Source organism: Acidovorax sp. (assembly GCF_046339755.1).
Taxonomy (GTDB): Bacteria; Pseudomonadota; Gammaproteobacteria; order Burkholderiales; family Burkholderiaceae_C; genus Acidovorax.
This window is the reverse complement of the sequence record NZ_JBKDTZ010000404.1, coordinates 1-46,486: the sequence shown is the minus strand read 5'-3', so window position 1 is coordinate 46,486 and position 46,486 is coordinate 1. Positions and strand designations below refer to the sequence as shown.

General features: G+C 56.1%; 39 protein-coding genes and 4 pseudogenes. 20 read left to right on the top strand and 23 right to left on the bottom strand.

The window, feature by feature from the left end; translation table 11 throughout:
• Positions 1 to 90: 90 nt before the first annotated feature.
• The 7 genes from ACK59X_RS34680 to ACK59X_RS34650 all read right to left on the bottom strand — a co-directional run bounded on the left by ACK59X_RS34680 (position 91) and on the right by ACK59X_RS34650 (position 8,537).
• A complete protein-coding gene (locus tag ACK59X_RS34680) occupies positions 91 to 1,791 on the bottom strand; it encodes a transposase (RefSeq protein ID WP_409964067.1) in 1,701 nt (566 codons plus the stop codon).
• Positions 1,763 to 2,881 carry a TnsD family Tn7-like transposition protein gene (locus ACK59X_RS34675; RefSeq protein WP_409964073.1) on the bottom strand — a complete coding sequence of 373 codons (1,119 nt, stop codon included), beginning with the start codon at positions 2,879 to 2,881 and terminating at the stop codon, positions 1,763 to 1,765. The genes ACK59X_RS34680 and ACK59X_RS34675 overlap by 29 nt, the downstream gene beginning before the upstream one ends.
• A 53-nt stretch (positions 2,882 to 2,934) precedes the next feature.
• Entirely contained in the window at positions 2,935 to 4,629 is a 1,695-nt protein-coding gene (locus ACK59X_RS34670) for a TniB family NTP-binding protein (protein ID WP_409964065.1), read from the bottom strand.
• A 12-nt stretch (positions 4,630 to 4,641) separates the two neighbouring features.
• Positions 4,642 to 5,100 (bottom strand): hypothetical protein, encoded by a 459-nt coding sequence (locus ACK59X_RS34665; protein ID WP_409964063.1) that lies wholly within the window; start codon positions 5,098 to 5,100, stop codon positions 4,642 to 4,644.
• Positions 5,097 to 6,932, bottom strand: a complete 1,836-nt coding sequence (locus tag ACK59X_RS34660; protein ID WP_409964061.1) for a hypothetical protein — start codon at positions 6,930 to 6,932, stop codon at positions 5,097 to 5,099. The genes ACK59X_RS34665 and ACK59X_RS34660 overlap by 4 nt, the downstream gene beginning before the upstream one ends.
• A complete protein-coding gene (locus ACK59X_RS34655; protein WP_409964059.1) occupies positions 6,933 to 7,562 on the bottom strand; it encodes a TnsA endonuclease N-terminal domain-containing protein in 630 nt (209 codons plus the stop codon).
• 516 nt (positions 7,563 to 8,078) lie between these two features.
• Positions 8,079 to 8,537 (bottom strand): helix-turn-helix domain-containing protein, encoded by a 459-nt coding sequence (locus ACK59X_RS34650; RefSeq protein WP_409964057.1) that lies wholly within the window; start codon positions 8,535 to 8,537, stop codon positions 8,079 to 8,081.
• 156 nt (positions 8,538 to 8,693) lie between these two features.
• On the opposite strand from ACK59X_RS34650, the gene ACK59X_RS34645 reads away from it, so the two are divergent.
• On the top strand, positions 8,694 to 9,119 hold the full coding sequence (locus ACK59X_RS34645) for a hypothetical protein (RefSeq protein ID WP_409964055.1): 426 nt from the start codon (positions 8,694 to 8,696) through the stop codon (positions 9,117 to 9,119).
• A gap of 350 nt (positions 9,120 to 9,469) precedes the next feature.
• Complete coding sequence (locus tag ACK59X_RS34640) at positions 9,470 to 9,943, top strand: hypothetical protein (protein WP_409964053.1); 474 nt, start codon at positions 9,470 to 9,472, stop codon at positions 9,941 to 9,943.
• Here the strand turns inward: ACK59X_RS34640 and ACK59X_RS34635 are convergent.
• Complete coding sequence (locus ACK59X_RS34635) at positions 9,915 to 10,226, bottom strand: helix-turn-helix domain-containing protein (RefSeq protein ID WP_409964051.1); 312 nt, start codon at positions 10,224 to 10,226, stop codon at positions 9,915 to 9,917. The two genes, ACK59X_RS34640 and ACK59X_RS34635, sit on opposite strands and share 29 nt — an antisense overlap.
• Positions 10,227 to 10,520: 294 nt before the next feature.
• On the opposite strand from ACK59X_RS34635, the gene ACK59X_RS34630 reads away from it, so the two are divergent.
• On the top strand, positions 10,521 to 10,973 hold the full coding sequence (locus tag ACK59X_RS34630) for an HAD domain-containing protein (protein WP_409964049.1): 453 nt from the start codon (positions 10,521 to 10,523) through the stop codon (positions 10,971 to 10,973).
• A 28-nt stretch (positions 10,974 to 11,001) separates the two neighbouring features.
• Here the strand turns inward: ACK59X_RS34630 and ACK59X_RS34625 are convergent, their stop codons facing one another.
• Complete coding sequence (locus tag ACK59X_RS34625; RefSeq protein WP_409964047.1) at positions 11,002 to 11,292, bottom strand: H-NS family nucleoid-associated regulatory protein; 291 nt, start codon at positions 11,290 to 11,292, stop codon at positions 11,002 to 11,004.
• Between the two features lie 173 nt (positions 11,293 to 11,465).
• On the opposite strand from ACK59X_RS34625, the gene ACK59X_RS34620 reads away from it, so the two are divergent.
• Positions 11,466 to 11,969 (top strand): metallophosphoesterase, encoded by a 504-nt coding sequence (locus tag ACK59X_RS34620; RefSeq protein ID WP_409964045.1) that lies wholly within the window; start codon positions 11,466 to 11,468, stop codon positions 11,967 to 11,969.
• A 407-nt stretch (positions 11,970 to 12,376) separates the two neighbouring features.
• Positions 12,377 to 12,757 carry a hypothetical protein gene (locus ACK59X_RS34615; protein WP_409964044.1) on the top strand — a complete coding sequence of 127 codons (381 nt, stop codon included), beginning with the start codon at positions 12,377 to 12,379 and terminating at the stop codon, positions 12,755 to 12,757.
• 365 nt (positions 12,758 to 13,122) lie between these two features.
• On the opposite strand, the gene ACK59X_RS34610 is transcribed toward ACK59X_RS34615, so the two are convergent.
• Complete coding sequence (locus ACK59X_RS34610) at positions 13,123 to 15,123, bottom strand: hypothetical protein (protein ID WP_409964042.1); 2,001 nt, start codon at positions 15,121 to 15,123, stop codon at positions 13,123 to 13,125.
• A 206-nt stretch (positions 15,124 to 15,329) separates the two neighbouring features.
• On the opposite strand from ACK59X_RS34610, the gene ACK59X_RS34605 reads away from it, so the two are divergent.
• Positions 15,330 to 15,644: a hypothetical protein gene (locus tag ACK59X_RS34605; RefSeq protein ID WP_409964075.1), complete on the top strand. Its 315-nt coding sequence runs from the start codon at positions 15,330 to 15,332 to the stop codon at positions 15,642 to 15,644.
• 68 nt (positions 15,645 to 15,712) lie between these two features.
• Here the strand turns inward: ACK59X_RS34605 and ACK59X_RS34600 are convergent.
• A pseudogene (locus ACK59X_RS34600) lies at positions 15,713 to 16,283 on the bottom strand (transposase); the annotation flags it as partial.
• Positions 16,284 to 16,640: 357 nt separating this feature from the next.
• On the opposite strand from ACK59X_RS34600, the gene ACK59X_RS34595 reads away from it, so the two are divergent.
• The 4 genes from ACK59X_RS34595 (at position 16,641) to ACK59X_RS34580 (ending at position 22,922) form a co-directional block, all read left to right on the top strand.
• The gene (locus ACK59X_RS34595; protein WP_409964040.1) at positions 16,641 to 17,252 is read left to right on the top strand and encodes an HAD domain-containing protein; all 612 of its coding nucleotides are present in this window, start codon (positions 16,641 to 16,643) and stop codon (positions 17,250 to 17,252) included.
• A 515-nt stretch (positions 17,253 to 17,767) separates the two neighbouring features.
• Positions 17,768 to 19,279, top strand: coding sequence for a hypothetical protein (locus ACK59X_RS34590; RefSeq protein WP_409964038.1), 1,512 nt, complete (start codon positions 17,768 to 17,770; stop codon positions 19,277 to 19,279).
• Between the two features lie 47 nt (positions 19,280 to 19,326).
• Positions 19,327 to 21,261 carry an AAA family ATPase gene (locus ACK59X_RS34585; protein WP_409964036.1) on the top strand — a complete coding sequence of 645 codons (1,935 nt, stop codon included), beginning with the start codon at positions 19,327 to 19,329 and terminating at the stop codon, positions 21,259 to 21,261.
• On the top strand, positions 21,258 to 22,922 hold the full coding sequence (locus ACK59X_RS34580; RefSeq protein WP_409964034.1) for a UvrD-helicase domain-containing protein: 1,665 nt from the start codon (positions 21,258 to 21,260) through the stop codon (positions 22,920 to 22,922). The genes ACK59X_RS34585 and ACK59X_RS34580 overlap by 4 nt, the downstream gene beginning before the upstream one ends.
• Before the next feature lie 74 nt (positions 22,923 to 22,996).
• On the opposite strand, the pseudogene ACK59X_RS34575 reads toward ACK59X_RS34580, so the two are convergent.
• Both ACK59X_RS34575 and ACK59X_RS34570 read right to left on the bottom strand, forming a co-directional pair.
• Positions 22,997 to 23,836 (bottom strand): annotated as a pseudogene (locus ACK59X_RS34575) (IS630 family transposase); the annotation flags it as partial.
• Positions 23,837 to 23,887: 51 nt separating this feature from the next.
• Positions 23,888 to 24,400, bottom strand: a pseudogene (locus tag ACK59X_RS34570) (methylglyoxal synthase); the annotation flags it as partial.
• Between the two features lie 47 nt (positions 24,401 to 24,447).
• Between ACK59X_RS34570 and ACK59X_RS34565 the strand changes: the two are divergent.
• Positions 24,448 to 25,187: pseudogene (locus tag ACK59X_RS34565) on the top strand (Bug family tripartite tricarboxylate transporter substrate binding protein).
• A 50-nt stretch (positions 25,188 to 25,237) separates the two neighbouring features.
• Here the strand turns inward: ACK59X_RS34565 and ACK59X_RS34560 are convergent.
• From ACK59X_RS34560 to ACK59X_RS34550, 3 genes are read right to left on the bottom strand one after another with little or no spacing between them, the layout of a single operon-like run.
• Positions 25,238 to 25,549 (bottom strand): hypothetical protein, encoded by a 312-nt coding sequence (locus ACK59X_RS34560; protein WP_409964032.1) that lies wholly within the window; start codon positions 25,547 to 25,549, stop codon positions 25,238 to 25,240.
• 17 nt (positions 25,550 to 25,566) lie between these two features.
• The gene (locus ACK59X_RS34555) at positions 25,567 to 26,133 is read right to left on the bottom strand and encodes an exonuclease domain-containing protein (RefSeq protein ID WP_409964030.1); all 567 of its coding nucleotides are present in this window, start codon (positions 26,131 to 26,133) and stop codon (positions 25,567 to 25,569) included.
• 40 nt (positions 26,134 to 26,173) lie between these two features.
• On the bottom strand, positions 26,174 to 27,109 hold the full coding sequence (locus ACK59X_RS34550) for a helix-turn-helix transcriptional regulator (RefSeq protein WP_409964071.1): 936 nt from the start codon (positions 27,107 to 27,109) through the stop codon (positions 26,174 to 26,176).
• A 191-nt stretch (positions 27,110 to 27,300) separates the two neighbouring features.
• On the opposite strand from ACK59X_RS34550, the gene ACK59X_RS34545 reads away from it, so the two are divergent.
• Genes ACK59X_RS34545 through ACK59X_RS34530 form a run of 4 tightly spaced genes read left to right on the top strand, consistent with a single transcriptional unit; the run spans position 27,301 to position 31,125 of the window.
• The gene (locus tag ACK59X_RS34545; RefSeq protein WP_409964028.1) at positions 27,301 to 28,512 is read left to right on the top strand and encodes a nucleotidyltransferase; all 1,212 of its coding nucleotides are present in this window, start codon (positions 27,301 to 27,303) and stop codon (positions 28,510 to 28,512) included.
• A 5-nt stretch (positions 28,513 to 28,517) separates the two neighbouring features.
• On the top strand, positions 28,518 to 30,308 hold the full coding sequence (locus ACK59X_RS34540; protein WP_409964026.1) for a ThiF family adenylyltransferase: 1,791 nt from the start codon (positions 28,518 to 28,520) through the stop codon (positions 30,306 to 30,308).
• On the top strand, positions 30,305 to 30,862 hold the full coding sequence (locus ACK59X_RS34535; RefSeq protein ID WP_409964024.1) for a Mov34/MPN/PAD-1 family protein: 558 nt from the start codon (positions 30,305 to 30,307) through the stop codon (positions 30,860 to 30,862). Before ACK59X_RS34540 ends, ACK59X_RS34535 begins: the two co-directional genes overlap by 4 nt.
• Before the next feature lie 35 nt (positions 30,863 to 30,897).
• Positions 30,898 to 31,125: a hypothetical protein gene (locus ACK59X_RS34530; RefSeq protein ID WP_409964022.1), complete on the top strand. Its 228-nt coding sequence runs from the start codon at positions 30,898 to 30,900 to the stop codon at positions 31,123 to 31,125.
• A 234-nt stretch (positions 31,126 to 31,359) separates the two neighbouring features.
• Here ACK59X_RS34530 and ACK59X_RS34525 read toward each other — a convergent pair whose 3' ends face one another.
• Positions 31,360 to 32,439 (bottom strand): SAVED domain-containing protein, encoded by a 1,080-nt coding sequence (locus ACK59X_RS34525; protein ID WP_409964020.1) that lies wholly within the window; start codon positions 32,437 to 32,439, stop codon positions 31,360 to 31,362.
• A gap of 327 nt (positions 32,440 to 32,766) precedes the next feature.
• Between ACK59X_RS34525 and ACK59X_RS34520 the strand changes: the two genes are divergently transcribed.
• From ACK59X_RS34520 to ACK59X_RS34500, 5 genes are all read left to right on the top strand, one after another.
• Positions 32,767 to 33,201, top strand: coding sequence for an FAD-dependent monooxygenase (locus ACK59X_RS34520; RefSeq protein WP_409964069.1), 435 nt, complete (start codon positions 32,767 to 32,769; stop codon positions 33,199 to 33,201).
• 133 nt (positions 33,202 to 33,334) lie between these two features.
• Positions 33,335 to 34,390 (top strand): nucleoid-associated protein, encoded by a 1,056-nt coding sequence (locus ACK59X_RS34515; RefSeq protein WP_409964018.1) that lies wholly within the window; start codon positions 33,335 to 33,337, stop codon positions 34,388 to 34,390.
• On the top strand, positions 34,387 to 35,370 hold the full coding sequence (locus tag ACK59X_RS34510) for a GTP pyrophosphokinase family protein (protein ID WP_409964016.1): 984 nt from the start codon (positions 34,387 to 34,389) through the stop codon (positions 35,368 to 35,370). The genes ACK59X_RS34515 and ACK59X_RS34510 overlap by 4 nt, the downstream gene beginning before the upstream one ends.
• Before the next feature lie 5 nt (positions 35,371 to 35,375).
• Positions 35,376 to 35,876 carry an SLATT domain-containing protein gene (locus ACK59X_RS34505; RefSeq protein ID WP_409964014.1) on the top strand — a complete coding sequence of 167 codons (501 nt, stop codon included), beginning with the start codon at positions 35,376 to 35,378 and terminating at the stop codon, positions 35,874 to 35,876.
• A gap of 894 nt (positions 35,877 to 36,770) precedes the next feature.
• Positions 36,771 to 38,108, top strand: coding sequence for a Fic family protein (locus ACK59X_RS34500; RefSeq protein WP_409964012.1), 1,338 nt, complete (start codon positions 36,771 to 36,773; stop codon positions 38,106 to 38,108).
• A 239-nt stretch (positions 38,109 to 38,347) separates the two neighbouring features.
• Here the strand turns inward: ACK59X_RS34500 and ACK59X_RS34495 are convergent, their stop codons facing one another.
• The 6 genes from ACK59X_RS34495 to ACK59X_RS34470 form a co-directional block, all read right to left on the bottom strand.
• A complete protein-coding gene (locus tag ACK59X_RS34495) occupies positions 38,348 to 38,767 on the bottom strand; it encodes an acyl-CoA thioesterase (protein ID WP_409964010.1) in 420 nt (139 codons plus the stop codon).
• 165 nt (positions 38,768 to 38,932) lie between these two features.
• On the bottom strand, positions 38,933 to 39,082 hold the full coding sequence (locus ACK59X_RS34490) for a hypothetical protein (RefSeq protein WP_409964008.1): 150 nt from the start codon (positions 39,080 to 39,082) through the stop codon (positions 38,933 to 38,935).
• Positions 39,083 to 39,213: 131 nt separating this feature from the next.
• Positions 39,214 to 39,405: a hypothetical protein gene (locus ACK59X_RS34485; protein WP_409964006.1), complete on the bottom strand. Its 192-nt coding sequence runs from the start codon at positions 39,403 to 39,405 to the stop codon at positions 39,214 to 39,216.
• A gap of 904 nt (positions 39,406 to 40,309) precedes the next feature.
• Entirely contained in the window at positions 40,310 to 42,238 is a 1,929-nt protein-coding gene (locus ACK59X_RS34480; protein ID WP_409964004.1) for a hypothetical protein, read from the bottom strand.
• Between the two features lie 355 nt (positions 42,239 to 42,593).
• Complete coding sequence (locus ACK59X_RS34475) at positions 42,594 to 44,276, bottom strand: hypothetical protein (protein ID WP_409964002.1); 1,683 nt, start codon at positions 44,274 to 44,276, stop codon at positions 42,594 to 42,596.
• Between the two features lie 235 nt (positions 44,277 to 44,511).
• On the bottom strand, positions 44,512 to 45,492 hold the full coding sequence (locus ACK59X_RS34470; RefSeq protein ID WP_409964000.1) for a helix-turn-helix transcriptional regulator: 981 nt from the start codon (positions 45,490 to 45,492) through the stop codon (positions 44,512 to 44,514).
• Between the last annotated feature and the right edge of the window lie 994 nt (positions 45,493 to 46,486).

The window sequence follows — 46,486 nt, the reverse complement described above, 5'->3', positions numbered from 1 at the left end:
CTGGGCTCCCTTGGGAAGCTCCAGAAATCCCCATAGGTTCGACAATAAGTTGTACTCTGGGGCGCTGCCAAGAGACAGACGCTTCGCCAATTAAGTTGTACTCTCCTCGTAAAACGTGCATCTATCCCCAGTCCAACAGGTTCGCGTGGGCACTTCCCCATCCATTCCTGCCAACGAGTTTTGGCCTGCCCCCCGCATATCGAGCAGCCTCGTGACTGCTTCTCCAAAGCGACCGTCCCTGCTCCAGAGCTTGCGGTTGTTTCTGATTTTCCGCTCAGAGAGTCCATGCTTATAGGCTGCGCTTTGCCATGAAATTCCAGTCGAAAACTTCTCCATCACACAGTTAAAAATTGAGCGATCATTTTGATAAGGGTTATCGTGAAGTGGTGTAACGAATGGGGCAATCGAGCGCCACTGAGTGTCGGACAGCTTTGAATTTACGTCTTCCGCCCTCTCTAGTGAGCGCAGTCCTTCTATTACACGATCAAACCTACCGTCCGCCCGCCAGCGTTCAAGAGCTCCTAGAATTAATGCGTACGGAATATTGTTTATCTCTGCCGCCTCCTCCAGTGAAGTAAATCCGGATTGATCAAGCCGCAGACATTCAAGGATCTTGCGATAATTCTGAGAAGGCACTCCTCTTCCATTTCTCGGTCCGAGGATGGTCTTAATTGCATCCCACTCTTTCTGTGAAAGCTCTTTATATTCAGAATCAATGGCGGCTTTTGAGCTGAATTGCTTTTTGTCTCTCGAGTTTGCGCTGGCTGCACGGAGCTCGCCTAGAAGATCTGTGATACGGTTTAGTCGACCGTCAGTCTGCCATCGTCTAAAAGCACTGATCGCGCGGCTAATACTGACATTGTTCATCTCTGCGGCTTTTTTCCAACTCACCTTAGATGTGAGTCTAACGAGCACCGCGTCGGCGATAGCTCGATCATGGTGTCCGGGCCTTCTAGTCCAGACAATCGATTCCAAAGCACCAGAAATTCGGTCCCACTCCGCTTGCGTCAGCTTTTGATAGTTGGGGTTGGGGCTATTATTGCTATGTCCGTAGTTTCCTTTCAACCTTGCAAGGCGCCTGCGGTGGGTGCTTGCAAACTCAAATGGTGATTCATGGCAGCACAGCTCGTTGAAGACCAATTTCGTCACGAATAAGGTCCCGCCTATATTCAAGCCTTTGACTTCAAAAGTTGCAGTTGCATGCGGTAGTTCGAAGTGTATATCCCCTTTTTTTGCAGATTGGAAAATTCCTCCCCAAGCGCGGCGTGCGGACGGAAAGCAATAGAACCAAGAAAGAATTTCTATCGAATTTTTGAAGTAACGATGGTTTTGTCTGCCAATACGTGTGCTGAGCTGAACTCCAGCTTCGCCAGATGCATCCGAGTAAGTGCAGATGTCATCAATAGATTGTGGTTTGAACAGCTGGGGTAAAAGAAATTTGTGAGGAATTGAGAACGCCCGAATAAGGGCTAGTGCCGGAATTACATAGCGTACATCGTGGTGCATCACTTCCCAAGTCGAATGTTTTGCTACTGAAGTCTGCTTTGCTCCAAAGGCATTCAGATACTCATTGAATGATGAAGTCATGAGCGCTCGAAAATCGAAAGTGCAAATCGTGTAGTCTCCTTCCGCCTTTGGAAGACCTCTTGAGCCAAGTTCGGCTATAGGAATCGAAAGAATTTCTCCCTCGTCCGAGCAGGCGGCTGCTATAGCCCGATCCAAATTGATACTAGTTGCTATTTCCATACTGGCGATATCGCTATCAAAGATCTTTTCGTCCACGGCGCGCATGGGCGTCCCGCCCGCCAGTCTTTCGAACAGATGCGTCCGACGCCTTGAATGCTTCGACTTGGGCGACAGTTAGTGGCATGTCCGATCGATTGTGCCGAAAGAACTGCCACTTGCCCGCAAGGTTGAGCAGCTGTCGCACAGTGAGAATCTCACCACGGCTGAGGGCTTGAAGTGCTTTCTCCTGAACTTGTAAAGCTAGTGGTTGGTCCACATCAGCAGGACTGAGCGGCACTTTGCCAGGTCTTCTATAGCGGAAGCTCAAGCTTGGCAGACGCGTGCAGTGCAAAAAAGCGTCCATCAAGATGTACTTGACTGGAGCATAAGGTTCTCGGTTGCCGTCTCGCATCATGAGAGCGGGCCAAGGGTTCTTCACCTCGGCGAAATCGCACCCTGCGCTGGCGAGAAAGCTGGGTCCATAGAGCGCGCGAAGCTCGAATGCAATCCTGGCTCCTGCGACTTGCCCGTTCGAGCGCGTAAGCTGCAGCTCCTGGGCGCGCCTTCGGTAGATGCTTCTCCACTCTCCGTGATGTGTCCATTGATCTGAGCACACAGCGGCGGTGGTTTGTGCGATCCTCTGAAGAACGTCGGGCGGGCACGCAGGAACGCTGCCGGTGCTTTCTTGGCGATGAGGAAGAGGCATTCGCAATTGCTGCGCAAATGACCGCGGGCGAGAGGCCGAGCACAACAATGGTGCATCGTGAACCAGGCAGACGTAGACCCCCGGGAAGCAATGCGACCGGTGCCAGTATGTTTCACCTCTGGACTGCAGATCTTCCCGCACACATTGCTTACAGAATCTGAACTCAGGAAGCCCGTGGGTGACCGATTTCACCAACGATGATGTCGATCCTCTTTCCGGCGGGCATCCCGCCAGGATCTTCTCCTTGCAGCGGTTTGCCTCCTCGGCAGTCATGTACGCCACCACATACGGGAACACCGTGTGTTCCCAAAGCAGCTTGTTCATATCCATCCGGGTTTGCTCCGCTATCGTCGGCAAGTTGGTGGGCAAAAACGAGGAGTAGTTGCTTCGGCCTGCGACTCCAACCAAATGAGTGAGCAATCGCTTGGGAGCAAGCCCGTTATGGATCATCGCCCGTGCCAGGACGCTGACGATGAGCTCATCTGGATATGGGGAAGGCAGCCTCAGGCTGCCCACAATGCGTCCTCTGGCTCCTTCATTAGGTCAAGCTCAAAGAGCTTTTCGACGATCGAAGTACCGGCGATGGCGGCAGCCACAATAGCGTGCCTGAAATCATCTGGCCGACCATCGAGGCCTGGGTAGGTTGGGATCAAGGGTTCATCCGGCGACTTGCTCGCTGGTCTACTCCGCACCTTGGCGGTCTTCTTCGGCGGTGCGGCTTTCTTCGCCAACTGGGCTACCGCGTCGAACATATTCTTGGCGGTTCCCTCGCTCTCGACCGCTTCGGCAAGCGCCTGGGCGTCGTCATTTGTCATACCCATCGACGTTGCTGCGTTGACGAGTCGAGGTTTGAAATCAGAGGTTCCGGGTCGAGCAGAGGCTGCACGCCCTGTAAGCAGTCGACGACGACGCTGGATGCTCTCAATGGTGTCTTCGATGCGAAGCACCTTCACGTCTTCATACTTTATGAGAGCCTCGACATCGTTCTCCCGAAGGGCTTTGATGACTGGATGGACGAGCCCGAAATGGTCATCGAACACTGAATGGACAAGTTGCGAACTCAGTGTGTGCACATCGTCCAGAATTGCCCGCGCCTGTACTGCGGCAAACAGTTTGATGGCGATATCCAAGATTCCTTGTGTGCAATAGTAGAAAGCATCGAGAAGGTCGTCGTCGAGAATTTGAGGTGTACTTGTCCAGCAATAGACCCACATGCTGCGCATGAAATAGACCCATTCGCCTTCGACATCCCTCGGAGCGCTGGTTTCTTCGTCAGCTACGGTTTCGTAGCGTGGCAAGGGCGACCAGTCGCCCAAACCGGACCTCAGACTCCGACGAATTTGACGCAAGTCTGCCGAGAGCACTTTCTCTGCCTTCGGAGTTCCGACAAAGATAATTGGGGTCTTGGACTTGTTCGCCAGAGTTGTCAGCGCGGTCATCACAAGTTGATCGGACTGCCTGCTGTTGTTTGCGGCATTCTGAACTTCATCAGGGATAAGCAAGCCAACACAATGCTTGTTCATCAGAGTTCGAACTGATGACTGTAGTGATTGCTCTGTAGCACGTTGGTGCACATGATCGTCGATGTAGGTGTTGCCAGGTATGAGCTCTGCAATGGCTTCGATGATCGAAGTGAGCAGTGCCTTGACACCCTTGCTGTCTTTGGGCATCTCGAAATGCAACCATGGGATCTGGTAAATATCCAGTTCAGGGTGGTAGATTACCCGCGGATAACGCGCCAAGCATCGCTGGATGGTGGTGGTTTTACCCATGCCAGACACGCCGATAAGCGCTCCAGAGAGCTTCGGTGTAACCGTCTCATATGTTTGCCGGAAGGCATTCGGATTCAATGCATCGTCATAAATTTCCTGGTACAACGCAATGTGCTCAGCAGATAGCGGTCGCCGTCCGATATAGCCATCACGCATTAGAGAGTCCAGCGTCAACGCCAGTTCAATATGAGCTGACATCGGGAACATCAGGTTGGCTAGACTAGGCAACTCCCTGATCCGGTCATGGCGCGGCCATTGGCGTGATGACTCATCGAAGGCCGGAGAAAAGCTGAGCGCTTCCACAATTTCCTCCTCGCTCAGCGGTATCGGCAACGCCTCGATAAGCTTGTTGCCTTGGTACCGCTTTTGCAATTGAGGCCGATAATTCGCTTTGACAACTTGTTTGTACTGTTTGGTCTGGCGCATATCATTGCCCTTCTAAAGAATCTTGCGAAATTCAGCCATACGTTCCGCAAGTGTCTTGGGCCGAGGGGCGGCCAGCACATCGCGCGCATCGCCTCCCAGCGGGGCCTCATGTCCAAGCTGTTCCTCTCGGATTTCACGACTAATCGGGACTACGTTCGAATTGTGGCCTCGGCTCTCGCCGGCATGCTTTTCAGCAAACTGCTCGGCACAATCAGGGCTGCTATCTTTGCGAACTCCGCCCAACTCGGCTCGTTCCTTTTGAAGCTCCTGTGCGCGTGCAGGCGCCGTGTCTTTTCGGCGGCTCGACCGGGAAACTCCTTTCGTGGCAGCTTCCATCCTCTTCTTCGCTGCAGCGACCATGGGCTGCGTCTGCTTGTGAAGCTGATACCTGTTCTGGCGGTTTATCTCAGCGCCCTCCGCCTTCAATGCCTCCGCATCGGCGAAATGCTGATGCACTTCCTTAAAGCTCATTCCTTTAATTGCAGACTGTCCTTGGTCAATGTAGCGATAACAGATTCTTTGCCATTGGGCGAGTAGAGGATGATTTCGTCGACGAGTCGATAGTCGAAGGCCAAATCCGCTGCATAGCGCTTCTTTCGACCTTCCACCAACCATCCCCGATCCCTCGCCTCAGGGCAGGAGTAGTGCAATTTTTTGAAGGCAATCCCATTCCCAGTCACCGTGGCTTTGCCCCGTGGCAAAAGCTCTTCTCTGAGCGACTCGAAATCCATGCGGTCAAGAGATCCCATACGGCGGCGCACGCTGTGATCGAATAGTTCAATTGGAATGGGGCGCACTCCATCGCTCGTTTGGCCGAGGCTCAACGGATAGTCCTTTTGAAGCGACTTGTTGTGGCAAATAATGGTCGCGACAATCTTGGTTTCCAGTTGGTGAATGTTCAGGCATGCTTCCTTATCGACATTCTTTGCTCTGCGCTTTCTGGCATCCGCATCTGGCGTATATCCTGGTGTGTCTGGGGCAATGATCTGATGAATCAATTTGAACCCACATTCGACAAGTGGCTTCCAGTCTGGCCGCAGCCCAGGTACGTTTGAAATCGTGCAGCGCAATGAGCGAGCGATTGGGCGGGCTTCTCGGCTGATAAGCTCACCTTGGTCTGCCAGAAATTGTTCCGGTGGCACGCCATGCGCTGGCCAATCGTCGGGATCGTAGGGAAGGCCAAGTCGCGCGCACAGTTGCTCCTTGTCTTCACCGATACTGAGAATTGCCTGCATGGCTGCGGTATAAGACGCGTTTTCAAACCCAATATACCATCCGACGATGAGACGGGTGTATCGATCAATGATCAGATAGAGCGTTGGCTTCCCAACAATTCTTGTGGGGTCTTCAGACGAGACAAGAACGACATCAACGATGGTGGCATCAAACTCGTAAATGTGAGCAGCCCCATGGCAATCCTTTAATACGGAACCTTCGGTCGCCCTGTCTTCCTGAGCGTAGCACTTTTCGCCCTTACGCTTTTTAAGTCGCTCCTCAAGAGGATAGTTCTTCTTAAGGAAGTACTCGATTTGGCGGTATGTAGGGCATTCGCTCCAATGCCGAAGATGACTTTCCCCATTGCCATCTTCATAGCTATAGTGACGCCTATGAAGCTCGCCCAGCGTTGCATTAAGGCTCCAAGTGCTCTGCGGCACCAAGTAAAGCTCTTCAAGGATATTGCGCATGTTCTTCTGATCCGTCTCACCAATCTGGTAAGGGTGCAGCGCCACGTCTTTTGCGTCTTCCAGATCCCCTTTGCGCGCCCGCTTTCGCCCCCGATTCGCGGTACCACTCGCAGTGCCGCAAGAATCATATTTTCCGGTGAGCGCATTCAGCGTTTGACCGCCTTGCCACCAGCGGCGCAGGTCGTGAAGAAGGGTTTTGGGCGTACCGCCACCAGGTTGCAGGGAGCGCTCGATAAGCAATCGATTTCTATGTGAAGGTTCAAAAATCCCTGGGTCTTGGACAAGCGATTTAATTCGTGCGTAGGCCCGGTCTGCGACCGCCAACCTCGCGGCAGATGGCTTTGCACTAAGCGTCGCCATTTTCGGCTGATGGAGATCTGTTTTCTCACGGGTAGGGGTGATCTTGGGCTTTGGTCGACTCTTGTAGTCGCAAGCCAAGTCCTCGTAGAGTATTCGGTAAGGAAGAGCTTTCTCTTCGTCGAGTTGAATAAGCCACGCATGCGCCAAGACCACAGTAGAGGCATCCTGAGAAGGAACCTCGTCCACGATGTGAAGGATTCGGTGGCTGGAGCCGTCACAGTGAAGGACGACATCATTCCTCATAAATTCGAGACTCATTTATGCTCCTCCCATCGAACGTAAACGTCCTGGCAACGCAGTGACCCGGAAAGTTGATAAAGGTGCCCGCTCGGGTGTGGCATTGGTGAGATCCATCGACATCGTGCGGTTGGCCAGCAGCATTCTTGCGACGCGTAGACCAGTGCCAGCAGAAACACTGCATCGCTGGTCATATTTGGTGCAGTAATCGACCAGTGATCCCTGAAACTGCGTATGCGTTAGGTCATTGGTCATGCGCATCTGATGCTCTTCAAAGAACATGCGCAATGAATCGCTTTCCTCAGGGTCAATTTGTGCCTGACGAATCCAGAATAGATTTTTGACCTTGTTGTGGGGAATGCGGTCTGAAATTATAAGAAAATATGTCATCCCCGCCATTGCGCAGAATGTGCGTTCAATCTCCATTCGTTCGACCACTTTGGGATCATTCAGATCCTTTTGCGTTTTTACGCTGTATGCAAAGTATGCCTCTTTCCCGTCAATAATTCTTGTCACTAAAAAATCCAAGGTCATCACGCACGGAACGTGGGTGGTCGGATAGTAGGGATGGGGAACTCCGAGCTCGCAGGCAATTTCGAGCGTGATGTCGCGATCAAGGGGGAACTGCTCACGAATGTCAATGTTGTCCATTCGCCATTCCAGCATGACGAACGTCTTGTGCTCTCCCAAAGAAAGCAGTTCGTGATTTCTCTCTGTTAGATAGCTATAGGGGTAGGCAGTTTGACCTTGAGAATAGAGATCTGTTATTTTTATCCAGGGAGTATAGGTTGCCAGCTTGCCTTTTCCTCTTCCTTCATTCTGGAATCTGATAATTATCTCTTCGGTCCATTTTTTTATGCCTCGACTCATTGTCCTGGTTTTTTCGTGTTGTGATTGGAGTTTTTATGGCTCTTGCGGGTCGGCATTTTGGGGTTGGTGGTGTGGTGCGGAGTTTATAGGTGAGTTTGAAGTATTATATATTGATGGGATGAGTTTTTTGGCTAATTTGGTAAATCTATTTTGATTATTTGCAATGATGGGGAACGCATTCCCCAATTAGGTTGTATTTGATTATTGGGGGGCGGCCACGCGGTGCCCAGCCTTGCGCATGGCTTTGGAAAGGCGCTTAATCCGCCCAGAAATAGGTACACAGCAACTTTCGAACGACTACCAAAGCGATCGAAGGTCTCTTTGCTCTAGCAGCGCAGCAAGGGTGACCACGTTGTCGCCACTGCCTGAACCAGACCTCATGGTGTGAGATTCGCTGACGAGGCTCGCTTTGCCTGATTCAAGAAATCTGTTCAACAACTGGTCAACCAGACTGGTGCGGGGAATGAGTACATAGCGGACTTCGCAGTCCAAGCCGGCGGCAATTCGGGAGAGCGTGTTCAAGGAGATGGATCCGTCCACTTCGGACTGCTCCAGTTGGCGAAGGCCCTGAGGAGAGATGTTGATGCGGCGGGCGAGAGCTGGAGCAGTCATGCCAAGCGCGAGCCGGACAGCCTTGATCCATCCGCTTCGTGGAGCGGGGGAGTTCCTCAACACGGCGAACTCTCGCAATTGGCAGTCGAGCTCAACAAGTCGAGATAAGTCCAGGCGGTTTTTCAAGGTATCGGTGGTGCTCATAACAACGCTCAGGTTGCGTGCAATGCGCCGCATGACAACCAATAGCTTTCCTTCTGCGTTGGTTCGGTCACAACTTGCCGAAGCCCCCTGAAGGTTCGCTATCTTCGCACGCTCCAACCACGATGAGACCAACTAGTCTCCTAAAATTCTCGACACATGCTGAAGCTTGACCCTCAAAATTTCGAAAATTTCAGTGAAGAAGACTTGTTACGCCTTCTGGGCGCTGGCGGCTGGGAATCGATCCTTCCGCGCAACCTCAATGACGCCCAGTTGACCTGCCTGTCGGATCAGCTTCGAAGGATGCTGTCGACAGACAGACCGAGAGGGCCGGACGGGCGAGTCAACGCTGCCGTTGCGATGGCCATACTGCTTGTTGCCAGAGCTCATAGATCAGAGCTGGCCGAGCAGGGTAGCCTTCAATTGGAAGGCGACTTCGAGACCTTGCGCGACGTGATGATTGTTCTGAGCATGGCAGCGGACCGGGAGATCGTGAGTCGGGTACTTGACCGTCCTGGCGACGATGATGCATTCAGTCTCTTCGACAGCATCGACGAGATTGCAGCGAGTCGGGTCACCGCATAGCTTCTACTTCGCGCCCTTGCTGTGATGGTCAACCCCGCCCTCTATCCTGGACCTGTGATTTCGTTCGCCTGGGCGGAGCCGCAAGGTCAGCACCTGTTGAACTTACAGGTTCAAGGGTGGCGAATCTGGCGTCGCGCGTCGATTCGAAAGGAGCAAGGGCAGTCTGTCACCTGAGGCTTCTGACGGTGTGGAACAACCCGCAGGTTGTGTGAGCCTCATCGTTTGGACAAGCCTTAGCTTTCCATTTGCGTGGGGATGGCTCTGGGTGCGAGATGCGCGATGAAACTTCAGCTATCTTCGCACGCTGAATCCTGAATGGGACCAACTAGTCCCCTAGAAAGTTGAAGAGCATGCTGCTGTTTGATAGAGAAGAAATCGGCCACTTCAGTGAGATGGACCTGGCCCATGTGCTTGAGGCTGGCGGCTGGGACGCAATTCTTCCGCAGAGCCTCACGGACAATCAGTTGGTGTGCTTGACGGATCAGTTCCGTGCGATTCTTTGGGGGGAAGGTTCACGGGGGCCGGACGGAAGTCCGAATGCGGCCATCGCGATGGCAATGCTGCTGCTGGCAAAGGCTCGTGACTCAGAGTTTGCAGAGGGTGTCGATTTCGACACGGAATCCGACATGGATTTGCTACGGGAGATACTGATGGTCCTCAGCGTAGCTGCCGATCGGGAACTGGTGAGCCGACTGCTGAAGCGTCCAAGCGACCAGAAGGATCTCAGCGTCCTGACTGGCATCGAAGCCCTTGTGATGCAACACGATGGCACATCGCCGATGACTTCAGCCTCGGCTACGAGCCATCCTCCGGCAGGAGCTTAGAAAGATCAGCCCGCACCGACTTCAACACCTTCTCGACCGATGCAGAGTCGAAGCGTCGTGCATATGCAACCGCGAGGAGTGTCATTGGGTGGATGTGCAAGCCCTCTGCGAGGTGCTCAATCATGCCGATGCTTGGAAGCTGATGTCCTTGCTCAATGCGGCCGATGTGCCGACGGCTGACGCTCGAAATCAGATCCTCTTGCTTGAGGTCGCGAGCCGCACGCAGTACTTGGAGCGCGCGACCTACTGCAGCTTTCGGGGGATCTGACTTGCGGGTTGGCATTCAGTCGATTTCCGCTGAAAGCGACCAAAAAGACCACGACCAACTAGTCTCATTGGAAGGAATTTTTTGTCAGAACTAGGCTGATTGGTGATGCTGTCTCTCATGACGTTGAGTGGATCAACGAGATGCTGAGCTATTTCCCCTGTTGAGGCGGCGAGGGCACGGCCCGCAAGCCCAGTGCAGAATTCTCGTCGTGGGAGCGGTATTGGAGGCCGGCAAGTAACCGCAGGCTGCGCACGTATTGGTTTTATGGCGAAATGTTCAATTCTGGGCCCACGGCAGTGAGGTGAAAGCGTGACCCTGCTATTTCTTGATTTTGATGGAATACTCCATCCGGAGTTTTGCCACGCCTCACGACACTTCGAGTGTGAGCCGAGCCTGGCCTTCGCGATTAGCGCCTTGGATGTGGAGATTGTTGTGACCAGCACTTGGCGCCACAACTTGGAACTGAAGGAGATCATGGGAAGGCTGAGCGATCCCGTGTCCTCGAAAATCGTTGGGATGACACCCAGGTATTCGCAGTTAGCCGATGTGCCGCACAAGCTGGCGTTGTACGAGCGAGAAGCAGAATGTTCTGCTTGGCTCTCTGCCAATCGCCCCGCCTATACCCGTTGGGTTGCTGTCGACGACCGGCCTTGGCTATTCAGGCCGTTTTGTCCCAACCTATTTCTGGTCGATGGCAAACGTGGCCTCGACGAGCAATCGTCGCAATCGCTGCGAGCGAGATTGAATGAACTGTCCCGGTAGGCGTGCCGGGTTGCGGCACGCCGGTCTGTCACTTAATCTCGAATTGAGCGCGGTCCTTGTTGGCGATCCACAGCGGTGCCTTGCCGCGGCCAGTCCAGGTGGCTCCGGTGGCTGGATCCCGGTACTTCGGCGCAACGGTAGAACCCTTTGCCGCGCTCTTCGCGCGACCTGCAGGAAACACGTCAGATGCAGTGAGACCGAATTCCTTGACCAGACCCTGAATGGTGGCGAGTGCCTCGCTCATCTCCGACTTACGGGCGGCTTCGATCTGGGCTTCAAGGTTTTGCTTTTGAGCGAGAAGGTCTTTGTAGCTTGGCATGTTGGTTTTCAAATGAAATCAAAGTTGGTCAGTCGCGGATTGTGGCGACCGGTCACGAGTTGTTCTGTAGGCGAAATTCGCATGCGCTGCGAACAGCTTCTCCCTCAACTCTCAATTATGCAGCGTTATCGCTGCCCGCTTTAGTACTCAAAATATAGCGGGCTGCGCTCCCCATGAAAATCCTAGTTCTCTCAGCCCTTCACATCGAACATGCGCCTTTCAATCCACCGCTTGAGTCCGCGTCTTCTGCCGATGTGGTGGTTCTCGCCGGTGATATTTACCAAGGGGTGTATGCCGTTTGGTGGGCCCGCCTGACGTTTCCAGACAAACCCATCGTGCTGGTGGCCGGCAACCATGAGTTCTACCGTGGTCATTGGGGAAAAGCGCTCGACGCCATTCGCGAAGCCGCGCACGTGCACGATGTGCACTTTCTGGAGGACGCCGCGGTCATGGTCGGCGATGCGTGGTTCCTGGGCGCCACGCTCTGGACGGACTTCGAATACTTCGGCGCAGACCTTCGTGACGCGGCTGAACGGGCGGCACGGAGCTACTTGGCCGACTATCGCCTGATCGACGGATGCACGCCGCAGGCCAGCATTGATCGCCAAATGGCGAGCCGTGCTTGGCTGGAGAGCGACTCGCTGCACCAGCTGCAGGGAGCCGGCAAGTGGTGGTGACCCGTCACTATCCGCGCAAAGAGTCCACCCCGAATCCGTACCGGAACGAGCTGAGCACTGCGGCGTTTGGGTCCGCGCTCCCCGTGCATTTCTTTCACGGTGTCAATCTGTTGATCCACGGGCACACCCACGACTCGTTTGACTACCGGGTTTCAGGTTGCGGGTTCGTCGGCAACCGTGTACGAGAACCCGGACCTCAACCCTGGCTTGGTCATCGATCTCGAAAAGGGCGCGCGGTGAGGGCTCACCGACCCGTCGGGAGCGCATGCTTCCGCGTTCTTTTCCGGAGCAATGGCATGAGCCGCAAACCCACCTTCGCGCTGGACGAGGTGGGCACTGCCGAGCTGCGTTTACGACATGCGCCTGATGCTTATGTCTGCGTTACGCAGAAAACGTGAAAGATCTGCATGCTTCGCCCCATCTTTGGCAATGACCGCCCAGCGCCTGATGTGCAGACACAACCTCATGTGGAGCTGCGGCACTGGCGCATCGTGCAGCGTATCAACGGAAAACTGCACATCGTCGCGCAGCTTGCATCCGGTTCTTTCAGACTGACGACCATGCTGGTCGCCATCGATCTGCACCATGCCACGGTCAGGACAGAGTCCGGCCGCTGCTACCACCTGTGTGCGCCTCCAGAAGAGGATGAATTCCTGCGCAGCGCGATGGACGCCTGCACCGTGCGGGGGCTGGCATTTATGTCGGGCGATGTGAGCGAAATCATCTGGACGGCGATAACTAGCGGCACGTGGTCTCGCGACGAAGGCGATCTGCTACCACCGTTATAGCCGTTGTGACAGATGCAAGTCACACAAAGATTGTTATGCCTTTAAACCCACGAGCCCTCAAGGTGCGAACTCAACACTGCCATCGCGCATGCATCGATCGCCACTACCGGGTTTTCATACCGCCGGAGATGGGGTGGAAGGTGGGAATGCGTGTGTATTTTCGCTGCGGGCGGCGGGCAAAGGCGTCCAGATCAGCACCAAACCAGAGCCGCTACTGAACGGCCGACTGGTATCCAGTCGTGTCCGTCGATCCGTCTTGGCCCCGTTGGTCAAGACGCGCAGGAGGCCCCGAGGAAGACGGTGGCATCGACCGCCCCTTGAAGCTCTTGGAAATCGCCGCTTCCATTCCGGCGGCCTTCGTGAGTTCACTGCGCCTGTAGAGGCTGGCAATCGAATGTCAGTACAGAGCCCTCCCAGTCTTGCTCTTCTAAAGGGAAGATCGGCGAGAAGTGCAGCTTCATACCATCAAGCAACCGCTTGACCTGAGGAGGGGAGGCAAAGTATGTCGGTGCCGTTCTTTCAGCTTCAGCGACATTCGAGTAGAAGGTGTGCTTGATCCGCTCTTGAATTTCAAGATCTTCGCCTTGAACGAGTACGTCCTCCAATTCGCCGAAGAGAAACCTCTCCAGGATGTACTTGTCGACGACTGGCACTCCATTTGCGGGGATGCCCACATGTGTCGCTGTGCTCACGACAACGAATGGAAATACATTGAAGTCCTGTGGTAATGCTATTCCAAAGCGTCTTGCCTGAGAGACAAACTCCGCAGCATGATCCATCAGGCACTGAGATTTGCGTTGCGCTTGCTCGGCGGCGCCCAAGACCGTGCTTCGATGCATCGCCACCCCTTTTGCCTCTGTTGGCTCCAGTATGCATTTGGACTCCGCCAAGAAGACGGTGGCGCCGATGACGAAGAGAAGGTCGATTTGCTCAGAACGACCAACGCTCGGCTTGAATGTGTAATCTTCCCTGATGCTGATTGCATTGTTGGCGAGTACCTCTGAGGAAACGATTGCTTTGTGAGCGATAGCCCTAACATGCGCCTCAAATGCTGGTCCCCGCTCTTTCAGTTCTATTCCAGCCTGCCTCATCCAGACATCGACCAATCGGCGCAAATTCGGTGTGACTACTGCCGCGAAAACGGGCGCAACGGTTGTAAGTCCCACAGGTATGAGAGGAGAGGCCCAGATCTCCTGCCCTGGCTTACCACGGAACGTAAAGAACTCAACGAGCTTCCGTCCGTCGGCGGTCTTGATGCCAACCGCATCGTCGAGCGCCTTGACCAACGCGCCAATCTGCAGCACCGGCGCATGCTCTGGCAGCCCGGCTTTTAAAGAGGCATCGGGCTCTGTCGAATTCGCCGCTTTGCCGGACAGCGATGTGACAAGCACTTGCGCCGCTCGCGAGATGACCATCCATGCATCGAGGATCTCTGAAAGGGTGATATCACCAAGGGCGGGAGTCTGTTTCGCAAGCAACTCACTGTAGTAGGGCTCACTCGCAAAGCCACGCAATACAAGTAGCTCCTCTTGCGTCCGAGTCACTTCCCCTGGCTTTGACAGTCGAATGACCTGAGTTTTTCCTTCGTGCTCTACAGCACGGACTTCTCGTATTCGCGGAAGAAGCCCTTGCATGGCCAAGCTGCGGATCTCGCTCTTCGCTACGACAGCGTGCCCCAGTGAAAGTGAAATGCGTCTCACAATACCCAGTGCGTGGCCTCGCTTGGCGTCAGCATCCTCTGGCACAAATGTTTTTACCCCTCCCTTATCCGTAACTCCGTAGTCATTCCAAAGGCAGTCATCCCAGAGATCTTCAACAGAGTGGAACATGACGCCTAGATTGAGTTCGAGCAAGATGTCATTCCACCTGACTTGATTCATGCGGGGGGAGCCAGCCAGGGCAGGATTGCCTTGCAGAGCGAAACGCACTGGAACTTCGATGCCATCGACCAAGCTCGCAAACACGTCGTCGGGAGCCCACTTAGTCTCCCCAAAAAGCGTGAGCTTGACCGCTGCGGCTATCTCTTCGAGCTTCTTTGCACGATCTACTTCCCGATGCTCATCCGCCAGCTTTTCCGCTTCCTCGTGAACTCTGGCGCGCACTACTAAAAAGTTGAAGTTGGAAGCGGCTACATAGGCTCGCAGCTTGGTTGTTGCGGAAAGACTTGAGGTTGAAGACTGCGCCAAGCGTGATCGAATGCGCTGCAGTTTTGCGTAGATTAACAGCGCTGCGTCATAGATACGCTGATCAGACTCGTCTATTGCACCTGCTGCAGCGAACGCGTTTCTCCAGCCGCTAGGTGTGAAAGCATTGCGCCTTGGCCCGACAACCGCACCAGATCTAACTCGCTTAAGGAAATCACCCACGTCAATCACCCTTCACACTCTTGGCCTCCATGATAGGGGCGGCTCAACTGATCGCGATGCTTCCTACAGGCCTTTCTGGCCAAACGCCGAATGAAGCGGCGAGGCGTCTTTCGCCAGCCACTTCATACCCAAAACGGCGAGATATCTTGTGCGCGCACCGAGGCGTATGCTGGCGCCGCATTTGTTCCCGTGCGTCCGGAGTAGTCATGGTCAACATAGCCCTGGAAGCTAATGCCATCGCCAGTCAGGAAGTGACTTGGTGCATCCTTCAACGGGCTGCCACTCAACCGCTGTCACAGCCAAACATGGCCATACACGCCATGGCACATCGCACTTTGTGTACTTTGTCCACTGAGCGCGGGGCAGGTGGCCGAATTGAGCCACTGCATCACTGGGTGGCCAAGACGAAGGCGACGCGAACGGCCTGCAGCGGCATGCAGGCCGTACCGATCGTCAAGCTGATCGGCTTTGGCGAGGTGTGCGACGGGCTGGTGCTTCCCACGCCATTCGGGGTGGCGTGAACGGTCTGCCCACGGGCTCGAAGATCACCTCCAGCCGCCAGAGCCGCCATCAAGCTGTTTGTAGTCATGCCTTTCTCAGCGTGCAGTTTCGATGGCCTTTTACGCGGACGTCCTGGCAAGCCTGCAATCGCAGGAATCGCGTCAACGCACTTCTCGAACATCTTGGAGTCGAGCATGTTCGCACCGCTGACCAGCATCACCAGCGGGATGCCTCTGGCATGTTCAACGATGTGCCGCTTGGAGCCAAGCTTTCCTGTGTTCGTGAGTGTGGGCCCTGCCTCCTGGCTCTCGGGAGCCTGGTACCGAGGCGCTATCAATGCTGGCCCGGCTCCAATCGATCTGGTCATGTTCACGCGAGCGAGTCAGCATGGCCTGGTGCAACTGCTCCCAACACCCGCGGCGTTCCAGTCGCGCAGGCGTCGCCAGCAAGTCATGCCGCTACCGTATCCCAGGGATTGGGGGGAGGTCTTCCCATGGAATGCCTGCTTGCAAAACGAACAGGATGCCGTCGAGGGCGGCTTCATCGCTCACTGCAAGCTTGCGAGCACCGCCGTTGGCAGATGGCACGCGCTGCGAGGGCTTCTGAGGAAGTGGTGCTAGCCACCTGACTCGTGTTCGTCCTTGAGAAACTTTGACAATCGCGAGTCTGACGGCTCAAGCATCTGCACTTTTCCATCCACCAAGCCAGTCACCGCAATTCCCGCTCGGACGTCGGATTTCACGGCCTCGCTTGCCGCGCGTTTCACGAGGCGCGTGAATTGAGCAGCAGTCAAGCCGAGGATTGTGAGCTCTGTTTGGGACATTCTCATCAGGCTACGACCGACGAACGCCTGGGTCAAGTTGACGGCTTTGTTCCGGCTGCGCCCATAGTTCAACCCACCGCTGCACCTAAGCCACTGCAGGCGCGGTTGAGCTGTTGGCAACCGATCTCACTGGCAAATTGCTCAGCAAGGTGTACGCCGGGTCGATACGACCAAACCGACGCAAAATCTCGGCATGACTACCGCGTCCATTGGCCACACTGTGCCCTATCTTCCAGCGTCCTCCCCGCGCAGCGCGGATGTAGTTCTCTATCTAGACCTTGATGGCGTGGTTCACCACGAAGCAGTGCTTTGGCATCCACGCCGGGGCATCTACATGAGCCCACACCAAGCCGCAGGGCATGCCTTGTTCGAATGGATCCACATCCTGGAAGAGGCCCTTGAACCGCATCCGGCGGTGGCGTTGGTGTTGAGCAGTACTTGGTGCATCCGACCAGGGTACAGAGCCACGCTCAAGCGGCTATCTGCCTCCCTGCGGTCCAAGTTCATTGGTGGGACGTACCACAAGCGTGTTCATGGCGTGGATCCCTGGAATCTTTCCACGTTTCGGGCCATGCCCCGGGGCGTGCAGGTTCTGGAGGATGCGCTTCGCAGGAAGCCCCGGCAGTGGATTGCGCTCGATGACGATGTGGAGGACTGGCCTGATTCGGCTCGCCACAACCTGATTGCATGTGACGGGGCCACCGGCCTTTCCAGCCCAGCGGTCCGACATGAACTGAGAGAAAAGCTCCAGCGCTGCCAGGAAGCGGTGTTAGTCCCCCAATGCGTCCAGCACCCTCTCGACTAGAAGTGGCAAACACGATCTCTCAGTGAATCGCGAGCAGATGACGAGGCGAACGGCAAGCAGCGCCCGCCGTGCGGTGTCTATCTTCTAGGGAAGGTCTGCGTCGCGTGCATCGATCCCTCCGCCGGCGGAATTCTCCCCCCGTCCCGACCGAGCCGGCTTGGTGTAACTCGTCGTCTTCGTAGCACCCGATCAGGAGACTGCCCACTTACCTGGCGACGTTCGTGCGATCCGTGAATCCCAGCACGATAAATTCTTGCCGGGGCTGGCACTTGAGCCTTTCCCAGGTCTCGGTGCGGCCGAGGCATAGGGAGCATCGGCACGCTTGGGCCCCCCTCCAGGCCCATATTGCAGGCTGCACCTACCGATTCCCTCGCTCTTTCGTCGAATACTTCGTTTAGGACGTTCCTTTTCGATTCGACAGCTTCTTGTACGTTAAGGCCCTGAAATGCTTTGGGAAATAAATTCGTTGGAATCGGAGCGGGTTCACGTTAAGTTCACGGGGGCACCGTGTTGATGTGACCGACAGATTTGGCTTTCGTCCTGGGATCGAAGGTGCGGAAATCGCCACCATCGAGACTCCCGACGCGTCAGGGTACCAACGGAGTGATGTTCTGAAGAGAGTTGTTCTAGAGAACCTGAGAGATCGGATCGCCGATGCAGTCGCGGGCCTCAAATCTTATGAGGTCCCGGCATTGTGCGCTCGCCTCGGGCTGCAAGACGGTGTATCAGACACTGACAAGGAAGAAGCCTTCAGGAGCAAGCGTGTTTACACCAAGGCCAGGCTCGCAGGAAGGACGGTTGAGGAATTAATCGACATCGGCGGCAGGGTTCTCCTTGAGCTGGACGCGGATCCCCTGGAAGAGCTTCTCTCGGAACTGACGACGCCTGCAGCGCATCTTGTCAGCGATCTCGTACGGATGGATATCCTGAAAGGGCTGAACTCCCTAGAGACACTCTTTGGTGAGAAGTCCATCATTGACACACTGGCGGAAATTTTCGGCGAGTCGAAGATCAAGGACGATGTTGGCGGGTACCTCAAACTGAGTAGTCTTGAGGGCAAAATTGAGCAGTGGTACATCAAAAATCCTGACTGGTCTCATGAAACTCTTTTGATTGAGTGTGGGGCCTTGACGTGCTCCCAAAAGCGCTTCTTTCAGCTAGTTCATCAGGTCGTTGACCCCGCAGTTCGCAGGGACGCCGAACAAGCGGAGCTGGCCGCACAAATTGACATCAGCCTCAAGCGTGATGGCTTCAGTCTGAAACCCGTGGAAGCCAGATCAGGTTATCCCGTTTATGGGATCCGGCGGGCAACGACAGGTGTAGGCGGTGCGATGAAGAATCTGATCTTCGCATCGATCGGCGAGAAGCCAGAGATCATCTTGCGCGACGCTGTAAGCAATGACGTGGAGATTGTTAAGCACGCAGACAAGGTTCTTGTATTCGACCGTCCATTACCCGCGAGTGGCTTGCTTCTTTACACCGATCTGGTGAATTGGTGGGCTGATCTCAGTGGTGAAAAGGATGCCCGATCTGCACTGTACAAGAGACTTTTTCAGGCGGTGAAGATGTCCAGATCTCCGGGCGAGATTGCTGTTTTTAGAACCTACTATGGTCGCTACGGGACACTGCTGGGGGACAAGCTTCCTGCCCTGGTTCCCCAGGTGTACCTGCACTACGATCCATACTCGCAGCGCGCACGTGGCAAAGAGGTTGTTCTTCCGAGGCAGCGAATGGACTTCCTTTTGCTGCTAGAGAACGGAAACCGTATCGTCATAGAGATTGACGGTCAGCACCACTATGCAGATCAAGATCCTGACAATCCACGGCGGTACATTGCAAGTCCGCGTCGTTACGCGGAAATGGCTCGGGAGGATCGACGCCTACGACTTGCCGGATACGAGGTGTATCGGTTCGGCGGCAACGAGTTCGCCGGTGTCGACATGACATTGGGAACAGTCGATCCTGATTCGGAGACTGTTGTGGCGGACTTGATTGACCAAATTTTCAAACGACAGGGAATTCTGTAAAAGGCCTACGGGCATACCGTTAAAGGCAAATACTAGAGGGAGGAAAAATGAAACTCGTTCAAATGCGGTTGAGCAACTTCCAGTCATTTGGTGAAGACGCGACCACCATAGACCTGGACGACATGACGTTCTTTATTGGACCGAACGGAACCGGCAAGACAGCTGTGCTGCAGGCTTTGGCGCGGATGTTCAGTGTCGATTCCTCGCTCCGGAAAATCCGGCGCACCGACTTCCATGTATCTGCTTCTGAAACGAAGGAGGATGCCCCCGATACCCGGGATCTGTGGATTGAGGCGGTTTTTGAATTCCCAGAAGCGGCCGATGAAGAAGGCCTGCATGCATCAATCCCTGCGAGCTTCGCGCACATGGAACTTGAGGACGCGGAAGGACCGCCACGCGTTGTCTTCAGGCTTGAAGCGGAACTAGATGAAGACGGCGAGATTGAAGAGAGTCTGACCTTTGTCGTCAGTGCGGATGAGGATGGCGATCCAATCGAACAGAGGCGCGTTCAAAAGCAGGACCGCAATGCAGTTCAGGTTCACTATCTGCCTGCCCGCCGCGACCCTGCGGATCAGATTTCCTACGCGGCAAACTCAATGCTCGGGCGGGTCCTGCGTGCGGCTGTATGGAACACTGAGAAGGAGGCAATCGCAGGCTTGACGGCGACCATCAGTAACACGCTCAGCGGCAATGCAGCAGTCGCGGGTGTCGGATCGCATCTGGCTAGCCATTGGAGTTCGCTGCACAAAGGGAGCTTCTATGCCAGCCCTTCACTTTCGTTCGAGAGAAGCGAGATCGAGGGCCTACTGCGCCATCTTTCCGTTGGATTCACTCCAGGACACGACGAGGACCTTGTTGACTTCTCTCGGCTCAGCGACGGCCAACAGTCTTTGCTTTACGTGTCGCTGGTCCTCGCTGTTCAGGAGATTGGCCGTAAGGTCTTATCCGGAGAGTTGGGCAAGGCATATGACGTGGACAAGCTGCGTCCTGCGATCTATACCCTGATCGCGGTGGAGGAGCCAGAGAACAGTGTTTCGCCCCACTATCTGGGTCGCATCGTGAAGGCGCTCACCACTTTCTCCGGGCACGACGATGCACAGTCTGTTGTTGCGACACATGCCCCTTCGATGCTAAAGCGCGTCGCCCCGGAGAGCATCCGCTACCTCCGTCTGAACAGTGGCCGTGAGACTATCGTAAAGAAGATCACGATGCCGAAGGATGGAACTGATGCCTACAAGTATGTCCGCGAGGCCGTGCAGGCGTTCCCGGAGTTGTACTTCTCGCGGCTGGTTATTTTTGGTGAAGGCGATAGTGAGGAAATCGTTCTCCCGAGATTGCTTCAAGCGAATGGGCTGGACGACGACGAAGCTTCTATCTCTGTAGTCCCGCTTGGCGGGCGTCACGTCAACCATTTCTGGAGGCTGACGCATGCCCTTGGTATTCCGCACGTCACGCTGCTCGATCTAGATTTGGGCCGATACCAAGGCGGCTGGGGCCGAGTGAAGTATGTGGCCGATCAACTTCTGAAGTTCCCACCCAAAGACAGCAAGCTCACTCAGAATCACATCGACAAACTGGAAAAGTGGAACGGTCCCAAGAAGATCCTGGAGCACGGTGATGGCTGGTTCAAGTATCTAGAATCTGTCGGCGTCTTCTTTTCATCACCCTTGGACCTCGACTTCATGATGGTTCACCATTTTCCGGAGGCCTACGATGTCGATATGAGCGTGGCGGAAGCGCCCGACGAAGAAACCATCGTTGCTGTGCTTGGAAAGAAGCACGATGATTCCACACAGTACTCAGAGGATGAGCGTGCTTACTTCGACGACTACCATCGGCGTTTTAAGCTCGGAAGCAAACCAGCCTGGCACTTGAAAGCGCTTTCCTCGCTGGAGGATGCCGCGCTGAAGGCCGAAACGCCAGATGTCCTTGAGCGCATGTTCAAGGCTATCAAAGAGAAGCTGAAGGATCTTCCCGAATGATCCCCCCTGAGCGATGGAAGCCTTCTGGCGGGCTAGGCCTTGAGCCCAACGCAATGCTCGCAGCGATGGAGACTAAGCGGAGCCTTGCTCTCACTGCGGGCCCAGGAGCAGGCAAGACGGAGATGCTTGCTCAACGCGCAGACTTCCTGTTGCGCACCGGCACGACGCGTTTTCCACGTCGCATTCTTGCGATTTCGTTCAAGGTCGATGCTGCAAAGAATCTGAAGGAGCGCGTCCGCACACGGTGTGGCAGGGAGCTTGCCTCACGACTTGACAGCTTCACGTTCCACGCATTCGCAAAAAGAATCATCGACAAGTTCCGGCCCGTCCTTCAGGGAAACAATAAGCTCAATCGCGGCTACACGATTGGAGACCAAAGAGTTCATCTTCATCAAATCACGTTCAAAGACATGGTCCCTCTTGCGGTGGAGATTCTGGAAACCAGTGCGATTGCGCGCAACGCAGTTCGTCAGACCTATAGCCATGTGTTTCTGGACGAGTTTCAGGACTGCACTGCTGATCAATACAAGCTCATACAGGCGGCATTTGCGGGCACAGGTGCGGCACTGACGGCGGTCGGTGATACCAAGCAACGCATCATGGCTTGGGCAGGTGCGTTGGAGGGGATTTTTGAAACATTCGCAGGTGAATTCGACGCCGTCCCACTCAATCTTTATCAGAACTTCCGCTCCAAGCCGAGACTGCGCCGCATGCAGAACGCGATGGTTAAAGTCATGGATCCGGGTGCGGCTGTCGATGACTCCAAGATTGTTGGATCAGAGGGCTCTGTGGAGATCCTTAACTACGCCGATAGCCAAGAGGAGGCCGAGCAACTGGCCACCCGAATCGCGTCGTGGATCGAAGATGATGGTTTGGACCCTTCAGAGATTGCGGTCCTGGTGTCGAAGCAGATCAATCAGTACTGCGACATCCTGCAGGTGGAATTGACCAAGCGCGGGATCCCTTTCCGGAACGAAGATTCGACACAAGAGCTTTCGTCAGAACCAGTTGCTGCCCTGATCGTTGACTTCTTGCTTGTTGTTTCGGGGAAGCGCCAGCCGGCCGCCTATGGTCGTCTCATTGAGCTTGTCATGTTCAGCGCAACCGGCCCGGATGCTGAGTACCTGGCGCGGGCTCGCTGGGACCGTTTTGTGGAGAAGTGCAGGAAATCTGTTCTGGTTGACGGCGTAGATTTGAAGGCCGAAGGTGTTCTGGAAAAGCTGACTGACGATCTGCTGGCTCACCTCGGGAATAAGACGCTTGTTGGCCTATCCCCGGACTATGAGAATGGCACGCGCCTCAAGGACTTGATCGCTACGACAGTGGATCGGCTTCGGTCCCTCTTCACAGAGGAAAATGACTGTGTGACAGCACTATCCCGCTTTGCCGGTGATGGGGCGGTTAAGGTCATGACGATCCACAAGAGCAAAGGCCTGGAATTCGATACCGTTATCGTGCTTGGCGTCGAGCAAGAGACTTTTTGGGGTGACGCGGACGCGGAAAGATCAGGTTTCTTCGTTGCGATCTCCCGCGCCAAGCGTCGCCTCTATCTGACCGTTGCCGGCCACCGGCGAGAACCTGAAGGTGCACGGTATTGGCGAAAGTCCCGCAACGGGCACGAAGAGTTTCTTGGCTATGCCGGCGAGGATGGCGGCTCATAGCGCCAGGCCCGAGTGATTCCGTAAAAGGCGGTCACTTACTCCTTGATCCTGAAGCTTAATTTTTCGCGTGCAACCTAGTGTGCTGTCCCGCTGATACGTGAGCAAAGTCGATGCAGCTTTTCGAGGATCGAATCTGCGGTGGCGGTCCACTTGAAGGGCTGGCAGTCAACGTTGTGGGCTGCGACGAATTGATCGATGCGCTGCACAAGTTGTTTGACGCTGGTAAAGGAGCCGCGGCGGATTGCCTTGTCGGTGATCAACGCGAAGAAGCGCTCGACCTGATTGAGCCATGAGCTGTAGGTCGGGATGAAGTGCATGTGCCAGCGCGGCCGACTCGCCAGTCACGCCTTGATCTTCGGGTGGCTGTGGGTGGCGTAGTTGTCAACGATGCAGTGCACATCCAGCTGGGCGGGAACAGCCTTGTCGATCTCACGCAGGAATGCGAGGAACTCCTGGTGCCGGTGGCGCGGCTTGCATGCGGCCAGAACTGCACCGTTGAGCACGTTCAGCGCAGCGAACAGCGTGGTCGTGCCGTGGCGCTTGTAGTCGTGGGTGACCCCTTCGATGTAGCCAAACCCCATTGGAAGCATCGGCTGCGTGCGCTCCAGCGCCTGGCATTGGCTTTTCTCGTCCACGCAGATCACCAGCGCGTTGTCCGGCGGGCTCAGGTAAAGACCGACCACGTCGCGCAGCTTCTCGATGAAGAACGGATCATTGGACAGTTTGAAGCTCTCGGTGCGATGCGGCTGCAGCCCGAAGAGCTGCAAATAGCGCTGCACGCTGGTCTTGGAGATGCCGGTTTCAGCGGCCACTGTGCGCACGCTCCAGTGCGTCGAGCCGTTGGCAGGCTTGGTGTGCAGCGTCGTCTTAATCAGGTGCGCCACCCGCTCGTCGTCGATCGTGCGCGCCGGGCCAGAGACATCCTATGGGGAAATACTCATTCGTTTAAAGCGCAGTGTCCGGATCTACGCCCAGGCCGTGGCCCAGGCATCGGCCATGGCCGGCGTGTGGTAGCAGGCGGCCTCGAAGCTCTTGGTGCAGACGGCGCGCTCCAGCAGCTGGATGTCGGCCTCGTGCTGGCGGGCAACGTGCACGTCCTCGAAGAAGAGGACCTTGTCGCAGCGCTTGTCCAGCACCAGCTCGGCGATCTGCGCGTCGCCGCCCAGTGGACCGCTGCGCAGAGGCTGCACCCAGGGCAGGTCGCGCGGCCAGCCGCGCGACCAGGCCATCTCGTTGAGACGACCGCCTGTGGTGCCAGTGGCAAAGCGCTCTTTGGTCTGCGACAGCAGGTCGAAGTGGCGGAACGCGAAGTCGACCATGGCGGCCTTCAAGGCATCGTGCGCGATGAGGGCGACGGACTGCTGGTCGATGGAAGGCACCATGGCCGGCGGGCGCTGGCGCAGCGAGGTGCCGGCCTGCAGCGCGGCCTCCACGGCCATCCATTCGATGGCGGCAGCCACCGTGAGCAGCAGGGGCTCGCATCGTCACGCCTGGTCTCGAAGCCAAGCTCAAGCAGCCAGTTGTTGTGGAGAACGTTGCCGGCGCAGGCGGCGCTATTGGTGTGAACAAGGGCTTGAAGTCACCTGCGGATGGCTACACGATTGTGATGGGAATCGTGTCTGACGTTGTGCTGGCGCCTCTCACAGAAAGTGCTGTGACGTACACCTTAAGGACCTGGAAGCGATCGAACCACTGGGCACGAGTGGCCTGGGCGTCGTGGCCAAGCCGTCCTTGGGGATCAACTCGTTTTCTTCGCTGATTTCCTATGCCAAGGCCAACCCAGGCAAGCTCAGCTACGGAGCCACTGGGGCTGGATCCCTTCCCGCACTCGCCATGGAGTCTTTGAAGCAACGCACTGGAACGAAGATCGAGTTCATCCCATACGCGTCGGCTTCGAAGATTGCCCTCGATGTCATGGGAGGGCACTTCGCGGGGAACGTCACAGCGGTTGGGGTGATGAGCAAGGATCGGGACATTGGCGCGCCGGAGATTGGGGCCGCGGGAGACACACCCGAACTCACAGGCATGGACTTCTACTTCTGGACCGGACTCTTCGCGCCAAAGGGGACGCCTGCCGATGTGATCGCCAAGGTGAACAAGGCATTCGCGGAGGTGTTGGCGGACGAGAAGGTCAGCGCCAGGTTCAAGGACTACGGCGTGAAGATCAGCCAGTCAATGACCCCTGCGCAGTTCTCAGCGTTTGTGGCTAAAAGCAATACAGACTGGACGGCCGTCGTCAAAAGCAGTGGGCTTAAGAAGAACTGATTCTTGGTAATGCCGGCCGCGCTGGGTGATAACTGGGCAGACGCTACGACTTAAATGGCTTGCCTCGCGCTGGAGGCCTCCAGCTTCACCACCTCTCTTTCAAGACCATGGGCAGCGCATAGAGCATTCAAGTCGCTGGCCGCTGCGTCGACTTGAGCACTCGCCCATCGCAGCGTAGCGACGAGCTGATCATCTTCATCCACATGGACATCGAATTCTCGTCCATCATGATCCGCCCAGCTGTAGAGCACGGCCATGGCGTCGGTAGATGCTCTCGTCTCACTCAACGGGCGTGCGCGGAGGTCTCGACTGAACTGATAGGTGATCGCGTTGGTTGGCATAAAAATTTGCTGGTTGATCAAGGACCTCAGATGGCGGGTCATCGGACAGCACGCGATTTGCTGGCCGCCAGTTCCCTAGTCAGGCGGAACAGTTCGGCCTGATATCGCGCGTCATCGAGTGCATCATGGTTGCCCTTGAGTGAGGGGCGGAGAATCTTGGAAATGGAACTGGATTTCGTCTCCTGCCATTCGCAGGAAGTGGCACCCATGAAAAATGCCTTGATATCCAGCGCGGCGAATCCAAATGGATTTGTGCCGATGAACCGATGGAAGTAGTAGTTCACGAATGACCAGTCGAACGCTGCATTGAGCCCGACAAAGACAGGAGCTGCGCCGCTTGCCACATGGGTTGAGATCCAGGAGGCGAACTGGCTCATCCCTTGGGTTGGAGGCAGGCCAGTGCGCGCAAGTTGTTCCATAGAAAGCCCGGTTACCGCCAATGCTTCGGCATCAAAGTTGCCATTGAGCGGCTTCAGCTCCATTGAGAACGCGGTGCTTGGCGAGTCCACCAGGCAGGCTCCGAGAGTCAACATGCTGAACTCGCCCGGGATGGGTCCGCTGGACTCGACATCTACTGATACAAATACTTCCTGCTTTTTGCCCATATGGCTCCTTCGCGAGCTCAGTAGTTGTCTGGAGAATCTGTCAGATCGCCTTTATCTTGGTGCCTGCGCGAGGATCTCGGTAGCCAGGCGCAAGTTGCGCATTGCTGGACCCATAGAGGGACAGGGCATCGCGCAGCCACAACGCATACTCCATACCACGTAGGCTGTGATCTGGAGAGCAGTCAACGGTCCATCGGCGCAACATGTAGCCGGCGTTCGCAGCTCTGACCTTCAAGCGCATGACGCCGTGCTCGTCAAATGGATAGTCCATCAGAACTACTTCCGGGCGAGGATGAGCGGGATGTGGTACTAGCTCAAGCTCGATGACTCGGCTCCACTGATCATCGCTTTCAACACTCTCTTCTCTCGTAACCTGACTGTCACTCAGGACCACAGGGTTGTCCATTCGCGTAAAGACGAAGTCCCGAAACTGCCTGTGTCTGCGGTCGAAAGCACGGACGTGCCAGCGGATGCCGATGTCGACCAAGGCCAGCGGAACGATTTCCCGCTCGGTGCGACCGCTCTCCACCGATGTATACCCCAGCCGAACAGCTTTGCGCTGATGTATGGCCCGGGTGATAGGCGCGAGCACCTGCATATTTGGCTGGCTCAATGGGACCGGAAACTCGCACCGGAGCATGGGCTCCAGCACGTCACCAAGCCCCTGACCGAACCCCTGCGAAAGCGCCGTCAGGACGCGTTGAGGGGAGTGTTCGAACAGAGGGACGAAGTTCTCAGCTGGCCTGTAGACCTTCGACCCAATATCGAAAACGACATTGTTTGGAGCAAATTGCCGATAGGCGGCGATGTCGCGGGTCGCTGCCGCCGGACCCGTACCAAATCGGTCGGAGACATCCGCGCGGCCGAGTTCGCCAAGAAAGTACAGACGAAAGTCGATATGTGCTAGCCGCTCAAGCTGCGTCCTGTTCAGGCTTTCAAGGGGATCACTGCGGGCGGGGTTTGGGGATTCGGACATGCCGCGCATCATATCGTCTCCAGTCCGTTTGCAAATCTTTAGGTTTTTATGGTCTAATCAAAATGATTACGTAGTGCAGTCCAAAAAGTTGCTGTTACAGTATCATTGTGATCGATATTTGCTCCGCGTCGGTCTTGGAGGTCGTCTCCGGCCAGGCGTATTCACCTTAACTTTCGTTCAGTGAGGACCCGATGACGACCAACCCGACCCTTTCCAAACGTGTTCTCGATTCGTTGGCTGCGCGCAGCGAAACCGAGCAATGGGAGGAACTGCTTGCCAGGCTGCTCAAGCGCCTGGAACTCGACCCGGCTGATCGCGCGGATGCAGAAGTTCAATACGATCTTCTTGCCGACCAGATCGCCCGGAAGCTGAGCCTCCCCAGGCACGATGTGTATGTGTTCCCACAAGGCTCGATGCGTACGCAGACCACGATCAGCCAGCGCTATCCGGTGAAGTTTGACCTTGATATTGTGGTGAAGCTGACCGGTCCGGCCTACGACTCCCCACTCCCCGAGGTGATGTTCCAGGCGTTCGGGAAGGCGCTCGAAGGCAACGAGAGCGTCACCGGCGACCCTGTTGCGAAGCGCCGCTGCTGGCGCCTCGACTATCCCGGCAAGCCCTACTACTTTGATGTCACGCCAGCAGTCCGGGACCAGACCGGTCGGCCAGGCTCCAGCTTGTCTGTACGTGACCCTGACACAGGGTGGGCTCCATCGAACCCCGATGAATTTGCAGAGTGGTTCTGCACACATGCTGCCAAGCGCTTCCAGTTTCAAACGCTCCTCATGAAGGCGTCGCTGCGGGAGAGCGCGACGGTGGCGCCGCTGCCGAGCGCTCCCATTGGGCTCGACGACATCCTGCGCCGTAGGGTGCAGCTGATGAAGCTGCACCGCGATACCACCTACTGGTCCGCGCCAAAGGAACGGAAGGAGGCCATGCCAATTTCCGTGATCATCGTGACGTTGGCAACATGGGCGTACGCAGACTTGCTCGCCACTCGCCCTACTGGTTTCAAGTCGCCCATCGAGGTTGTTCTGGCCCTTGTGGAGGCTATGCCTAACTACATTGGTCGTGACGAAAAGGGCTGGCGCATCGAGAACCCGAAGCTCAATACCGAGAACTTTGCAGACCGCTGGAATTCTGACGGCGGCGCGCGCCATAGCGAGTTCGTTCGCTGGCACCGTGCCCTTGAGAGCGACCTGGAAGCGCTGCTGGGCCAAAGTGCGCGCGTGCCCAGCGACGACAAGATCCGCAGCGTTTTCGGCGGGGCCGGGCTTGAAGCCTGGAAGGCCATCAAGCCGAAGTCCGACGTGCTCGGCGGGCTCATCAGCAGCGCGAGTGCCTACACGCGGACGAACCCCAGCCAACCGATCAAGTCTGGCTCGTATAACACGCTGGGCTGATAGACGTGCATCGCCTCCCATCCCAAACAGCCAGGTTCGTCGTCGAAGAATGGCTCGACCAGGGGGCTGGATCGGCGTGGGCGCGGCGCGTACAACTGCTGCCCGGGGAAAAGGGCGTCGCATGGCAGATTGAGCTTCAAGATCCCACCTTGTTGATCAGCAGTGTGCGCCTGCTGCTCCCGACAGAGTTTCCTGCGGTTCCATGCAGGATTTACGTTGACGAGGGGTACTTCCTGAAAGTGCCGCATGTTGAGTCCGATGGTCACCTTTGTCTCGGGCAGCGGTCCATGCCCGGTGATTACGACGACCCCGTTTCAGCCGTCGTGCGCGCGCTTGGCGCGGTGAAAGAGCTGCTTGAGAATTCACGGGATGCCGGTTGGGTTCAGGCGCAGTTCCATGGCGAGCGTGCGTCCTACTGGCAGCACCTGGAAAAGGCAAAAGACTCAAGTCGACGGCCGGCACCGAAACGAACGTTAGTGGACGCAAGCGGGCTTCGTGGCTGGGCAGAAGGCTCGATCGCCGCCTATGTGCCAGCTGGATCCAAACATCGCGTCTACAGGCTGCAAGTCGCTTGCGCGGGAAATGTCGACCCTCACAAGCTGGCCACACGCCATCAATGGGTGGATGGATCTGTGGTGCGTGGCAAGGCACTTTTTGTGCGGATGCCAGGGACTGAGCTTTGGACGCCGTCTACTTGGCCGTCAACTTATGACCAGTTGGACTCGCTCGTCGGTCGGCTCACCGGGCATGAATGTTCGGTAAGCAGTTGGCTTCAGAAGCTCGGGGTGCCGCAGTCTCATTTTGTGGATGGACATGACTGTGCAGCCAACGGGTCCAAGATGCAGGCTCCGCCTGGACGACGCCCGATGCTCGTGGTGTTGGTCCAAGACGATCTTGCATACGGATTCCAGCTTTACCCGTCGACGCTGCCTACCCCGGGCAAGCCCAACATGCAGCCCATCGGCACGAGCCGCGTTGACTCGGATTGGGCACTGGCCCGGGACCACCAGCTCGAAGCGCTGCATCGGCGCCGTGGCAAGCGTGTGTTGTTGCTCGGAGCCGGTTCGTTGGGCAGCCCTTTAGCTGGCTCTTTGGCTCGCTCCGGCATCGGCACATTGGATATCGTGGATTCTCAGCTCATGGAGGCTGAAAACACGGCGCGGCACACGCTCGGGATGAGGGAGGTCGCGAATGGCAAAGCCCAGGCTTTGGCGTCTCGATTGATGCAGTCCATCCCGGGGATCCAGGTCAACGGACATCTCGCCGATGCCGCCACCTGGGTGACGAAGCATGCGAGTCCCGGCAAATATGATCTCGTTGTGGAGTGCACCGCCGAGTCATCCGTACGTGTGTTCCTCTCGCAGATGCGCGCATCGTTCTTTGGCAACGCGCCGTTGATCCATTCTTGGACCGAACCTATGTGCAGCGCTGGGCATGTGGTCTTGTCTCAGCCGGAAGTGCCGTGGCCAGCGGATGATCCTGCAGACTGGCTGGTCAATGCGAGCGATCTTTCTGCCAACGACACCCGTATTACTTTGCCGGCCTGCTCCGCGGGGTTTCACCCTTACGCCGCTGCAGATATCGAGTTGGTTGCTGCATTCGCTGCCCAGCGAGTGATCGCCGTGCTTGACGATCCACGGCATGCCTCGACTGTGTGGTCGTGGGTACGATCCAGCGCATTTTTTGAGCAGCTGCCGATGGCCGTAAACACGAGGTCGATCGTGCCGGAATCCAGGTTTGCTGCCGATAGCGCATCTGTGACTCGCAACCTTCGTGAAGTCCTGAGTCCGCGATGAGCGCAGCGCCCTTGGTGTTCCGATTGGAGGGAGCGTGCTGGACCTTGAGAATCCTGCCAACGGTCGTTCACTTCCTCGCACAGTATGCACAAACCAATCGCCTACAGCGGGAGTCGGTTGGACAGTTGTATGCGCGAGACCTCACCGGAAATAGCATAGATATTGAACTGGCGACACTGCTTCCGCCAAAGTGGTCCTTGCGCACGCGAGTCAAGTTCAACACGCAGCAGGCGATGGAGGAGCGCGAAGCGAAGTTCAAAGAAGGACTTCATTGCGTTGGCCTTTGGCATACCCATCCTGAAAAGACTCCCGAGCCTTCGCGTGAGGATCACGGCTTGGCGCGCGAACATGCCTTGGCCGCGCGACCTCAGTTGGCAGGACTGGTGTTCGTGATCGTTGGTAACGCCCCCGTTCCTCATGGGCTTGGAATATGGATCGACGATGGGGAGCTTCTACGACGCTGCTGGCACGACACGCCGGACACTCCACCAAAGATTCCCACGCAAGCCCGCATGAGAAGCAAAGGGCCTCACAACGACGCTACTCGGGCTTGACATTGGCAGCTTCGGCCACTTGCTTCCATGCCGAAATGTCTTCCTGCATCAGCTTGCGCAGTTGGTCAGGCGCAAGGAGCTCTTTGTATCGCCGCTATATGCTCATGGTGAGTACGGTCTTTCTGTCAATGAGTGATCGGGGGCGGACCGATCGCCTTCAAGCGTTGTCCGGCCGCAAGGCTTCTGAATCGGACAGCGAAGACATGCGTCAGGAGCTGTTGGACTTCATCGTTGGCGGGATGAAACAGGGTGTCAACTCTTAGAGGTTCTTTGAGCCCGGTCTACATAGATCCCTAGCCTGGTGAGTCACGGCCCGTTGCAGCGCCCCAGGCTGGTTGAACAACACCCGTCGGCTGATCTTATCGACCAAGCGGCTCCAGACAAGTACGCCCTGATGCGCGATACCCACCTGAAGCGTAGAAATCGTGCTTTGAAAGCGAATGGCGAGGCGCGCCGAGGGGAGCACGCGGATTAGTCTTGCTTTGTGCCGCGCCTCGTCAATTCCTCACGATGCTCATCGCGATACCTGCGGTGGGCATTCGCAATCCCCAGGGATAGGCCTTGGGTAAACCTCTTTCAAACTGATAGACAATCAACTCTGGGTGCAGGCGCCTGTCGTAGCCCATCCCCAGACGGATGCTGAGGCTCGCAGGGGCTGCGGCTACCAAATGAATCTTTCTTACTCCCTGCGCTTGAAGCTGCTGAACAGCGTCGCGGAACTGTGCAGCCATCGCATTTTGTTTTTGCTCCGACCAAAATCTGTCCGCAAGCGGTTCGCTCACTCGCAGGCGCACAACGGAGACAGATTCACCAAAGGTTTGCGCGATGTCTGCAGCGTTTATCGCATAGGACGCCTCCACAACAAGCACTGCTTCCGGCAGATTTGAAGCAGTATCGAGACCTTCCAATGGCTGAAAACGAATGGAGTCGTCAATGCCATCGAGTCCGCGCCAATTCCTGGCGCTTCTATCCCAGTCGTACAGGTGGACATGGGACTCATCGTCGAGCAGCATGCCTGCCAAGCACAGGGCCGGCACGGCGGCAAGTCCTCCAACGGCCACCTGAACATCACGTTTATCAACCCCGTTGGTTAATGACTGAAGTGTGGGTTTCAACGAGGCCATTTGCTCCAGCATGTAGTCCGTGTCAACGCGTGCATCCTGACCCTGGGGGCGAAAGTCGATCAGCAAATGGCGCCGGTCGCCACGGAATGCTGGAAGCACTTTGCTGACCGCCGGGGTGTCAGGGCTGGAATGCAGCCCTCGTAGTTCAATCACAACAAGCCTGCGGCGTCGCTCACGCAAAGAATCCCATATGAGGGTGCCAGCGCCGGTGACGATGAGACCAAATGCGAGGAATGAAAAGGGGATGGTGACCCAGCTTGGAAGTCCCTGACCCGTACCAAAGGAGAACGACCAGTTCTCGTTGTCTGACTGCAGCGCTAACTTCAATGCCCAGTCAGATGCCAGGGTAACACCCGCCAGCACCACACCGTGTTTGAGAAGTGCCAAACCTACAGACCGAGGCCTGGTGTACCAGTCCAGCAATCGATTCACTATCTGTTGAATCCAGCTCATTACTTCTCCCTCTGTGTACCGGCGTGCTACCCAACTGTGGACATGTCGTAGAGCGTTGAAAACCCTCACTCTTTACGGTTGCAGAAAAGTCCATAGTATTGTCTGGATTTTTGATTTTTTATTGGACCGTGATGTCCATGGCTTGCGGTGTGATTTCGAGTGCGCACCCTGATGCTGGTGAGGAACATTCCGGCGCTTAAGGATCATGACCCGTGCCCGACTCGGACGTCCCAACTCACTGGCCGGGTGTGATCTGGCTTGAGCAGCGAAGCTCTATATGGGATCTTGTTCCAAGTTCTTCATCCTCTAAGCTTGGCAAAGGGTTTGATGGGCAGCATGCTAGCGCTGGGCTGGAGGTCTTCTAGTCTTGCTTGGAGGTCACGGATGCAGAGCCGTGTCTCGGGCACCTATGGCCTTTTTGGCGCCTTCCTGAAGCCTTTCTCGGCCGGTCGAGGTCGAGGCCCGCAGAGGCCTCGCAACATATCTTGGACGAGCCAGAAAGGGATCACGTTAATGGGTGATGCCGCACACCAAATGTCTCAATTTGCGGGCGCCGGAGCAAACGCGGCGATGCCGGACGGTGCAGAGCTGGCACTTTCGATCATAGGAGCGCAAGACGTTCACAGTGCCATTGGCATGTACGAGAGGGCAATGTTTACACAGGCACACCACTACTTAGACGCCCCAGCCGAGGGCCTTGAGGTATGCATAAGTGCAAACGGAGCCGAGCAGTTTGCCCTGCAGATGAGCGGTCACGGATGACGCGGTAAGGACGATTGGCAAAACAGCGCTATACGGTTTGTGATTCGGCCAGTAACATCCCGTGCGGAAGTAATTTGTAACAGAAATGCTGTAGTTATATACAGTACCATCAATGCCAAGGAGTTCGCAACTGATGATTGACCTCACGTTTTTGTCAATCGAACGCATCATCGTCCACCACATTCCCCCGCGAGCGGACGATAAGTCGTTCGTGGCACCTACTTGCGCGACGTCGCTTGTTACGCTGCCCAAGGCAGGCCTGGACATGTTCGCGAAACGGATCAGTCAAGCACTCGGGCACCACTCGCATGGCATCCAAGCTCAGTTTCACAACACCGGAACGCAAAGCTTCTTCGCCAATGCGGTAGACATGATGGAAGGGAATGACGCCCAGTTCATCGCGAGTTCCGCCATCGTGGCGGTAGACTTGACAAGATCTCAGCAATCAAAAAACTTGTCCGCAAGCAAGCTAATAGTCATATCAGGCCATACATCGAAAAGCCGGTTTCCCTTCTCTGCGGTTGTTAAATCAGAACTGCAAGACGGGCTCACCGAAAAGTCAAACAAGGGAAAGACCGTCGTGGACTACTTGACGGATATTTTTTTTGCAGAAAGCCAGAAGCTCTACAAAATCGGCTTTGTACAGAAAACGAATAATCTAGGCACGAAGACGGCGCCTGAGCATTTCGCGGTTCATCTGTTCGACCATCTTATGACTGGGACGGAGACGCGCGGTGCGGCCTTCTACTTTCATTCGGAGTTTCTTGGAGCCGACGTTGCTTCCTCGGACCGACATCGAACAAGGGAGTTTTTCGAGAAGACTAATGAATTCGTGCAGTCTCAGAATATTCCAACTTCCAAAAAAATCGCACTTGGCGAAGCTTTGCGTGCTGAACTACGAAGTAACAAAAAAACGCTCAGTGTGAAGGGATTCTCCGACGATCATTTTGACCCTGCAATGCAGAGTCAGTACATCGTCTTTATGGATAAGGCGAACATTAGCAAGCATGCTATTACTAAAGATACTGAATATATAAAAACCAGATTGAAGCGCCGCAGAAAAATAGTTTTCACCACCGGAGTGATGATCAGTACACCCGCTGATCAAATATCCCTTGTCTCGATCGAACCGTCTTCGGATGGTTCCACAGTCGTGAAAATCAGTGGAACAGTAGAGAGTCAAGAGTGAAGATCTCCCGCGACCAGTTTCTTGCGGAAATGCGTGACGACGCATCTCTACTTGAGTTGTGGGCGCGTGAATCAGTGAAGCTAATCTCCGAGATGGTCAAGGCCGAAATTGGCGCGCAGCGCTACCACGGCTTCTTCAAAATCGAGCCTCAATATCGGCTAAAAACTGAAGAATCTGCACTCAGGAAGTTCGATCGATGGGACACACTGGCATCATCAAAAGAAATGCATGATCTAGTGGGGGCGAGATTTGTAGTATTGCTCCGCGCTGACTTGCAGGTCGTGGAAGATATTATTAAAAATCATTCCGGCTGGAGTGCCATTCGCACTCGGCATTTTGAGTATGAGGTGGACGACGATCCCGATGTCTTCGACTACCAGTCGATTCACCTAGTGATTAGCGGAAGCAGAGGTGCTACTATCGGTGGGTATGTTCTTTCCGATGATGTAAAGTGCGAAATACAAATTCGCACGATCATGCAACATGCCTATGCAGAGTTGTGCCATGACAAAATTTACAAGAATTTTCGTTCAATCCCGCAGAGCGCGAAACGTCTCGTGGCTCGATCAATGGCATTGATGGAGTCTACGGACTCAATCTTCAGCGAAACGGCAAAGCAACTTGAAGAAATATCCGAGGATCGCAATAAGTGGTTGGAATATCTTGCCGAGGTATATGGAGTGGCCATTCAGCGTAGCCCAGCACCGGTCGATGTTGTATGTGCAGTTGTATTTGATAGATTTCGTCATCTCTTGGAAAACGTAGGGATGAGCCACGTTGGAGACGCTGTAGAATCTAACGCCGTTCGATCGCGGATAAAGGCCAGGCTTGATGATAAGCTGTTCAGTAGCGCAGGCTGTGTTCTCACATATTGGCTTGTTGATAAGCACTTTAACGAAACAAAGCACTCCTGGCCAGATGAATCTCTTCTGCCAGGCCTGAAGCTCGTATGCGCAGATTTAGGTTATTCATATGACTAGATATTATGACAACCCCTGACACCACCCGATATTCCCCACCTGCCACCCAAGCTGAACTCGTCGTCGCTTGGCTAAGGCGTGCAAGGGAGTCGCAGTTCGCACACTATCGCGCTTCCAATAGATTGGCGAACTATGGACGCACGTTCGGCGTTCCAGTCATCGTAATCACCGCATTCGTGGGCGCCTCGGCATTCGCGTCCATCCTCTCTCAAACAGTTCCGCTCTACGCCAAGGTGATTGCAGGATTGTTCAGCATCGCCGCCACGGTTCTTTCTAGCCTGCAAACCTTCTTCAAGTTTTCGGAGAGGTCGGAGAAACACAGAACTGTTGGAGCTAAGTTTGGGTCGATCCGACGCGAACTGGAATCGCTCCATGCTCGGGGCGAGGTCAGCTCCAGCGAGCTGGCCGCCGTCCGGGAAAAGCTAGATAAGTTGGCAGAAGAGGCGCCTAACGTCGATGCACCCATTTTCTCGCATGAAGCCAAGGAGGGTGACGATCCCATCTAGCGTGCTGCCACCATCCCCAAAGATGGTCAGTGAACGTCGGGCTGCGACGTCGTATTCCGTCATCACGAGGCGTTCTCTTGGTGCGCCCCGCGTGCGACATTTCGCTGTGACTACCCGGGTTTGGGCACACTCCAGCGCCGCGATTGGCTTCCAATCAACTTTCTGGGCTCACCTATTGACTTCAAGCCCAACGCCTGCGACCGTGTGCCGGCTCGGGAGCCCCCGCAGATCTCACCGGGTGTACAGCTGCTTTCTGGCTTGCTCCTCAGAAAGGCGACGAAGCCATTCTGAGGGAATTCAATTCCACCGGATCACTCGCCGGGTCTCTTGCCAGCAAGCAAGGAGGCGACTGCAATGCAGAATCCAAAATCCGAAGACGCCGGAAGACTCTAGAGTGACTAGTCTTTGCCACGCAGAGTGTTCAGCCGCTCATCAGCCAAAGCAGTGCTCTGGTGGCCATAACAATTACCATCGCGTTACGTAGTGAATAGAACTGGCTATGCGCCAGCGCCCAGGAGCCGCACCGACGCTTCCGCTTAGGTGCCATCGAACTTTCGTTGAGTGCTCCATCGTGAATAGCGGCAAAGACGCTTATTCCGGGCGCGCTGAACACTGAGTCTATGTCGATCTGACCACTCCGCCGGCACCAATGGCAGGTCATCAGTTGCACTTTTACGGCAGAGTTCGGCCAGGAGTGGAAACCAGTGAGAGGCGGCTTTGAGGCAGGCCATTGAACCGGTTCTCCCCTGTTCGCACTGGTGTTCGAACGGCCCTGTCCGGTGCGAAGCAGGTGCTTCCCTCCATGCCGTGCTTTTTGTGACCCTGAACCGGCACGTCGGTTATCGTAGGCCCTTACTTCGTTCTAACTACCCCCTCACCGTCAGAGAATCTCGCATGTTCAACCTCGAAGGCACCCCGTACATCCTCGATCCTGTTGCCACCGCACAGGTTCGCAAACGGCTTGACGCGATTGAAGAGCGCGTCGCCCTGCTGCGAAAAAACGGTACGCTTACGGAAGGCACACTGCGTGACTACTACGGCGAAAAGCGATTCGAACAGGTGGCCGAGTCGAATGCTATCGAAGGTAGCCCCTTGACCGTTGGCGAAACCGAGCTCGCGGTCGTTAAAGGAATAACGATTACAGGGCATGACCCGGCGTACACGAAAGACGCGGTTTCACTTGATCGTGCTCTGACTAAGATCGTCGATCTTGCCAAGAACAAAGCTAGCCTCACAGATATTCCTCAACTTCAGGAGGTTCACAACCTCTTGTTGGGCGATCGACCAGGGGCGGGCATCTTCCGGCGCGAACGGGTTGTGATTAGCGGTGCGAAGCACACCCCCCCTCGTACTTGGGAGGAGGTGATGAAAAACATGGAGGCGTGGCAAGCCTGGTCAAAGGTAAATGAGACATTGCCAGCACCGATTAGATCAATTGTGTTGCACGCTTGGCTGACGCACATTCATCCGTACATCGATGGCAACGGGCGCTCCGCGCGTGCTATCGGAAATCTTGAGCTGATTCGTGCTGGCTACCCACCGATCATTATCAAGAAGAAGGAGCGCGAGCGGTACATCGACGCGTTGGCAGAGTCCGACGATGGAGGCGATATTCGTTCTTTTGCCGAGCTGATTTTCGACCGTATTGAGGGAGCACTCCTTGGGCTAGAAGGTTCGGCCAAGCGGAAGCAGGGCTTCGACCCGTTCCTAGAGAAAATCCGTAATCGCCAACAGAAAGAACTTCGCATCTGGGAGATCACTGTTCGGCTGCTCGCTGAGATCGTCGAACACAATATGTCCTCTGCGCTCGACTCCATCGGTGGCAGTTGCCACGTTCGGGTGTTCGATGATGCATTGGACCTCCAAGACTACATTGAGGTGTGCTCGAATCACGCGGTGGCAAGGAGTTGGGCTTTTGACTTGAGCGTTGTAGTTCCAGGCATCCCGAAGCTCGAGAAGCTTGCGTACATTGGGCACCGTAGCGATCAAATGCTGCAGAAGCTGGAGCGACAAGGCGGCCCATCCCTGTTCTGGTCCAGGAAAAATCCCGCGGGATTCCCAAAATGGGTGAGCGATACAGTATCGCCTTACGCCGTTGAATTGACAGCCAAGTCCGGCAACGGTGACAAGTGGTATGCGAAGCTCGCAGACGGCAAAATTGTTGAAGTTCAGACTACGGAACTTGCCCATCGGATTTCAACTGCATTGCTGCAGGAGATGCAATCTGAGTGACGGGGGTAATTCGGCACTTTCACTGCCTGCGGCAGCGTACGTGGGTTTGCCGTCGCCCGCGACGCCCCCTCGTCATTCTCGAACGTCACATTGGTGAGGAGACCTTGACGTGGGGATTTTGGCGAGTTGGCCCCTGAGATAGCCTAAAACCAGTTATGCGAACGTGCGCCGACTGCGAATCGATGGCTGCGAAAGAGCCTGTCTCTGAGAGCGTCCTGGAGGTTGCATTCGTCGCTTGTTCACTGTGCCAACACAGCAACTGTCCGAAATCTTCGGCAAATCATTTGAAATTGTCCAAAATATTGAACGCCCGTCTGGCTAGGGCTTAAGTCAAAGAACCTCGACACGCATAGTGCGCTAACGAGGAAGAGCAGATTACCGTAACCGCCTCTGACAAAACGCCAGGCAAAGCTATCGCCGCTTACCAGCGAACCTTTGTAGTCGATTTCGACTCGCGTGACGACGAGGCTTATTCCGCGTTTGGACAGCTCACCGAATTTCAGGCCCTTCGACTCCAGAAGCTCGTGGCGGGCGTGCTCTAGGTAATTCAGGTAGACCCCGTTGTTCACTACGTGGTCCATATCGCACTCGTAGTCTCGGACCTTCAGTTCAACTTCGAAGATCTTCGCCGCTTGGGTTGGGGTTGGGAGGTCTGTCATGGAAGGTCCAGTGTCCATAGGTAGTCAACACGCATGTGTGCTGTCCATACCATCACCACGCTGGTATCCGTAGTTCTGTTTTGCCTTCGCTTGCGTGTATGCTCCACACGCGGATCTCATCGACCCAACGATCGGAAGCATAGTGGTGACCCATCCAACGCGTCCTTAGAAATCACATGCATCTCGCATTTGTGTGGCGAGCATGGCGGCATCGTGTTCCAGATCCGCGATGCCCCCGGCCAGTTGCTGATCCCTGCGCTGCTCAATGCCACGGAAGTCACCAGCATATCCAGCACCGCTGCCCGTGCCGGACATCATGTATCACCAAACCAATTTTCGCTGGTGAACCCCGTCGCACCTCGTGATCATCTCAACGACGAGTCCGCTTTGCCCCGATGGCGGTCTCAAGCTTGAAGCGCAACACCGCTTATTGAAACGGTTTGGGTTCAGAGAATGTTAGCGCCCTGCGGCGGCCCAATGGCCTGCATGAACTGCATGAACTGCTTGAACGCCTGGTACGGTGCCTTCCATCCCAGAGTCTCGCGTGGTCGGTTGTTCATCATGTTCGCAATCGAGCGCATCGCATCCTGATCGTGCACGCTCAGGTCTGTTCCCTTGGGCAGGAACTGGCGCAGCAACCGTTAGTGCTCGCGCAACTGCCACGCTGCTGGGGACTGTGTGGGTCACAAACGATACCCGCTTCCCTGTTGCCTTGGCCAGCTCCCGATGGCGCGCCATCTCCCTCGTTGTTGGTCAGCGTCTGGCTCATGGGTCCTATCACGTGGTTGAGTTTGGCCGTAAAGGCCGCCAGGGCCGCCAGGGCCGTCTCGGCCGTTGCATCGGGCATCTTGCACAGCCAAACCAGGCGCGTGCTGCGCTCGACCAGCACACCGACTGCTGACTGGTCGTTGGCGCCTTTGATCAAGTCCCCTTCCCACTGCCCAGGCAACAGCCGGTCATCGTTATCGAGAGGGCACACATGGATGCTGACCCGCAAAGTGCGGCCGGCGGCCACTGCGCCCCTGGCGCATCAGCGCGATCAGCTGTTCCTTGAGCCCGCGCGTGGTTAGGCATAGATAGCCTTGTAGATCGTCTCGCGAGACACATGCCGGCTGGAATCCTCGGGGTACACGCCCTGCAGTGTGCGGGTAATTTGCTGGGGAGATCAACGCCAAACCAAAGGATCAAAGACCACGCGCCACACGGCGCCCAGGGGGTGTAGCTTGGGCAAGGGCCTGGGCATGCTAGCTCACGGCAAATGGTGCTGGGACTGCACCCATGGAGGCGGTCGATGGACAGCTGGCTGCAGCCCCTGCTGCAAAAGAGAAGCAACCGTGAGGCGATCTTCTGGCTGCAAGTGCGTGTATCGTGAATTCATTTGTGCAAATCACCTGGGGGGCAGGTGTTGCACTCCAAGTTTGAGACCGCCGACCGCCCTGCCTTGGCAGCTTTACTGGTAAATAGAAGGCTTACGGCATGGCTCGATGAAGAGGCACGTGAGCAAGGAGTCCAATTGTTGGCCGATACGATATTGAGGCAACACTAGAAACCTGCGGCCTTCGCCAGGGGCAAGAAATCCGCGACACCGCCAACGTCAAGCATTTGCCATTCACGACCGTTGTGTGCGAGTACCCTTCCATCCCGGATGCAAAGATAGTTTCCAGTGGAAGAGTAGCTACGGCAATCGACGTTATTGATCCGAACCTGAGTACCAATCGATGGCAGAAACGTCGGCAAGGCATGCTCAGCCCAGTTGAGAACCCTTGTACTGTCGCTGTTTTGTTGCGCGTAGCTTGCACCGATTGCAGACATGGCTGGCGGACTGCAAAGAATGTGGTGCGTGACGTCCCTGCAATGAACCATTTGCGTCGGCCCATTCAGCATATAGTCTGCCCAGACAAAGCCGCCCGCTACCAATCGGTTATTACGCTCATTCACGTTAAAGAATGCTTGATAGAGGTTGGCCTGCTGACGCATGCCATCCGAAATGCCCGTGCTGTCTCGGCCAGTTAGAGGGCGCCCCACGTTATTTTGCTGATTGACTGGAACGCCAATATCATTGACCAGCCCGTATTCCGTAAAAACGATAGGTAGATTTGGATAACGAGTGCGAAGTGGAATCAGCGTGTTGTCGAAAACAGGCTGCCAATAGGCTTGCTCAAGCTCAGCCACCGACATGACGCGGGTTGGTATCGGCATTTTCTCCAAAGTGTTGGGATATGCACTGATGCCGATAACATCAAATCCGAGATCACCTGCAAGCATCGGAGCCCACTCACCACCTCGAAAGCCTGCAGGTTGCATCAGCACTTTAATTTCTTGGTCGTAAGTGACTCTGCCGCTGTAAGCGGATCGCACTCCAGCCATCATACGATTCAACTCCGTCCCGAAATGTACAGGCAGAGTTGCGGTGGGGCGCGCACGGAAGAGCCAATCAGTTTCGGTGCCGATTGAGTAAAGCTCTACACCCATTTCTTGAGAAAGTCGTGCATATTTTACTGCGATGTCTGTATATGTATTCCAGAATACCGCCCGTTTTGCGACATGCTGGGGATGATCAGGAGCCCACCAGAAATCAGCAGGATCAAGGCACTGCATCATCGTTTCGCCAGCTTCGACAAAGGGCTTGCCCATCACAAACCGCGGGATAGGCGCGTCCGCACGCCGGCAGCGCGGATCACCGGGAACGGCGGATCCTTGCATATCCCCGTCGGGCTGCTCAAAGGCAAGAGTCAAATACGTCTTGAAGCCTAGGGCATGTGCCCTGGCAACGAACGCACGCAGGTCTGCGTCATCCCAGGTGGCAATTTCATTCGCCTTTCCCCCCACTGGTCGGTACCGCAGTCGAACAGCAGGATCTGAAACGCTGTCTACAAACATTGCCACGCTGATGCCGATCCACTGGGCATTAATTTTCCGCAATCCATTAAAGTAGTGGTCGGGTACGGCCAATACGCCAGCGCGAATGCTGTTGAGCGTCTCGACGATGGATTGCTTATCTAGTGAGGTAGACGAGCTATCTACTACCGCAGAGGTGGGCATAAGCGATGCGCCGCTGGCAATCACTGACGAAACCAGTTCCCTCGCGGCCCCAACGACCGTCGAGGAGGACGGTGTTTGCACCAGGCCATCCGAAGTAAGAATGAATGTGAGGTCTTCGCTAAAGCCAGAAACCTCGCGCAGGGAAGAGTCCAATGAGGGCCTGAACTGCAGCAACCGAGTGCTGTTCTCAAGCGTGCGTACTAACCAGAATCCAGCTTTAGGCAGCAAAGTCCCGCTAGGTAGTTGAACGTTTGTCAACTCCACCCGAGCAACATCATTTGTGAACTTCTGGCCGTCTGGCTGTGTGAAACTAGACCTTGAAACGCTGGTCCGAACGTCTTGCACCTTCAGTTGGCCACCGGTTTGGAATGGACCTGGTACTGAATTTCTTATGCCTTCGGCACTGCCGCTGCTGAAATTGGTGGCCATATGCGCCCCCGTCACCCCCACTAAAGACTTGTCCGCCGCTGATGCCATTCCGGTTGCCACGATGAATGAGGGCAGCAGGAGTCGAGAGATGATGCTACGTAGAGAGTCGCGCATTTTGTATTCTTGGTGTTGCCGTTGCGGATAGGAAAAGTCCCGTGCGGATTTCAGCCCTGACTGGAAGCCAACAGTTGGGTGGTCTGCGTCAAATTGTATCGAGCGCCTAGAGTTTGCCCCAGGGCAGACAACCAAGGCCACCCGAGCGCAGGCCCGACGGGCAATCCGCACCACACCTCAGCAAGCAAGTAGAACCGGCCATCTAACCGCCATCGAGGTAGTGAGTGCACTTGCTTCTAAATCAGTTGAAACTCAATATGCCTCGCACACTGCGGCCGTTGAGGTCGCTGTAGGAGATGGCCAGTTCCGCGCTGGTCGGCACCGCTAAGTTCTGTGGCGGCGCGGGGATGGTCGAGTTGATCGATGTGGCTGCGACCGCGGGATATGTCAACGGGTTGACGCGCACATTGGGATATGCCGCGGCGGCGCTAACGCGCCCTTGCTCGAACAGGTAGGTGTTGTCCAGGCGCAGCGGTGCGCTGGCCTTGGCGGGCTTGGCAATGGTGGTCTGAAGCGCAGCCGATGCCTTGTTGCGCAGCGTGGCGGCGATGTCCACTGTCGTGAGCGACAACGTGACCTCAGGGTAGTTCGCCGAACTGCCGGCGGCCAAGGCCGCTGCGCTTTCCGGCAGGGCGGCCAGGCGTGCCTGGTAGGTCGCGATGGGGGTCTTGCCGGCTTGGCCGTTCACGGTCTTCCAGCCATCGTCAGCGAACACCTGCAGTGTGTAGGTGCCGCCTGCCGTGAAGCCCAATGCGTTGAAGGCCTGGTCCAGCGCCGCGGCGTCCGTGTTCTGCACCCGCGTGGCATTGAGCTCCGCGCCATTGGCTGTGCAATCCGCCGTGGCGGCTTCAGCAATGGAGGCGGCGCCAGTGCTCCAACAGGCCTTGAAGGTTTCATCCACCGGCGGGTTGAGCGCATTGCCGGGCTTGCCCGCGAATTCTGGCGCAGTGGCCAGCAGGCGCGGCGACACCAGCTTGAAGGCCGTAGCGATGCCGGGGCCAGAGAGGATGGCGTAGGTGGCCACGCCGCTTGGGTCCGTCAGGTTGTAGCGTACCTCGCTGCGAAAGCGCCGCGCAGGCGACTGTGCGGTCCCATCAGCGAGCTTGAAGCGGTTGTACACCGCGCTGATCGAGGTCACGCCAAAGCCCACGATGCGCTGGTTGCCCAGCAGCCGCAGGTCCTGCGAATTCTGCGGCGCGGCGCAGGCGCCCGCGACGGTGGCGGTACCGGCGCTGCTGCCTTGCACCAGGGTCTCCTGGATACCGCGCTGCACCATGCCGTCGGTGAAGGTGAGGTTGTAGCGCACGTCGATCTCGCGGCGGGCTGAGCCGTCGCTGTTGGTGGTGTTGCGCTCGGCTAGGACTTCGATGTCGGTGCGTTTGGCGCCTACGCGGCGCGACAGGCTGGCGCGGACTTCGGCATCGCCGTCGAAGCGGGCGATTTCGCCGCCACGCGTCACGCCGCTGTGGAAGTAGCAGGCGTCCAGGTTGGCGAAGGCCTGCGCTCCGCTGGCGGGAAGGCTGGTGGCGTAGAGCGCGTCCTGCGCGGCCAAGAAGGCGGTGGCCTTGGCGATCGCGTCGCTGGAGGTGCAACTGGTGGGGTGCACACTGCAGGCGAAGTCAGCCAGGGCGCCCACGCGCAGCAACTGGTTGCCGGTGACGGGGCCGAGCACGTAGACGGAGCTGCCCTCCACGCCCACGTAGTTGCCGCTGGAGTAGGGGCCGCGGAAGGAGAAGCCAGCGGCCGTCACGCTGGGTTGCGTGCCGGGAAACACGGCCGGTAGGGCGGTTTGCGCCCAGTCGAACAGTTCGTTCGCGGTGGGCACGCGGGGCGCGGCATGCAGGCTGGCATGGCCCAGGGCAAGGGCCGCGAGCGCTGCCGAGGCGGCCAGGCGGCGAACTTGGGAATGGTTTTTCGTCGGCACAGTTGCTCCTTGGAAATCGATGCGCACAGCGCACCCTCACCGAAAAATGTATGCAACGGTTACTACGATGGAAATGATGCAAATGCATCATTTTTGGGGCGGCGGGCGCATACCTTCAGCAGTCGTGCACGGGCCTACCGTTGTCGGCAGGGGCTGTTGCGCGGGGGAAACGAGGAGCGGCGGGAACAAAACCCGCCAGTTGAGCGGAGAAAGTCGGAGGGGGGCAAGCGGTGCCTTATTCCGCGATCAGGCGCAGTTCTTCGATTAGGCCGGCGATGCTGTTGACGTCGAGCTTGCCGTAGATGGCCTGCATGTGGTTACGCACCGTGCTGGGGGCGCGGCCGAGCTCGGCGGCCACGCCCTTGTGCGTGTGGCCCTGTGCCATGAGCCGGGCCACCGCCAGTTCGCGTGGCGAGAGGGCGTCGGCCCGGTGGCGCGGGCGGGAGTGCAGGAATAGCAGGTCGCGCTCCACATGGCAGGTAACCACCTTATGGCGTCCGCAGAACACGCGCTGCCCCCCGGCGAAGTGCTTGCGCAGCGCATCAGGAATGGCCGGCGGAGTCCAACGCTCCCATTCCAGCCGCATCGCCTCCTCGAAGGCCGGGTCCTGGTGATAAAGCATGCCGCGCGCATCAGCAATGGCGCTGCCCTGGATCGGCTGTTCCGCCCGGTTCAGCCGTGACAGGTGCAGCATGCGGTTGTGCTTGAGCGACTGCTGCAGGTGCGGCATCAGGGCGGCCAGCAGTAGCCGCTCTTGCTCGGTGCCCTCGGCCTTGGCGCTGGCGCGAAACAGTGTGACCCATTGTGCCAACCCTGTGTCCAAGTCGAGGACGGAGGTGATAAAGAAATTGCGTTGATCAAAGCGGTTTCCGTACTCCAACAGGGGGCGCTGGGACGGCGCCGAGAACCAATCCGCGGAATTGAACGACAACGTGGCAGCTGGCGCCCTGGACACCGCGACCGCTGCGGTGTCGAGGTGTTTGACCGCCTCATAGGCGTGCAGCATTTCGATGGGTTGCCGGTGCAGGTGGATGGTGTGGATATCAATACCGGACACTCCGTGCTTGGCTGTGCCCCACATGGAAGAGTCGAATGCCAATTCGGTGCGCACCAGCCCCAACGCCGCATCTTGAAACTGGTCTAGCGGGCACTCAAGCGAGAGGCGATAGAGCGAAAGCAACAATAGGCTGTATTCGTGGGAGATGGCACGTTGCATGTTTATTGGAGCCCATCTACATCGATAAACTGATTTACGTCGCCGTAACCAATTGCTACATTTTCGGCTAAAAGGGTGGAGCTAGCTATCACACGAACGGGTGACGTGTACAGACCAAAGTGCGCGCTACGTTTGGCCAATCCCTGGTGCCAAGCAGCACAGTTCAAGGTTCGGCCAAAGGAAGCACGCATACATGCAATGAACCCTTGATTGCAGTGTAGTCGCTGGATGTCGGTGAGTTGATAGCGTAGCTTTGGTTTGACGGATCAGTTCTGGCGGTGCAAGCAGCACCGCCATTCCTGGCTCGCTCTGGCTGTGCAGCCCGTCAGCAGCGAGGTTGTGCGCAGCTTCACCTTGGTTGGTCAGACATGGTGCCAAGTGCCGCAGTGGTTTCTGTCGTCTGGCGATGCGGTGAACCAAATCGCATAGTGGTGCATGGGAGCTGATGGTCTGCTGTGCCTAAAGCTGTGCAACTAGGTGCAGGGCGTGCGTGTGTTCGATTGGCAAGCTCGCGCAACTGTCTCGCTGACCTTCTGCCGCACGCTATTTGGTTCGGGAGCATGGATCAAGGTAGCGATATCTCGACCTCGTCAAGTAGGAGATGTGTGTTGATGAGTTGATACCGAAGAGGTGGGTTGACGGGTCCAGTCTGCCTGCAGAGGCAATGCAACACGAGCTTTCCTGCTTGGTCGTGGCACATAGGAGAGTAGAACTATTTGTGAATTGGTTTCCGCTGGAGTAGAACTATTTGTCAAAAAGCCCGCTATCCAACGGATAGTGCTGACAAATTGAACAATAGATCTCCGCTGACTTGATCATCTCGTGCCCTCCTTGGCCTGGGGGCGTACTAGGGGTTGCCGCTTTTTCACTCTAGGGTAGAACTCTTTGTTAACGAATTGACCCTGAAGTCGGCCTTCCAGGGTACAACTTATTGTCGAAAAACGGCCAGAGCACAACTCATTGTCGAAGAGTACAACTTAATTGTCGAACACCA

Coding starts and splice junctions, on each gene's coding strand:
- ACK59X_RS34635 (WP_409964051.1), bottom strand. CDS start 10,226: ATGCCAACCCGCAAGTCAGATCCCCCGAAAGCTGCAGTAGGTCGCGCG.
- ACK59X_RS34655 (WP_409964059.1), bottom strand. CDS start 7,562: ATGGACAACATTGACATTCGTGAGCAGTTCCCCCTTGATCGCGACATC.
- ACK59X_RS34650 (WP_409964057.1), bottom strand. CDS start 8,537: ATGAGCACCACCGATACCTTGAAAAACCGCCTGGACTTATCTCGACTT.
- ACK59X_RS34585 (WP_409964036.1), top strand. CDS start 19,327: ATGAAACTCGTTCAAATGCGGTTGAGCAACTTCCAGTCATTTGGTGAA.
- ACK59X_RS34660 (WP_409964061.1), bottom strand. CDS start 6,932: ATGAGTCTCGAATTTATGAGGAATGATGTCGTCCTTCACTGTGACGGC.
- ACK59X_RS34595 (WP_409964040.1), top strand. CDS start 16,641: ATGACTACCGCGTCCATTGGCCACACTGTGCCCTATCTTCCAGCGTCC.
- ACK59X_RS34640 (WP_409964053.1), top strand. CDS start 9,470: ATGCTGCTGTTTGATAGAGAAGAAATCGGCCACTTCAGTGAGATGGAC.
- ACK59X_RS34530 (WP_409964022.1), top strand. CDS start 30,898: ATGTCTTCCTGCATCAGCTTGCGCAGTTGGTCAGGCGCAAGGAGCTCT.
- ACK59X_RS34535 (WP_409964024.1), top strand. CDS start 30,305: ATGAGCGCAGCGCCCTTGGTGTTCCGATTGGAGGGAGCGTGCTGGACC.
- ACK59X_RS34580 (WP_409964034.1), top strand. CDS start 21,258: ATGATCCCCCCTGAGCGATGGAAGCCTTCTGGCGGGCTAGGCCTTGAG.
- ACK59X_RS34495 (WP_409964010.1), bottom strand. CDS start 38,767: ATGACAGACCTCCCAACCCCAACCCAAGCGGCGAAGATCTTCGAAGTT.
- ACK59X_RS34620 (WP_409964045.1), top strand. CDS start 11,466: ATGAAAATCCTAGTTCTCTCAGCCCTTCACATCGAACATGCGCCTTTC.
- ACK59X_RS34490 (WP_409964008.1), bottom strand. CDS start 39,082: ATGTCCGGCACGGGCAGCGGTGCTGGATATGCTGGTGACTTCCGTGGC.
- ACK59X_RS34470 (WP_409964000.1), bottom strand. CDS start 45,492: ATGCAACGTGCCATCTCCCACGAATACAGCCTATTGTTGCTTTCGCTC.
- ACK59X_RS34555 (WP_409964030.1), bottom strand. CDS start 26,133: ATGGGCAAAAAGCAGGAAGTATTTGTATCAGTAGATGTCGAGTCCAGC.
- ACK59X_RS34520 (WP_409964069.1), top strand. CDS start 32,767: ATGGGCAGCATGCTAGCGCTGGGCTGGAGGTCTTCTAGTCTTGCTTGG.
- ACK59X_RS34680 (WP_409964067.1), bottom strand. CDS start 1,791: ATGCGCGCCGTGGACGAAAAGATCTTTGATAGCGATATCGCCAGTATG.
- ACK59X_RS34525 (WP_409964020.1), bottom strand. CDS start 32,439: ATGAGCTGGATTCAACAGATAGTGAATCGATTGCTGGACTGGTACACC.
- ACK59X_RS34670 (WP_409964065.1), bottom strand. CDS start 4,629: ATGCGCCAGACCAAACAGTACAAACAAGTTGTCAAAGCGAATTATCGG.
- ACK59X_RS34505 (WP_409964014.1), top strand. CDS start 35,376: ATGACAACCCCTGACACCACCCGATATTCCCCACCTGCCACCCAAGCT.
- ACK59X_RS34675 (WP_409964073.1), bottom strand. CDS start 2,881: ATGATCCATAACGGGCTTGCTCCCAAGCGATTGCTCACTCATTTGGTT.
- ACK59X_RS34545 (WP_409964028.1), top strand. CDS start 27,301: ATGACGACCAACCCGACCCTTTCCAAACGTGTTCTCGATTCGTTGGCT.
- ACK59X_RS34665 (WP_409964063.1), bottom strand. CDS start 5,100: ATGAGCTTTAAGGAAGTGCATCAGCATTTCGCCGATGCGGAGGCATTG.
- ACK59X_RS34615 (WP_409964044.1), top strand. CDS start 12,377: ATGCTTCGCCCCATCTTTGGCAATGACCGCCCAGCGCCTGATGTGCAG.
- ACK59X_RS34625 (WP_409964047.1), bottom strand. CDS start 11,292: ATGCCAAGCTACAAAGACCTTCTCGCTCAAAAGCAAAACCTTGAAGCC.
- ACK59X_RS34645 (WP_409964055.1), top strand. CDS start 8,694: ATGCTGAAGCTTGACCCTCAAAATTTCGAAAATTTCAGTGAAGAAGAC.
- ACK59X_RS34605 (WP_409964075.1), top strand. CDS start 15,330: ATGGTCAACATAGCCCTGGAAGCTAATGCCATCGCCAGTCAGGAAGTG.
- ACK59X_RS34515 (WP_409964018.1), top strand. CDS start 33,335: ATGATTGACCTCACGTTTTTGTCAATCGAACGCATCATCGTCCACCAC.
- ACK59X_RS34480 (WP_409964004.1), bottom strand. CDS start 42,238: ATGGCCACCAATTTCAGCAGCGGCAGTGCCGAAGGCATAAGAAATTCA.
- ACK59X_RS34550 (WP_409964071.1), bottom strand. CDS start 27,109: ATGTCCGAATCCCCAAACCCCGCCCGCAGTGATCCCCTTGAAAGCCTG.
- ACK59X_RS34500 (WP_409964012.1), top strand. CDS start 36,771: ATGTTCAACCTCGAAGGCACCCCGTACATCCTCGATCCTGTTGCCACC.